We start from the raw sequence: 56,555 nt of genomic DNA, 5'->3' as shown, positions 1-56,555 counted from the left end.
GCAGCGGACGCATCCGCGCCCGCGCCTGGCCTTCGCCCTGATACAGGTCGCGCTGTTCCATGTAGAACAGCTCCCAGCCACGCTTCTGCGCGGCCAACAGCATGGCCAGCGAGCTATCCTTTTTATAGGAAATGCTGGCGATAGGGTCCATGACAATCCCGACGCGAACGCTCATTGGGTTTTCCTCGAAATTTTGGGGGCTTGTGCCGATCTGTAGGAGCGAGCTTGCTCGCGATGGATGTCAGAGCACCGCGTTCATCCAGCCAGCACGCGTCATCGTTAGCGATCATCGCGAGCAGGCTCGCTCCTGCAAAGAGCCGTATAAAAGTGGCGTCAGAGTGGCGCTGAGTGTGTTCCCGGTCAAGGAAAAACCACCTTGCAGGTCGGCCGATAGATTGGTTTTGGAGACTGTGCTAAAAAGACTGCCATGTCGTGCCGGCCCTTGAGCATCAAGGGTTTCGAGCCGCGTTAACCGGCAAACGGACAATTTGTTTCGCAAAGGCGACGGTAGAGCATTTTATGGAACGGTACCCCAGCGCCTTGAAGGTCATGGTGATCGACGATTCGAAGACGATCCGTCGTACCGCCGAAACGCTACTCAAGAACGTGGGTTGTGAGGTCATCACGGCCATCGACGGCTTCGATGCCCTGGCCAAGATTGCCGACAACCACCCCAGCATCATCTTTGTCGACATCATGATGCCGCGCCTGGATGGCTACCAGACCTGCGCCCTGATCAAGAACAACAGCGCGTTCAAGTCCACGCCGGTGATTATGCTGTCGTCCAAGGACGGGCTGTTCGACAAGGCCAAGGGGCGCATCGTCGGCTCCGACCAGTTTTTGACCAAGCCTTTCAGCAAGGAAGAATTGCTTGATGCGATCCAGGCCCATGTACCTGGTTTTGCCGCCGTTTTGCCGCAGTAGGACACGCACAGTGACGCTCGGCCATCGGGCCCGGTGTCGACAAGAATGGGGAAGACCATGGCACGTATTCTGATCGTCGATGATTCGCCGACCGAAATGTACAAACTGACCGGCATGCTGGAAAAGCACGGTCATGAAGTGTTGAAAGCCGAAAACGGCGCCGACGGTGTGGCCCTGGCCCGCCAGGAAAAACCCGACGCGGTGCTGATGGACATTGTCATGCCCGGTCTCAACGGCTTCCAGGCAACCCGCCAGCTGACCAAGGACCCGGAAACCGGACACATCCCGGTGATCATCATCACCACCAAGGACCAGGAAACCGACAAGGTCTGGGGCACGCGCCAGGGCGCCAAGGATTACCTGACCAAACCGGTCGATGAAGAGACCCTGATCAAAACCCTGAACAACGTGCTGGCCGGTTGATCATCAGGTCATGAACGAGTCGCTGACGGCTTTTGAACTGCTGCTGCAAATCGACCGGCGCTGTCGATTGCTGGCGGCGGACTTGCCGTCCCAGCCACCCCGGCGGGACAGCTGGAGCGGCATCGGATTTCGCCTGGGCGAGCACTGGTATGTCGCGCCCATGAGCGAAGTCAGCGAAGTCCTGCACGAGCCGCGTTTCACTCAGCTACCGGGGGTCAAACCCTGGGTCAAGGGCGTTGCCAACCTGCGCGGGCGTTTGCTGCCGGTCATGGATTTGTGCGGCCTCTTCGGGCACGAGCTTTCGGCGATGCGCGGGCAGCGGCGGGTGTTGGTGGTGGAACATGACGAGGTGTTTGCCGGGTTGTTGGTCGACGAAGTCTTCGGCCTCCAGCACTTTGCCCAGGACAGCCTGGAGCCGGTGCCGGCAGAAGAGTTGAAGGGGCCGATGGCGGCGTTTGTCAAAGGCCGGTTTCAGCGCGAACAGTGCTGGCAGGTGTTCAGCCCGTTTGCGTTGACGCAGTCCCAGGGGTTCATGAACGTCGCGGTGTAAACACGGACCCTTGTAGGAGCGAGCTTGCTCGCGATGGTGGATCAGTCGACACCCATGTAGCTGACACTCCATCGCGAGCAAGCTCGCTCCTACAGGGATTTCGGCAAGCTGCCCAAAAGTGGGTTAACAGGCGAGGACCGATGATAAAAGCAAAAGCAGGCAAGCCAATGGAAGGGTCGCGCAGCCGGTCGCAGATTATCGTGCTGTTCATCGCGCTGATCGTCTTCATCATGCTGCTGTTCGCCAACTTCGCGTACCTCAACACCCAGGCTACCTACGACAAACAGTACATCGGCCACGCGGGCGAGCTGCGTGTGCTGTCCCAGCGTATCGCCAAGAACGCCACCGAAGCTGCCGCCGGCAAGGCTGCCGCGTTCAAGTTGCTCAGCGATGCGCGCAACGATTTTGCCCTGCGCTGGGGTTACCTGAAGAAAGGCGACCCGGCCACCGGCCTGCCGCCGGCCCCGGCTACCGTGCGTCCGGAGATGCGCGCGGTGCAACAGGACTGGGAGCGTCTGCTGAAAAACACCGATGCGATTCTTTCCAGCGAGCAAACCGTACTGTCGCTGCATCAGGTCGCCGCGACCCTGGCCGAAACCGTGCCGCAGTTGCAGGTCGAGTACGAAAAAGTCGTCGAGATCCTGCTGCAACGGGGCGCCCCGGCGGCCCAGGTGGCCATGGCACAGCGGCAGTCGCTGCTGGCCGAGCGCATCCTCGGCGCGGTCAACACGGTATTGGCCGGCGACGAAAACTCACAGCAGGCCGCCGACGCGTTCGGACGTGACGCGACGCAGTTCGGCAAGGTGCTCAACGGCATGCTCCAGGGCGACCCGGCGCTCAAGGTCAGCCAGGTCGAAGATCGTGACGCCCGTGCGCGTCTCGCGGAAATCTCCGAACTGTTCGAATTCGTGTCGGGTTCGGTGGACGAGATCCTCGAAACCTCACCAGAGCTGTTCAAGGTCCGCGAATCGGCCTCGAACATTTTCAGCCTGTCGCAAACCCTGCTCGACGAAGCCTCACACCTGGCCAGCGGGTTCGAAAACATGGTCGGCGGGCGTACCACCGACACCATCGGCGGTTATGTGCTGGGCTTGCTGGCGCTGGCTTCGATCATCCTGATCGGCATGGTGATGGTGCGCGAAACCAATCGTCAGTTGCACGAAACCGCCGAGAAAAACGAGCGTAACCAGAACGCGATCATGCGCTTGCTCGACGAGATCGAAGACCTGGCCGACGGTGACCTCACGGTGACCGCCTCGGTGACCGAAGACTTTACCGGCACCATCGCCGATTCGATCAATTACTCCGTCGACCAACTGCGCGATCTGGTCGCGACCATCAACCTCACCGCCGGCCAGATCGCCGCCGCCGTACAGGAAACCCAGGCCACCGCCATGCACCTGGCCCAGGCGTCGGAACATCAGGCCCAGCAGATTTCCGAGGCCTCCATGGCGATCAACGACATGGCCGAGTCCATCGACCAGGTGTCGGCCAACGCGGCTGAATCTTCGGCGGTTGCCGAACGCTCGGTGGAAATCGCCAACAAGGGCAATGAGGTGGTGCACAACACGATCCACGGCATGGACAACATTCGCGAGCAGATTCAGGACACCGCCAAACGCATCAAGCGCCTGGGTGAGTCGTCCCAGGAAATCGGCGACATTGTCAGCCTGATCGATGACATTGCCGACCAGACCAACATCCTAGCCCTCAACGCGGCCATCCAGGCGTCCATGGCCGGTGACGCCGGCCGCGGTTTCGCCGTGGTCGCCGATGAAGTGCAGCGCCTGGCCGAGCGCTCATCCGCTGCCACCCGGCAGATCGAAACCCTGGTGCGGGCGATCCAGACGGACACCAACGAAGCGGTCATCTCCATGGAGCAGACGACCACTGAAGTGGTACGCGGCGCCCGTCTGGCGCAGGATGCAGGTGTGGCCCTGGAAGAAATCGAAGGCGTGTCCAAGACGCTCGCGGCGCTGATCCAGAGCATTTCCAATGCGGCGCAACAGCAGACGTCGTCGGCCGGTCAGATTTCCCTGACGATGAACGTGATCCAGCAGATCACCTCGCAGACGTCGTCGGGCTCCACTGCTACGGCCGAGAGCATCGGTAACCTGGCGAAAATGGCCAGTCAGTTGCGTCGCTCGGTGTCCGGTTTCACCTTGCCGGCAGCCAAGGCGCAGGCTGTGGACAAAGCGTGAATCGCCCGCGGGTAGAACTATGGTGACTGAAGTGGTTATGGGTGATCGGCACGACTATGTGGCCCTCGAATGGGTCAAGGGCGAGATTGCCGAAACGCTGAAACAGGCTCATCACGCGATCGAAAACCTGCTCGATGACCCGCAGGCGACGCAAGCGCTGGATGATTGCCTTTCGTGCATCCATCAGGTCCACGGCAGTTTGCAGATGGTCGAGTTCTACGGCGCGGCGTTGCTCGCCGAAGAAATGGAACAATTGGCCATGGCCTTGCAGGACAACCGTGTCAGCCATCGCGACGAGGCGTTGCACCTGTTGATGCAGGCCCTGGGGCAGCTGCCGATCTACCTCGACCGGGTGCAAGGCGCGCGTCGCGACTTGCCTCTGGTGGTGTTGCCACTGATCAACGACCTGCGCAGCGCCCGTGGCGAAAGCCTGCTGTCGGAAACCAGCCTGTTCAGCCCGCAATTGCCCGAGTTACCAGCGCTGGACGCAGAAACGCTGGCACAACTGGAGCCGGCCGAATTGCCCAGTGTGCTGCGCAAGCTGCGGCAGATGCTGCAAATGGCTCTAGTCGGGTTCCTGCGTGAACAGGACAATGACACCAGCCTCGATTACCTGGCCAAGGTCTTCACCCGACTCGAAGCACTGTGCGCCAATGCACCCCTGAGCCCGTTATGGCAGGTGGCATCGGCGCTGGTCGAAGGCATGCAGGGCGGTGCGATTGCCAACAGCCCGGCCTTGCGCAGCCTGTTCAGGGATGCCGACATGGAACTCAAGCGTCTCCTCGAACAAGGCATTCAAGGCATCAACCAACCGGCGCCGCCGGAGCTGCTCAAGAGTTTGCTGTTCTACATTGCAAAGGCCGAACATCCCACCGGGCAGATGCTGACCATGAAAGAACGCTACTCACTGGACGACGCGCTGCCCGACAGCGCGATGGTCGATGAAGAACGCGCGCGGCTGGCCGGTCCCGACCGTGACGCCATGCGCTCGGTGCTGGCCGCGCTGTGCGAAGAGCTGGTGCGGGTCAAGGAACGTCTGGATCTGTTCGTGCGCAGTGACCGCCAGCACACCTCTGACCTCGAGAGCCTGCTGGCCCCGCTGCGGCAAATCGCCGACACCCTGGCGGTCCTGGGCTTCGGCCAGCCGCGCAAGGTGATCATCGATCAATTGGCGGTGGTGCTCAGCCTCGCCCAGGGCCAGCGCGAACCCAACGATGCCATCCTCATGGACGTTGCCGGGGCCTTGCTGTACGTCGAAGCGACGCTGGCCGGCATGGTCGGTACCGTGGAACCGGAGAGCCAGGATGACAATCGTCTGCCGACCACCGACCTGACGCAGATCCATCAGATCGTGATCAAGGAGGCCCGCATCTGTTTGCAGCAGGCCAAGGACATGATCGTCGACTACATCGACGCCGATTGGGATCGCCAGCATTTGCAGGCGCTGCCGGCCTTGCTGACCCAGGTGCGCGGCGCGCTGGCGATGATTCCGCTGGGCCGGGCGGCGAGCCTGGTCGAAACCTGCAACCACTTTATCCGCGAGCACCTGTTGCTCGAACCGGGTCAGCCGGAATGGCAGGAACTGGACAGCCTGGCCGACGTGATCACCAGCGTCGAGTACTACCTCGAGCGCCTCAGCGATGACCCGCAAGCGCAGGGTGAAAACCTGCTCGATGTCGCGGAAAAAAGCCTGGCCAGCCTCGGGTTTTTCCCCAGTGAGCAGCATGTGCCAGTGCTTGATGATGCGCTCAACCCGACCGAAGCGCAGGTCATGCAAATGATGCAGGAGCTGGATGATCCGCAGGTCGTTCAGACCCTGGCCGATGTGCTTGCCAGCCCGGTTTCGAGCCTGAACCCACCCGCCCTGAACACTCCGGGCAGCCTGCTGCCGCCGCCAGCAGGTGAAGAGCCGGTGGACGAGGAACTGCGTGAGGTGTTCCTCGAAGAAACCGACGAAGTCCTGGAGATCCTGCGCGAGTACTTGCCGCGCTGGTCGGTCAACCCTGACAACCGCTCGGCCCTGAGTGAGCTGCGCCGTGCCTTCCATACCCTCAAGGGCAGTGGCCGCATGGTGCGCGCCCTGGTGCTGGGCGAGCTGGCCTGGGCCGTGGAAAACCTGCTCAATCGCGTACTGGAAGGCAGCGTGGAGCCGGGTGCTGCGGTGCAGCAACTGATCGGCGATGTGCTGCAGCTGCTTCCGGAGCTGGTGGCTGAATATGCCGCCAATGCCCAGCGCCAGCGCAGCGATGTCGATCAATTGGCTGCCCACGCCCATGCCCTGGCCAAGGGCGATGAGCCGGTGTCCGATGAGGATACGCAGGATGTCGCGGCCCTCGACCCGCTGTTGCTGGAGATCTTCCGCAAAGAGGCCGAAACCCACTTGGGCAGCCTCAATCGCTTCCTTGATCAGGCCGCCGAACATGTGCCGTTGCCGGCCAGCGACGAATTGCAGCGCGCCTTGCACACCCTCAAGGGCAGTGCATCCATGGCCGGCGTGTTGCCGATTGCCGAACTGGCCGCACCGCTGGATCAACTGGCCCGGGAATACAAGGCGCACCTGATCGCACTGGATCTGGATGAAGTCGAATTGCTGCTGGAAGCTGAAGGGTTGTTTCGCCTCGGCTTGCGCCAGCTCAAGACTGATCCGCTGGCGGAAATTCCCGGCGCCCGGGGTTTGACCGAGCGCGCCAGGGCGCTGCTGGCCGAGCGTCTGGAAAACCTTCTGAACACGCCGAACACCGGGCTGCGGATCAAGCGCGATCCGCAACTGATCAACAACTTCCTCGCCCAGGGCATGGACATCCTGCTGGACGCCGAAAGCCTGTTGCAGCGTTGGCAGCAACACCCTGGCGAACGTCAGGAACTCAGCGCACTGCTGGACGAATTGACCACCCTCGGCGAAGGCGCCCATCTGGCCGACCTGCACCCGGTGGATGAGCTGTGCGAAGCGTTGCTCGACCTGTACGGGGCCGTGGAAGAAAGCAGCCTGGCCGTCAGCGAGCGGTTTTTCCATGAGGCACAGGGTGCCCACGAAGCGCTGATCAACATGCTCGACGAACTGGCTGCGGGCCAGGAAGTCAGCCCGCAACCGCAACGGATCAGGGCCTTGCGCGAACTGCTCGACGAGAGCCTTGACCCGTCGGCCATGGGCCTGATCCGCAGCGATGGCAGCCGTAGCCTGAGCATCCGTGAATTGGGCAGCGCCACTGCGGAGCTTGAGCGCACGCTACCCCCTGTAGGAGCGAGCTCGCTCGCGATGGACTCAAATGCGCCGCACTTATCCAATGACAACGCGTCATCGTTAACGCCCATCGCGAGCGAGCTCGCTCCTACAGGAGAGGGGCGCGAGCTGGATGCGGAAATCGTTGCGATCTTCCTTGAAGAAGCGGTGGATATCCTTGAAAGCGCCGGTCAGGCCTTGCAGCGTTGGTTGCGCGACCCGGACAACGCCGCGCCGCTGTCGTCCCTGCAACGGGATTTGCACACCCTCAAGGGCGGCGCACGCATGGCCGAGATCGGGCCGGTCGGCGATCTGGCCCATGAACTGGAAAGCCTTTACCAGGGCCTGGTGGACCGTCGTTATGCCTTCAGTGATTCACTGGCGGTGCTGCTCAAACAGAGCCATGAGCGACTGGCGTTGTACCTTGAACAGTTGCAGCCCAACCAGCCACTGGACGATTCCCGTGAGCTGATCGAAGCCATGCGTGCCTACCGCCGAGATCATGCGGGCGGCACCGAGACGGCCCGGCAGGCGACTGATAGCGACTCGGCCGGGCACGATCCGGAATTGCTGGAGATCTTCCTCGAGGAAGGTTTCGACATCATCGAAAGCTCCGGGGCGGCGCTGGAGCGCTGGCAGGCCCAGCCTTCGAATCGGCAGGAAGTGGAAACCCTGCTGCGCGACCTGCACACCCTCAAGGGCGGCGCGCGTATGGTGGAAATCGCCGCGATTGGTGATCTGGCCCATGAACTGGAGTTCCTCTACGAAGGCCTGTCCACCGGCGTGTTGCAAGCGACGGAGCCGTTGTTCGCGCTGTTGCAACGCAGCCATGACCGCCTGGCGCAGATGCTCGACGCGGCCCGTGCCGGTGAGCCGATGCCGCCTGCCGACCGTTTGATCGATGCGATCAGGAACTTCAGCCACCCGGCCGTGCCTGAAGCCCCCGCGCCGATTGCTCCGCCGGCCACGTCCAAGGCCGAGCCGCTGGCGCCACCGTCCGATGCCGGCACCGACATGGTCAAGGTCTCGGCGGAGTTGCTCGACGATCTGGTCAACCTGGCCGGTGAAACATCGATCTTCCGTGGCCGGATCGAACAGCAGGTCAACGACGCGCACATCGCCCTGAATGAGATGGAGACCACCATCGAGCGCATGCGCGACCAGTTGCGCCGCCTCGACACCGAAACCCAGGGGCGGATTCTCAGCCGCCAGCAAGTCGACGCCGAACGCCTGGGCTACGAAGAGTTCGACCCACTGGAAATGGACCGCCACTCTCAGTTGCAGCAGTTGTCCCGGGCGCTGTTCGAATCGGCCTCTGACTTGCTCGACCTCAAGGAAACCCTCGAGCGACGCAATCAGGACACGGAAAACCTGCTGCAACAGCAGGGCCGCATCAACACCGAATTGCAGGAAGGCCTGATGCGCACGCGCATGGTGCCGTTCGAACGCATGCTCCCGCGTTTGCAGCGCATCGTCCGGCAGGTGTCCAGCGAACTGGGCAAGGACGTGGACTTCATTGTCGATAACGCCGAAGGCGAGATGGATCGCAACGTTCTCGAACGCATGGCCGCGCCGCTGGAACACATGCTGCGCAACGCCGTCGATCATGGCCTGGAGTCCGTCGAAGCGCGGCTCGCGGCGGGGAAACCGGCCAAGGGCAAGATCACCCTCGATCTGCTGCGCGAAGGGGGCGACATCATTTTCGACATCCGCGACGACGGCGCCGGTGTGCCGCTGGACGCGGTGCGGCGCAAGGCGATCAAGCGCGGCCTGCTCGCCCCGGACAGTGTCATCAGTGATCACGACGTGTTGCAGTTCATCCTGCAACCGGGGTTTTCCACCGCCGAAAAAATCACCCAGATCTCCGGGCGCGGCGTCGGCATGGACGTGGTGCACGAAGAGGTGCGGCAACTGGGCGGCACCATGAGCATCGACTCGGTGCCGGGGCAGGGCGTGCATTTCCGCATTCGCCTGCCGTTCACCGTATCGGTCAACCGGGCGTTGATGGTGCAGTGCGGAGAGGACCAATACGCAATCCCGCTCAATACCATCGATAGCATCGTTCGTGTCCTGCCCAATGAACTCGAAGGGTATTTCCGTTTCGATTCGCCGACCTACGAATACGCCGGACAACGTTACGAGCTGTGCTACCTGGGTGAGTTGCTGAAAACCAGCCCGCGCCCGAAGCTGTTGGGCCAGAGCCTGCCATTGCCGGTACTGCTGGTGCAGTGCAATGAGCGGCACATCGCGGTGCTGGTGGACGCCATGGCCGGTACTCGCGAAATCGTGGTCAAGAGCCTGGGGCCGCAGTTTGCGGCGGTGCAAGGGGTGTCCGGGGCAACGATTCTCGGAGACGGCCGGGTGGTGCTGATTCTGGATTTGCTGGCGCCGATCCGCGCCATGCAGGCCCGAGTGCCCCAGCGTCCGGCGGGGCAAGAAGTCGAGGCCGAACCGCATCGGCCGTTGCTGGTGATGGTGGTCGACGACTCGGTCACCGTGCGCAAGGTCACCAGCCGCTTGCTCGAACGCCACGGCATGAACGTGCTGACCGCCAAGGATGGAGTCGATGCCATGCTGCTGCTGGAAGAACACGTGCCCGACCTGATGCTGCTGGACATCGAGATGCCGCGCATGGATGGCTTCGAAGTCGCGACCCAGGTGCGCAGTGACGAACGTCTGCGACACCTGCCGATCATCATGATCACCTCCCGCACCGGACAGAAACACCGCGACCGCGCCATGGCCATCGGCGTCAACGACTACCTTGGCAAGCCGTATCAGGAATCGGTGCTGCTCGAAAGCATCGCCTTGTGGAGCAAGACCCATGCTTGAGCACCGCACCAGCAACCTCACCGGCCTGCTGCTGCCATTGGCCGACCGCAGCCTGATCCTGCCCAACGTCGCCGTTGCCGAGCTGATCGACTACCAGCAGCCGGGGACCTTCGACCTGGACACACCGCCGTGGTACCTGGGCCTGGTGATGTGGCGCGACCGGCAGATTCCGCTGCTGAGTTTCGAGTCGGCCTGCGCGCAGAAAGTCGTCATCGGCGAACGTGCGCGGATCGTGATCCTCAACGCTCTCGGCGGGCGCCCCGAGCTGAAATTCATTGCGCTGCTGGTGCAGGGGATTCCGCGCTCTTGCAAGCTCGACAGCCAGTTGAGTTATGTGGATGTGCCGTTGTGTGCGCTGGAGCAGGCGGCGGTGCAGGTGGGCGAGCAGGTGGCCAAGGTGCCGGATCTGTTGGCGCTGGAGGAGTTGTTGGTGGATGCCGGGTTGATCGACTGATCCCGATTTTTGTGTTGATGGTGTTGACGCCTTCGCTGGCAAGCCAGCTCCTACAGGGTTTTGTGTGCACCGCAGAGCCATTGTAGGAGCGGGCTTGCCCGCGAAGGCGTCAGTTCTGACAACCATTAACCTGAGCGTAACGATCCACCACTCTGCTTGATTGATACGCTACGGCCAACACTTCTAAGGTAGCTCCACGACAGCGAACCCGTGGAGTGGTCATGACAACAACAATATCCCCCGACTCGCGATGGACGCGGCGGCGCAGCGAAAAGCAGCGGCGCCTCGAGCTGGTGCGAGGGCTTGCCGATGGCGTGGTGTTGCCCACCGACAACATCGTCGCGGCGCTGGAGGCCTTGATCCTGCCTGGCGACCGCGTGGTGCTCGAAGGCAATAACCAGAAGCAGGCGGATTTCCTCTCGCGCTCTCTGGCCAAGGCCGATCCCGCAAAGCTGCATGACCTGCACATGATCATGCCCAGCGTCGGGCGCTCCGAGCACCTGGACCTGTTCGAGCGCGGCATCGCCCGCAAGCTCGACTTCTCTTTCGCCGGCACCCAAAGCCTGCGCATCAGCCAGTTGCTCGAAGACGGCCTGCTGGAAATCGGCGCGATCCACACCTACATCGAACTTTACGCACGGCTGGTGGTGGACCTGATTCCCAACGTCGTGTTGTCGGCCGGGTTCATGGCCGACCGCGCGGGCAACATCTACACCGGGCCGAGCACCGAAGACACCCCGGCACTGATCGAGCCGGCGGCCTTCAGCGACGGCATCGTCATCGTTCAGGTCAACCAATTGGTGGACGACGTCAGCGACCTGCCGCGTGTAGACATTCCCGCCTCCTGGGTCGACTTCGTGGTGGTGGCGGACAAGCCGTTCTATATCGAACCGCTGTTCACCCGCGATCCACGGCACATCAAGCCTGTGCACGTGCTGATGGCGATGATGGCGATCCGCGGCATCTACGAAAAACACAATGTGCAGTCGCTCAACCACGGTATCGGTTTCAATACTGCGGCCATCGAACTGATCCTGCCGACCTACGGCGAGTCCCTCGGCCTCAAAGGCAAGATCTGCCGCAACTGGACGCTCAACCCGCACCCGACCCTGATCCCGGCAATTGAAAGTGGCTGGGTCGAAAGCGTGCATTGCTTCGGCACCGAACTGGGGATGGAAAACTACATTGCGGCGCGGCCGGATGTGTTCTTTACCGGGCGCGACGGCTCCCTGCGTTCCAATCGGATGTTCAGCCAACTGGCCGGGCAATACGCCGTGGACCTGTTCATCGGCGCGACTTTGCAAGTCGATGGCGACGGTCATTCTTCCACCGTGACGCGCGGACGCCTGGCCGGTTTCGGCGGGGCTCCGAACATGGGCCATGACCCGCGCGGTCGTCGTCACGGTACGCCGGCCTGGCTCGATATGCGCAACACCGATGTGGCCGAGCCCATGCTCGAACGCGGTAAAAAGCTCGTGGTGCAGATGGTCGAAACCTTCCAGGAGGGTGGCAAACCGACTTTTGTTGAAACCCTCGATGCGGTCGATGTGGCGAAGAAAAGCGGTATGCCACTGGCGCCGATCATGGTCTATGGCGACGACGTCACCCACCTGCTGACTGAAGAAGGCATCGCCTACCTGTATAAGGCGCGCTCGCTGGAAGAGCGCCAGGCGATGATCGCCGCGGTCGCCGGGGTAACCGCCATCGGCCTGCGCCACAACCCAAAAGACACTGCACGCATGCGCCGCGAAGGCCTGATTGCCTTGCCCGAAGACCTCGGCATCCGCCGCACCGACGCCACCCGCGAACTGCTCGCGGCGAAAAGCGTGGCCGATCTGGTGGAGTGGTCCGGTGGCCTCTACAACCCGCCCGCCAAGTTCAGGAGCTGGTAATGCACGCACTTAACCTGCAACCAAAAAACCTGAGCCTGGCCGAACGGCTGGCGGACCTGGCGGTGGACGCGCTGATCGACGAAGCGGATCTGTCGCCGAAACCGGCACTGGTCGACCGTCGCGGCAATGGCGCCCACACCGATTTACACCTGGGGCTGATGCACGCTTCGGCGTTGTCGTTGTGGCCGGCTTTTAAAGAAATGGCTGAAGCAGCCATCGAGTTCGGCGAAGTCGGGCTGCCGCTGCGCGAAGCCGTGGGCCGTATCGGTCGTGAAGGCGAGCAAGCGATGCTCGACACCACTGGCGGGGTGAACACCCATCGTGGGGCGATCTGGGCCTTGGGCCTGTTGGTCACTGCCGTGGCGCTGGAACCTCAATCCTGCAGTGCCAATAGCGTAGCGATACGTGCTGCGCGGCTGGCCTTGCTCGACGACTGTTTTGCACCACGTCCGCTCAGTCACGGTGCGCAAGTCGCCCAACGCTATGGCGCTCGCGGTGCTCGTGAAGAAGCGCAACTCGGTTTTCCGGCGGTGACCCAACGTGCCCTGCCACAACTTCTTCGCAGCCGCGCCGCCGGTCATGGCGAACACAACGCCCGGCTCGATGCACTCTTGGCGATCATGACGAATCTGGCCGACACCTGCGTGCTTTACCGCGCAGGCGAAGAGGGCCTGAACACCATGCAACTGGGTGCCCGGGCGGTGCTCGATGCCGGTGGCAGTGCCAGCCTCGGCGGACGTCGCCGCCTGCATGAGCTGGACCAACAACTCATCGCGTTGAATGCCTCGCCCGGCGGCGCTGCCGACCTGCTCGCAGCCTGCCTGTTCATCGACCGTATCGCGTCTGGCGACGGCCTCATCCAGGGAGTGTTTTGATGGAAACCTTATCCTTTGAATTCCCCGCCGGGCAGCCGCCACGCGGTCGCACCCTGGTGGGTTGTGTCGGCTCGGGCGATCTGGAAGTGCTGATCGAGCCGGGTCAGGCCGGCAAGCTGACAATCAATGTGCAGACCTCGGTCAATGGCAGTGAACAACGCTGGCAGCATCTGTTCGCACGGATGTTCGACGGCCAGACGCCACCGGCCATGGATATCGATATCCACGATTTCGGCGCGACACCCGGCGTGGTGCGTCTGCGTCTGGAGCAAGGCTTCGAGGAGATCGGCCATGACTGACAGCGCATCCCTGCTCAATAAGCACAGTTTCGTCGAACTCGGTGCGCGGCAACGGGCCAAGGCGTTGCTCGACGTCGGCACCTTCCGCGAACTGCTCGATCCCTTTCAACGGATCATGTCGCCGTGGCTGTCGCGCCAGGGTGTGGTGCCGCAAGCCGACGACGGCGTGGTGATCGCCAAGGGTAATCTCGATGGTTTGCCGGTGGTGATCGCGGCCATCGAAGGCGCATTCCAGGGCGGCAGCCTCGGTGAAGTCGGCGGAGCAAAAATTGCCGGCGCACTGGAACTGGCCGCCGAAGACAACCGCAACGGCATCCCGACCCGCGCCGTGCTGCTGCTGGAAACCGGCGGCGTGCGCTTGCAGGAAGCCAACCTCGGCCTGGCGGCCATTGCCGACATCCACGCGGCGATTGTCGATTTGCAGCAGTACCAACCCGTGGTCGGGGTGGTGACGGGCAGCGTCGGTTGCTTTGGCGGCATGTCGATTGCCGCCGGGTTGTGCAGCTACCTGTTGGTGACCCAGGAAGCGCGGCTTGGCCTGAACGGTCCGCAGGTGATCGAACAGGAAGCCGGACTCGAAGAGTACGACTCCCGCGACCGGCCCTTCATCTGGAGCCTGACCGGTGGTGAACAGCGTTTCGCCAGTGGTCTGGTGGATCGTTACGTGGATGACGATGTGGCGCAGATTCGCCAACAGGTGGCTGAGTTGCTCCAGCAGGGTTTGCCTGCACGGCCGCGCAGCCGGCAGGCCGAGTTGTTCCTGCAACGCCTGGCGCGTCTGGACGCCGAATCGCAAATCGAGCCGTCCGTGGTTCGCGATCTGTACCAAGGAGAACGCCCATGAGTCCGTATTCCCTGCGTGGTTTGAACTGGTTCAACGCCTTGAGTGCCGGTGCGAAAGCAGTCGAAGGCTTGCCGGCTTCGCTGAAGGTCGCGGACGGTTCGCTGGGCGATCAGCCTGTGCGTTTCATCGCGGTGGTGGCTGACCCGGAAAACCGCTTCGTCCGTGCCCGCAACGGCGAAGTGGGTTTGCTCGAAGGCTGGGGCCTGGCCAAGGCTGTGGATGAAGTCATTGCGGCCGATCAGAACAAGGCACGCAAACGCGCTCTGATCGCCATCGTCGACGTGCCGAGCCAGGCTTACGGTCGACGCGAGGAAGCCCTCGGTATCCATCAGGCGCTGGCCGCTGCGGCGGACAGTTATGCCCGTGCCCGTCTCGCTGGTCATGCGGTGATCGGTCTGCTGGTGGGCAAGGCGATGTCCGGGGCGTTTCTGGCCCACGGCTATCAGGCCAATCGCTTGATCGCCCTGCGCGATCCGGGGGTGATGGTGCACGCCATGGGCAAGGCGTCGGCGGCGCGGGTGACCTTGCGCAGCGTCGAAGAGCTCGAAGCCCTGGCTGCGAGCGTGCCGCCGATGGCCTATGACATCGACAGCTATGCCAGCCTCGGGTTGCTGTGGGAAACCTTGTCAGTGGAACAGATCGAGCAGCCGACCGCTGCGGATATGGCGCGAGTGACCGAGTGCCTGGGTCAGGCGATGGGCGATATCGCTGAGAAGGGTACAGATCTCAGTGGTCGTCTCGGTGCGGCCAATCGTGCGGCGTCGAGCAAGGTTCGCCAATTGCTGAGAGCGCAGTGGTGAGTACGCTACTGGCCCATGACCTGCTGTGGGGCATGACCCCGCAGCAGTTGCCGACGGATGCGCCTGCGTGGGTAACCGAGTCGATCAGTGCTGGTCAACCGGTGGTGGTCCGTCGCGCCTTGAGCGCGGCGGGGCAGGTGGCGGTGGGCGTGCGCGGGTCGTTGCGCGAACAGCGATTTGCGACGGTGATGGAAGTCTCCGCCATTACGCGGCAGGTGCGGCCGGAAGAACTCTGCCATGTTCAAGGCCAGCGCGATTTCCCGGCGCTGCGGGCCTTGGAGCAACTGCGCTCGTACCTCGATGACAGTGGTTGGGTCTGGGGTGTCAGCGGCAGCGCCGGGTTCGAGTTGGCCAGTGGATTTTCCGCTTTGCACGCGGGCAGCGATCTCGATCTGATCCTGCGTACGCCGCGCCCGTTGAGTCGTGTCGACGCTCAGGCGCTGGTGGCCATTCTTGATACCGCCGTGTGCCACGTGGACCTGCAATTGCAGACACCGTCGGGCGCCGTCGCCTTGCGCGAATGGGCCGGTGCTTCGTCGCGGGTCCTGCTGAAAAATGCCATTCAAGCCACTCTGGTTACTGACCCGTGGAATCCACAGGAGCAAGCAGCGTGAGCAGCTTGCTGGTGTTCCCCGGCCAGGGCGCGCAACAACCCGGGATGCTGGCGCGTTTGCCTCGGGAAACATTGAACGAAGCGAGCGACCTGCTCGGCGAAGATGTGACGCAGCTAGATTCTGCCGAGGCGTTGCAGTCGACGAGGGCGGTTCAGCTTTGCCTGCTGATCGCCGGTGTCGCCGCTTCACGTCAGCTGGCCATGGCCCCGGACTACGTGGCCGGCTTGTCGATCGGCGCTTACCCGGCAGCGGTGGTGGCTGGTGCCTTGGGTTTCAGCGATGCGTTGCATCTGGTCAGCCTGCGCGGCGAACTGATGCAGCAGGCTTATCCACAGGGCTACGGCATGACCGCGATCATCGGTCTGGACCTGGCCACGGTGGAAGGATTGCTGGCCCGGGTGCACTGCGTAGAAATGCCGGTTTATCTGGCCAATATCAACGCCGATAACCAAGTGGTGATTGCCGGTAGCGACGCGGCGATGAAAGCGGTGGCAGAGTTGGCGAAAGGTTGCGGAGCAGGCTTGGCCAAGCGTCTGGCAGTGAGCGTGCCGTCCCACTGCCCATTGCTTGAGGCGCCCGCGCTACGGTTGGCCGAAGCCTTCGCCAAGGTGCCGCTGCAGACCCCGAAGATCGGCTACCTGAGCGGCAGTCGTGCGCGTCCGCTGATCAAGCCTGAAGCCCTGCGTGACGACCTGGCCTTCAACATGTGCCGCATCGTCGATTGGCGCGGCACGGTACAAAGCGCTTACGAGCGTGGCGTACGTCTACAGATCGAACTGCCGCCCGGTGCGGTGCTGACCGGGCTGGCGCGCCGGGTGTTCGAGCAGGGCACCGTGATTGCCTTCGACGGTGCACGGCTCGATACCTTGCAGGCGCTGATGCGTGAGGAGGGAAGCCGTCACTCTTAAATCACCCGGCTTAAGGCTTCGAACAACAAAAACAACATTCGAAATGCACTTTGAGGACTACAACAATGATTATTTACGGTGTGGCGCTGTTGGCGATCTGTACGCTGGCAGGGGTGATCATGGGTGACATGCTCGGTGTGTTGCTGGGAGTGAAGTCAAACGTCGGCGGTGTCGGGATCGCGATGATTCTGCTGATTTGCGCTCGGTTGTGGATGCACAAGCGTGGCGGCATGACCAAGGATTGCGAGCTGGGCGTCGGCTTCTGGGGCGCGATGTACATCCCGGTGGTGGTGGCGATGGCGGCGCAACAAAACGTGGTCACGGCGCTGCATGGTGGTCCGGTGGCGGTGTTGGCGGCGATAGGATCGGTGGTGATCTGCGGCTGCACCATTGCCCTGATCAGCCGGACCCATAAAGGCGAACCCTTGCCTGATGAACCGGTGGATGTAACGCCAGTTGGCGCACCGGCAGGAGGTCGCTGATATGTGGGATCTCATCAAGAACGGTCTGGAACACAACGGTCTGGTCACCGCATTCGCCTTTGTCGGCGTGATCATGTGGGTGTCGGTCATTCTTTCCAAACGCCTGACCTTCGGACGTATTCACGGTTCGGCGATTGCCATCGTCATCGGCCTGGTACTGGCCTGGGTCGGCGGCACAATGACCGGCGGGCAAAAAGGCTTGGCGGACTTGACGCTGTTTTCCGGCATCGGGCTGATGGGCGGCGCCATGTTGCGGGACTTCGCCATCGTTGCCACGGCATTCGAGGTGCAGGCCACGGAAGCGAAAAAGGCCGGCTTGATCGGTGTGATCGCGCTGCTATTGGGCACGGTACTGCCGTTTATTGTCGGCGCGTGCATGGCCTGGGCCTTCGGTTATCGCGATGCGGTGAGCATGACCACCATTGGCGCCGGTGCGGTGACTTACATCGTCGGGCCAGTGACCGGTGCGGCAATCGGTGCGACTTCGGATGTGATGGCGCTGTCGATTGCCACCGGCCTGATCAAGGCGATTCTGGTGATGGTGGGTACGCCGATGGCGGCGCGCTGGATGGGCCTGGACAATCCGCGCTCGGCGATGGTGTTCGGTGGGCTGGCCGGCACCGTGAGCGGCGTGACCGCCGGTTTGGCGGCAACGGATCGGCGCCTGGTGCCTTATGGCGCGTTGACCGCGACCTTCCACACCGGGCTGGGCTGCTTGTTGGGGCCTTCGCTGTTGTTCTTCATAGTTCGCGGGATTGTTGGGTAGTCCAGTGACCGCTGTTTGTGGCGAGGGAGCTTGCTCCCGCTGGGCTGCGTAGCAGCCCTGAAACCTACCACCGAGATGAGTCAGGTAAATCCGGTGGCCTGATTTTGCGGGCGCTTCGCACCCGAACGGGAGCAAGCTCCCTCGCCACAAGGGCTCCGTCAGACCTGCCGATTGGCATACATCCGACACTCCGCCAGCAACGCCAGCAGATTCGGATCACGCTCCTTGGCCTTCAGGAACACTACGCCAATGTGCTGCTGCAAGCGGTACTTTTCCTGCAGCGGGATCAGCTTCACCCGGTTCTCGTACACCGCCGCAATCCGCCCCGGCAGCAACGCATAACCCACGCCCGAACTGACCATGCTCAGCAGGGTGAAGATGTCGTTGACCTGCATCGCCACCTTCGGCTCGAACCCTGCCTGCTCGAATACCCGCTTGCCGTCCTGATGGGTGGCGAAGCCCTGGGTCAGGGTGATGAAGGTTTCGTCGCGGACCTCGGCCAGGTCGACTTCGGTGCGCTGGGCAAACTTCGAATCGGCGGGCGTGGCGAGGAAGATGTCGTCGGAAAACAGCGGGATCTGCTCGCAATCCGGATCGTTGACGGTGTCGTCCAGCGACACCAGGGCCGCATCGACTTCCATGTTCTTGAGCTTGTAGAGCAGGTCGATATTGGAGCCCAGTATCAGGTCGATGTTGAGCTCGCTGCGGCGGATCTTCAGGCCCATGATCAGTTGCGGCACGGTCTTCACTGTCAGCGAATAGAGTGAACCCAACTTGAAGCGTTCGGCCGAGAACCCGGCGGCCTCGCGGGTCAGGCGCACGCTTTCAACCACGTCCTGAATCAGCTTCTGCGCCCGCTCTTCCAGCACATAAGCGCTTTCCAGCGGCGTCAGGCTGCGGCCTTCGTGCTTGAACAAGGGGCAGCGCAGGGCGCTTTCCAGGGAATGGATCGCCCGATGCACGCTGACGTTGCTGGTCTGCAACTCGGCAGCGGCCCGCGCCAGGTTGCCGGTGCGCATGAAGGCCAGGAACACCTCGAGTTTTTTCAGGGTCAACTCTTCATCGATCAGCATGGGGCGGACTCTTTCTGGAATGACTCGATTGTGCCCAATTACGCCGGGCCCGTCGTACAGAAACATTGCGCTTTTACGCTTGAAGCCTGAGCCTTGCGCTCTGCGGCAATGAACTTCGAGGTGAGCAACGCATGTATCACGGGGAAAGACTGAACGCCTGGACGCATCTGGTTGGGGCAGTGGCGGCATTTATCGGCGGGGTGTGGCTGATTGTGCTGGCCAGTCTCGACGGCAGCCCGTGGAAGATTGTCAGCATGGCGATCTACGCCTTTACCTTGCTGGTGCTTTACAGCGCATCGACCGTGTACCACAGCGTACGCGGGCGCAAGAAAGCGATCATGCAGAAGGTCGATCACTTTTCGATCTACCTGTTGATCGCCGGCAGCTATACGCCGTTCTGCCTGGTGACCCTGCGCGGGCCGTGGGGCTGGACGTTGTTCGGGATTGTCTGGGGGCTGGCGCTGATCGGCATCCTGCAAGAGATCAAGCCGCGTTCGGAAGCACGCATTCTGTCGATCGTGATTTATGCGGTGATGGGCTGGATCGTGCTGGTGGCGGTCAAGCCGCTGCTCGCGGCGCTGGGCGGCGCCGGATTTGCGTGGCTGGCATCAGGCGGGGTGTTGTACACCGTCGGGATTATCTTTTTTGCCCTGGACGACCGGCTGCGCCATGCCCACGGGATCTGGCATCTGTTCGTCATCGCCGGGAGCCTGCTGCACTTTGTGGCGATTTTCTTTTATGTGCTTTAAGGCTGTACCGGAACCAGGCGATCCAGCTGCTCCCGGGCTCGACGGCTGAATACCTGCAACAGGTCGTTCAAGGTGTGGGGCGGTGGTTCGGCGGCGCGGGTCACTGCGTACAGGGTGATGGGCAGCGGCGGTGTCAGAGGGCGGATCGTTGTGCTGGCGCAAGAGGCGCCAAGGGCGGTGAACGGATCGATCACCGCCAGGCCCGCGCCGGATTCCACCATCGCCCGTGCCAGTGAGTAGGTTTGCACGGCGATGCGTACCCGCGGCGGCGGTTCGACCGCTTCCAGGTAACTGTCGAGTCGCGCGGCCAGCGGATCGGCGCTGGATAAACCGATCAGCGGCGCATCCGCCAGCGCCATCAGCGGCAACGGTTTACCCGCCTCTTCCTGAGGCCAGTAACCACTCGGCGCCAGCGCCACCAGCACGCCGGACGCCAGCGCCTGGGCCTTGAGCCCCGGGTGATCCGGGCGTTGCAGGGTCAGGGCGACATCCACTTCGCGCATCAACAGGTTCTGCACCAGTTCGCGACTGTGGGCGCTGGAGAGTTCGCAAACGATGTCCGGGTAACGCCCGGTCCACTCGTGTATGGCCGGCGGCAGCAATGACAGGGCTAGTGCCGGGGTGGCACCGATGCGCAGGCTGTGGCCAGGTTCGCGGCGCAGGCTCTGCGCCAGGCGTCGCACGCCTTGCAGGCTTTCACTGACCTTGTCCACTTCGCGCTCCAGCTCCAGCGCTTCCGGCGTCGCCTGCAACTTGCCGCGCACCCGCAGGAACAGCGGAAAACCCAATTGCTGCTCGGCGTGCTGCAACACCTTGCTCACCGCTGGCTGTGAGACGTGCAGCAATTGCGCGGCAGCGCTGATCGATCCGGTCTGGCGGATGGCCTGGAAAATTTCGATATGGCGAAGGCGCATGGCAAGTCCATAACCTTTGTTTATGGGCTTGCCATCTTTATGCATTGTTCAACGTCTGTCACCTGGCTCTAACCTTGGCCTTGTCTTCACAACGGTTTTAGGGACGGACATGGCTCAGCATGTGTGCATCATCGGTGGCGGCGTGATTGGCCTGGCAACGGCCTATGCGCTGGTGCGCGACGGCTTCGAGGTGACGGTGGTCGAGGCACGGGACTCGCTGGGCAGCGAAACCAGCTTCGCCAACGGCGGCCAGTTGTCCTATCGCTATGTCGCGCCCCTGGCCGACGCCGGTGTGCCTTGGCAAGCCATCGGCTGGATGCTGCGCGGCGATTCACCGCTAAAGCTGCGCCCGCGCTTCGACCCGGCCCAGTGGCGCTGGATGGCGGCGTTCCTCGGCGCCTGCCGCCGCTCGGTCAACCGCGAGAACGCCGCGCACTTGCTGCGCCTGGCGCTGCTCAGCCAGGACACCTTGAAGTCCTGGCGCGAGGACGATGGATTGGCGGGATTCCAGTGGCGGCGCAATGGCAAACTGGTGACTTTCCGCCAGAACAGCAGCTTCGAACATGCGCGCCAGGGCCTGGCCGACCCGCAGCAACAGCAGGTGTTGTCGCCGGCCGAATGCGCGCAGCTGGAACCGGCGTTGACCGATGCGCCCTTTGTCGGGGCGATCTACACCCCGGACGAAGAGGTCGGCGATTGCCATGGTTTCTGCCAGCAACTGGCCGCACGACTGAAGGCGTCCGGCCGTTGCGAGTTTCTCCTCGGGCAAGCGGTGACCGGCATTCGCCACAGCAACGGCAGCGTCAACGCCATCGAACTGGGCGAGCACATGCTGCCGGTCGATCAACTGGTGATCGCGGCCGGTCACCGCAGCCCGCTGTTGGCACTGCCCGGGCTGCAACTGCCGCTTTATCCGCTCAAGGGCTACAGCCTGACCGTGCCGATCGGCGCCGGTCACCGGGCACCGGACGTGAGCATCACCGACTATGACCGCAAGATCGTCTACGCCCGCATCGGCGAGCAATTGCGCGTGGCGGCGATGGTCGACATCGTCGGCTTCGACCCTGCGCTGGACCCCAAACGCCTGGCACTGATCAAGCGCCAGGCCCATGACACCTTTCCAAATGCCGGCGCCTACGACGAAGCCGTCGAGTGGGCCGGCATGCGCCCGGCCACCCCCAGCGGCGTGCCGTTGCTCGGTGCGACGGCGTATCGCAATCTGTGGCTCAACCTCGGCCACGGTGCGCTGGGCTTCACCCTGGCATGCGGCAGCGGGCGCTTGCTCAGCGAGCTGATCGGCGAGCGCGAGCCTTCCATCGACCTGCTCGGTTTCAACCACCGGGCCGCCTGAACAGCGATTTCTGAAGAGGACATTGCAATGACCATTACTCGACTGCACAGCAACCCGCGCCTGTCCGGCGCCGTGACCTTTGGCGACCTGGTGTTTCTCTCCGGGCAGGTGCCGGGCGATGCCCTGGATGCCGGCGGCCAGACCCGCGAAGTGCTGGAGAAAATCGATACATTGCTGGCCGAGGCGGGCAGCGACAAGGATCATCTGCTCAGCGCGACCATTTACTTGAAGAACATCACCACGGATTTCGCCGCGATGAACGAGGTCTGGTCAGCCTGGCTGTCGCCGGGGCAGGCGCCGAGCCGCACCACCGTGCAGGCCGAACTGGCCCGCCCGCAGGTGCTGGTGGAAATCACCGTCATCGCTGCACGCGTCTGATAAACCAACACCCACAACGGAGAATAACAATGCAAAAAATCACGTTGCTCGCTTGTACGCTAGGCCTGTTGCTCGGCAGTCAGGTTCAGGCCAATGAAGCGCCGCTGACCGGCACCCTGAGCAAGATCGCCAGCGCCAACAGCATCACCCTGGGCTATCGCGATGCTTCGGTGCCGTTCTCCTACGTGGGTGATCACAGCGGCAAGCCAATGGGTTACTCGGTGGATCTGGCGGGCAAGATCGTCGAGCGCATCCAGCAGCAACTGGCGCTACCGGACTTGCAGGTGAAGTACAACCTGGTGACCTCGCAGACCCGCATTCCACTGGTGCAGAACGGTACCGTGGACCTGGAGTGCGGCTCCACCGGCGTAACCGCCGAACGGCAGAAGCAGGTGGCGTTCTCCTACGGTTTCATCTACGTCAAAGGCCAGTTGCTGACTGCGAAGGACAGCGGGATCAAGAGCTTCGCCGACCTGCGCGGCAAGAACGTGGTGACCACCGCCGGCACCACCAACGAGCGCTTCCTGAAAAGCTACAGCGTCGATCACAAGATCGACATGTTCGTGATCAGCGCCAAGGACCACGGCGAAGCCTTCCAGATGTTGCAGTCGGGCCGGGCGGTGGCGTTCTACATGGACGACGCGCTGCTCTACGGCGAGCGCGCCAAGGCCAATGACCCGCACAAGTGGGTGGTGGTCGGGGAGGAGCAATCGCGGGAGATCTACAGCTGCATGGTACGCAAGGACGATCCGCAGTTCCTGGCGCTGGTCAACGGCGCGTTGGCGGATCTGTACAGCTCGGGCGAGATCAACGGCATCTACAAACGCTGGTTCGAGCAACCGATCCCGCCGAAGGGTTTGAACCTCGAGTTCCCGATGACCAGCGAACTCAAGGCGATCATTGCCAAACCGGTGAGTGATCCGGTGCAGTAAATGCAAAAGATCGCAGCCTGCGGCAGCTCCTACAATTGGATGGCGTACATCCTGTAGGAGCTGCCGCAGGCTGCGATCTTTTTAGAAATCACCCCAAAGCTGCTGGGCCACCGCCAGCGCTACTACAGGCGCGGTTTCGGTGCGCAGCACCCGTGGACCGAGGCGGGCAGCGTGGAAGCCGCCGGCCTTGGCCTGATCGACTTCTGCGTCGGACAAACCACCCTCCGGACCGATCAGGAATGCCAGGCTTGCAGGCTTGGCGTGGCTCACCAGCGGTTCGGCCACCGGGTGCAGCACCAGCTTCAACTCGGCTTGCGTTTGCTTCAGCCAGTCAGCCAGCAACAGTGGCGGATGAATCACCGGCACTCGCGAGCGCCCGCACTGTTCGCATGCGCTGATCGCCACCTGGCGCCAGTGCAGCAGGCGTTTGTCGGCGCGCTCGTCCTTGAGCCGGACTTCGCAGCGTTCGGTGAAGATCGGGGTGATTTCAGTGACGCCCAGTTCCGTGGCTTTCTGAATTGCCCAGTCCATGCGCTCGCCCCGGGACAGGCCCTGGCCGAGATGGATGTGCAGCGACGATTCGACCTGCCCGGCGAAGTTTTCATCGATCTGCACCACCACGCGCTTTTTGCCGACGTCGACCAGCCTGGCGCAAAACTCCTGGCCCGAACCGTCGAACAACTGCAACGCATCGCCCTCGGCCATGCGCAGCACGCGGCTGATGTAATGGGCCTGGGCTTCGGGCAACTCGTGCTCTCCGATGCTCAAGGGGGCGTCGATGAAGAAGCGGGACAGTCTCATGATGAATCTCTAAAAATTGGATCGGAATCGCATTTGTGGCTGACGGGCTTCAGTGGCGAGGGGGCTTGCCCCCGTTGGGTCGCGAAGCGGCCCCAAATTCGGCAATTGCGTAACATCAGTTAAAACGCAATGGCCGATTTACGACTGCTTCGCAGCCGAACGGGGCGGTGCGGCGGTCCGACAAGCCCCCTCGCCACAAGGGTTCTCCGTTGTCTTAGCCCGGATCACGGAACCCCGGGTGGAAGTCCTTTGGCACCGTCACGCTGACGCTGTCACGGGTCGCAATGTCGATCCCTTCGCTGGCCACTTCGGCAAGGAAGTCGATCTGCTCCGGGGTGATCACATACGGCGGCAGGAAATACACCACGCTGCCCAGTGGACGCAGTAAGGCACCGCGCTCCAGGGCGTGCTGGAACACCTTCAGGCCGCGACGTTCCTGCCATGGGTAAGCCTCTTTGCTGGCCTTGTCCTTGACCATTTCGATGGCCAGCACCATGCCGGTCTGGCGCACTTCGGACACGTTCGGGTGGTTCACCAGATGTGCCGTCGACGAAGCCATGCGCTGCGCCAGCGCCTTGTTGTTCTCGATGACGTTGTCTTCTTCGAAAATATCCAGGGTCGCCAGGGCCGCGGCGCACGCCAGCGGGTTGCCGGTGTAGCTGTGGGAGTGCAGGAAGGCACGCAGGGTCGGGTAGTCGTCGTAGAACGCGCTGTAGACTTCGTCTGTGGTCACGCACGCCGCCAGTGGCAGATAGCCGCCGGTCAAGGCCTTGGACAGGCACAGGAAGTCCGGGCGGATGCCGGCCTGTTCGCAGGCGAACATCGTCCCGGTGCGGCCGAAGCCGACGGCGATTTCGTCGTGGATCAGGTGCACGCCGTAGCGATCGCAGGCTTCTCGCAGCAGCTTGAGGTACACAGGGTGGTACATGCGCATGCCACCAGCGCCCTGGATCAGCGGCTCGACGATTACCGCCGCGACCGTGTCGTGGTTTTCGGCAAGGGTCTGCTCCATGGCGGCGAACATGTTGCGCGAGTGCTCTTCCCAGCTCATGCCCTCGGGGCGCAGGTAGCAGTCCGGGCTCGGCACCTTGATGGTGTCCATCAACAGCGCTTTGTAGGTCTCGGTGAACAGCGGCACGTCGCCCACCGACATCGCCGCCATGGTCTCGCCGTGGTAGCTGTTGGTCAGGGTGACGAAGCGCTTCTTGGCAGGCGTACCGCGATTGAGCCAATAGTGAAAGCTCATTTTCAGCGCGACTTCGATGCAGGACGAACCGTTATCGGCGTAGAAGCACCGGGTCAGGCCTTCCGGCGTCATCTTCACCAGACGCTCGGACAGTTCGATGACCGGTTGATGGCTGAAACCGGCAAGGATCACATGTTCGAGCTGATCGACCTGGTCCTTGATGCGCTGGTTGATCCGCGGGTTGGCGTGGCCGAACACATTGACCCACCAGGAGCTGACCGCATCGAGGTAGCGTTTGCCTTCGAAGTCTTCCAGCCACACGCCTTCCCCGCGCTTGATCGGGATCAGCGGCAGTTGTTCGTGATCTTTCATCTGGGTGCAGGGATGCCACAACACGGCGAGATCGCGTTGCATCCACTGATTATTCAGGCCCATTTTCACTCTCCTGGAGGCGGTCCGTGACCAGCGCGGACAAACAATCGCGCAAGCCTATGCAATGCGTGCCACGGGGACAACCCATTGTGTCAAATCAGCTACTTTATCCAGGCCGGTAGACGTTGCTGGCGGGTGTTTGAAGGCTGACGTATCCTTCGCGGTTCTTGAGCCGTCTGGCTCGCAAAAACTGCTGTTTTCCTCGTGTGATTCCGGAGTTCGCTGAATGTCTGTCGGTTGGCTGCGCGCCTGTGCGCTGGTGATGTTGGGGCTGTTCAGCGTGTCTGCGCTGGCCAAGGATAAAACCGCGATCGTGATCGGCGGCGGCCTGTCGGGCCTGACTGCTGCGTACGAGCTGCAGAACAAGGGTTGGCAGGTCACCCTGCTGGAAGCCAAGTCGAGCCTGGGTGGCCGTTCCGGCATGGCCACCAGCGAGTGGATCGGCAACGACAAGGCCCAACCGGTGCTGAACAAATACGTATCGAACTTCAAGCTGAGCACCACGCCGGCCCCTGAGTTCGTGCGGACCCCAGGCTATCTGATCGATGGTGAGTATTTCTCCGCCGCCGACCTGGCGACCAAACAGCCGGCCACCGCCGAGGCGCTCAAGCGCTTCGACAAGACCGTGGACGATCTGGCGCGCTCGATCGACGACCCGCAGAACCCGGCCGCCAACAACACGCTGTACGCGCTGGATCAGATCAACGTGTCGAGCTGGCTCGACAAGCAGAACCTGCCGGCCACCGCCCGCCAGCTGATCAACCAGCAGATCCGTACCCGCTACGACGAACCTTCGCGCTTGTCGCTGCTGTACTTCGCGCAGCAGAGCCGCGTTTACCGCGGCGTCTCCGATCGTGACCTGCGGGCTTCGCGCCTGGTCGGTGGCAGTCCGGTGCTGGCCCAGGCCCTGGTCAAGCAGCTGAAAACCATCAAGACCAATTCCCGGGTCTCGTCAATCACTCAGGACAAGGACGGCGTAACCGTCAAAGTCGACAGCGTCAGCTATCAGGCTGACTACGTCGTGCTGGCGGTGCCACTGCGCGCCCTGAACAAGATCCAGATGATCCCGGCGCTGGACGCCCAGCACCTGGCGGCGATCAAGGGCACCAACTACGGATGGCGCGACCAGATCATGCTGAAGTTCAAGACGCCGGTGTGGGAATCCAGGGCGCGCATGTCTGGCGAGATCTACAGCAACACCGGCCTGGGCATGTTGTGGATCGAGCCTGCCCTGAAGGGCGGTGCCAATGTGGTGATCAACCTGTCCGGCGACAATGCACGAGTGATGCAGGCGTTCGGCGACAAGCAGATGGTCGATCAGGTGTTGATTCGCCTGCATACGTTCTATCCACAGGCTCGCGGTTCGTTCACCGGTTATGAAATCCGTCGCTACAGCACCGACCCGTCGACTGGCGGCGCCTACCTGGCCTTCGGCCCGGGCCAGATCAGCAAGTTCTGGCGCCTGTGGGAACGCCCGATTCAGCGCGTAACCTTCGCTGGCGAACACACCGACACCCTGTATCCGGGCACCCTGGAAGGCGCGCTACGCACTGGTCAGCGTGCAGCAGGCCAGGTTGAAGACCTGGCGGCGGGCAAGTCGTTCGAACCGGCGAAAGTGGTCCCGGCCGCTGCGGCGGGCGCTGGTGCGGTGGCGGCGAAGAAAGGCAATTTCTTCAGCAACCTGTTCGGCGGCTCCGATGACGAGAAGAAGCCAGAGCTGGTCAAGGCACCTGAGCCGGTTGCACCGCCAGCGCCTGCTCCGGTGCCAGCCCCGGCGGAAGCACCGGCCCCGGTGGAAGCACCGAAGCCTGCGACCCCGGTAAAAACCGAGCCGGCCAAAAAGGCTCCGGCAAAACCGGCTGCCAAGATCGAGGCGAAAAAAGCCCCGGTCAAGGCACCGGCCAAGAAAACCGAGCCGGTGAAGAAGCCAGCAGCTAAACCTGCGGCGACTCCGGCAATGGATGCCAAGGCGTAGTAAGCCCTGGGACAAAAAGAACGCGGCGTAAATGCCGCGTTTTTTTTGCCTGAAGAAAGCCGGGGTCTAAAATCGAATAAAACATTTGGTACAGGTGTTCTTCGGTTCGTATTCATTTTTTCTAACACTTTCGACTTTAATCTTTCCTTAACTCGCCTGTTTCAGACTCTTGATCGTATTTCTCGATATTTCAAAGCGAAATTTTCGGCTTTAATTCGATAGATAACCCGATAGTCTTGGGCCAGCACTTACAGGGATCTAGGCAATGCAGCTACGTAACTCGACCTCCCGCTACGGCTGGGTCAGCATCTTCATGCACTGGGGCGTGGCGCTGGCCGTGTTCGGTTTGTTCGCCCTCGGGCTGTGGATGGTCGGTCTCGGCTATTACGACCCGTGGCGCAAAGACGGACCGGATCTGCACAAGAGCATTGGTTTGATCTTGCTGGGAGTCATGGTGCTGCGGGTGCTGTGGCGTTTCATCAGCCCGCCACCACCGGCCTTGGCCAGTTACAGCCGCATGACGCGCCTGGGCGCCATGTTCGGTCATGCCTTTCTGTATTTCTGTCTGTTCGCCGTGATGATTGCCGGTTACCTGATTTCCACCGCAGAAGGTGCCGGGATTCCGGTGTTTGACTGGTTTGAAGTGCCTGCCCTGGTTTCCGGACTGCCGGACCAGGCAGATAACGCCGGTGCGATTCACCTCTACCTGGCGTGGGTGCTGGTAATTTTTTCCGGACTTCATGCGTTGGCAGCATTGAAGCACCACTTTATCGACCGTGATGCGACCCTCAAGAGAATGCTGGGTCGCAAAGCCTGAAGTTCAACCTCGACTCCCAAGGAAAACAAAGCATGTTGAAAAAGACTCTCGCCGCTCTGGCAATCGGTTCCGCTCTGCTGTCCGCCAACGTGATGGCGGCTGACTACGTTGTAGACACAACAGGCCAGCACGCCTTCGTCAACTTCAAGATCAGCCACCTGGGCTACAGCTTCATCACCGGTACCTTCAAGACCATGGACGGCAAGTTCAGCTTCGACGCCGCCAAGCCTGAAGACAGCAAGATCGAGTTCAACGTGAACACCTCCAGCGTTTTCACCAACAACGCCGAACGTGACAAGCACGTCTCCAGCAAAGACTTCCTGAAAGTGGCTGATTTCCCTAAGGCCACGTTCGTGTCCACCAGCGTCAAAGCCACCGGTAAAAACGCCGCTGGCAAAGACACGGCCGACGTGGCCGGCGACCTGACTATTGCTGGCGTAACCAAGCCAGTCGTGATCAAGGCCACTTTCCTGGGTGAAGGCAAGGATCCATGGGGCGGCTACCGTGCCGGCTTCGAGGGCACTACCAGCATCAAGCGTTCCGATTTCGGCAAGATGATGGACCTGGGCCCACAGTCCGACGCGGTTGATCTGTACGTCTCGTTTGAAGGTGTCAAAGCGAAGTAATGCTGAGACTGTAGGAGCGAGCTTGCTCGCGAAAAACCTGAGGGAAGCGCGTTTGTCCAGGAAGTACGCGTTATCGTTAACGTCCATCGCGAGCTAGCTCGCTCCTACAGTGTTTAAATCAGTCATAAAAAAACACCCCTGATCTCGCGATCAGGGGTGTTTTTTATTGTTCGCGATAACTCAGCGATTGCGGGTCAGCAGCGCTGGTTTCTCACCACGAGGACGGCTCGGCAGTTGATCCAGTTGCTCAGGTGTCGGGAAGCGGTCGGCCTTCGACTCCTTGTGCATGATCTTCGGCGCCGGGCCACGCGGGTTCTGCACGGCCGGCTCGGATAGCGGCTGGTCGTCACGGGCCGGGCGGCGGTTGCGCGAGTCTTCGCGGCGGGCCTGGCCGTCACGCGGTGCGCCACTGCGAGGGCCGCTACGCTTGGCCGGTGGGGTGCCGGTGCTGGCGCCATCGCTGTTGCGCGGACCGCTCTGGCGACCTTGTGGTTTGCCGGAGCGTGGAGCGCCCGAACTGGCGGCGGTGCCTTGTGCCGGAGCGCCCGGACGGCGCCCACGGCCTTGGGCCGGTTTCTGCTGCGGCACGTAGTCGACGCGGTTACCGAAGTTATCGATATCGTCGTCCAGGAACTCGTCCGGGGCACGGTCAGCGGCGGCGCGTGGTGCTTGGCTCGGCTGACGCTGTTCACGGGCCGGAGTACCTTCGCGGGGCTTTTGCTGACGGGCAGGGCGCTCGCCGCGTTCGCCGGCCGGTTTTTCCTTGCCCTTGTCCTTGCCTTTGTCCTTGCGACCGCCGCCGCCACCGCTGCCGTTCGGACCGTCGCCGCGTGGGCCACGTGGATTGCGTGGGTTACGCATGTCCGGACGCTCGCGCACTTCTGGTTTCTCGGCTTCCACGGCGCTGGCATCGAAGCCCATCAGGTCGCCGTCGGCGATTTTCTGTCGGGTCATGCGTTCGATGCTTTTCAGCAGTTTTTCTTCGTCCGGGGCTACCAGCGAAATCGCCTCGCCCGAACGACCGGCGCGGCCAGTACGGCCGATACGGTGCACGTAGTCTTCATCGACATTTGGCAATTCGAAGTTGACCACGTGGGGCAACTGGTCGATATCCAGGCCGCGAGCGGCGATGTCGGTGGCGACCAGGATGCGCACTTCGCCGGCCTTGAAGTCGGCCAGGGCTTTGGTGCGGGCATTCTGGCTCTTGTTGCCGTGGATCGCGACGGCGCTCAGGCCGTGTTTGTCCAGGTACTCGGCCAGACGGTTGGCGCCGTGCTTGGTGCGGGTGAACACCAGCACCTGTTCCCAGGCGCCGGCGGTGATCAGGTGCGCCAGCAACGAACGCTTGTGGCTGGCGGCCAGACGGAACACACGCTGTTCGATACGCTCGACCGTGGTGTTCGGCGGCGTGACTTCGATGCGCTCCGGGTTGTGCAGCAGCTTGCCGGCGAGGTCGGTGATGTCCTTGGAGAAGGTCGCCGAGAACAGCAGGTTCTGGCGCTTGGCTGGCAGACGCGCCAGCACTTTCTTCACGTCATGGACGAAACCCATGTCGAGCATGCGGTCGGCTTCGTCCAGCACGAGGATTTCCACGTGGGACAGGTCGACGCTGCCTTGGCCGGCCAGGTCGAGCAGACGGCCAGGGCAGGCCACCAGCACATCCACGCCACGGGCCATGGCCTGAACCTGCGGGTTCATGCCGACACCGCCGAAGATGCAGGCGCTGACGAACTTCAGGTCACGGGCATAGACCTTGAAGCTTTCATGCACTTGTGCGGCGAGTTCGCGAGTCGGGGTCAGGACCAGTACGCGCGGCTGGCGCGGGCCGTGACGCTGGGATTTGTCCGGGTGACCGTTGGGGAACAACCGCTCCAGGATCGGAAGGGCGAAACCGCCGGTTTTACCAGTACCTGTCTGTGCCGCGACCATCAGGTCGCGACCTTGCAACACGGCGGGAATGGCCCGCTGTTGCACCGGAGTAGGCTCGGTATAGCCCGCTGCCTCGATGGCGCGGACTAAAGCCTCGGAGAGACCGAGGGAAGCAAAGGACATGAGTAATCCTGTTTTAAGTTAGGGCTTGGCCCAATGGGAGTCTTGCCTGGCGCGAATGGCGTTTAAGAGGACGCAATCCCGTCCGGTCCTGCTGGGTCTCGAAGGCTCGTCTGCAAACGCTCGCGCGGGCTGAAAGCTGCGCAGTAGCGGGGTTGAGATGCCTTTAACGATTCCGAGCGTCCGGGCGTGAGCCTGGCGGGAAGGCCGGAGTATAACAGAGCTATCACTGCGCGCTGCTTTCCTGCTGCTCAACGGTTTTTTCCGTGGTAGCCGTGGCCTTTTCAGCCTTCACGCTGGCGGCCGGTTGCGCGCCATAGCGGGCACTCAGTTCAGCGTAGGCGGGCTCGCGCTTGAAGCGTTTGAGTTCGGCGCCGAAACGCTGCACCAGCAGATCCATGCCCGCATTGCGCCGCACCGCGAGAAACTGGCTTTGCTGGCTGATGACCGTGGGGTTTTCGGTGATCTTGCCGCGGATGCCCAGTTCATCGAGCAAATGCTGGCCGACCCGGCGGTCGGTAATCAGCAGGTCAATGCGCCCGCGCACCAGTTTGCCGAAGTTGGCTTCATGGGTGGGAGCCGGCTCGCGGGTGAACAGCGTCGAATCGCTGAAGTCCTTGCTGTACAGGTAACCCGGCGAGGTGCCGATGGTCAGGCCACGCAAGTCATCGAGGGTGCGAAATGGATGGGGCCGGTCATTGGCGTAGAACATCACGAACTGGACTTCAGACAGTGGTTCGCTGGGGTAGAGCAGGGTCGCATCACGTTCGTCGCTATGGAAGATGTCCAGCGCGCCGTCGGCCTGCCCGGTTTCAAGCATCGACAGGCAGCGTTTCCATGGCAGGAACTGCCATTCCACTTCGATGCCCAGGCGCTTGAAGACAATGGCGGTGGTTTCGTAGTCCAGACCTAGCGATTTGCCGTTGACTTCATACACATAAGGCGCCCACGGCTCCGTGACAATGCGCAGCTTCTCGCCCCGAGCGGCGAAGCTCAGGCAAGTGAATACAAGCATGGCGATTAACTGCGTGATCAAAGGCATGGGTTTGAGATTACGACGAGAAACCGGAAAGAGCCAGAAACTGACCGCAGATGCTCTAACTCCGTGGATTGCTGCACATTAATAGTGCGCTGAAAGCAAAAGATCGCAGCCTGCGGCAGCTACTACAGGGAATACACATTCCGGGGTAGGAGCTGCCGCAGGCTGCGATCTTTTGATCTTGCTTGTAGCTTTCAACTTGCAGCTTGTAGCTGCCTCAACGCGGCAATTTCAGGTTTCTCCACACCGCCAGGCTCGCTTCAGCCTGGTTCAATGTGTAGAAGTGCAGCCCTGGAGCGCCGCCCTGCAGCAATTGTTCGCACATTTCGGTGATGACCTGTTCACCAAAGCGCTGAATGCTCTGGGTGTCGTCGCCGTAGGCTTCCAGTTGCTTGCGGATCCAGCGCGGGATTTCCGCACCGCAGGCATCGGAGAAGCGCGCCAGCTTGCTGTAGTTGGTGATCGGCATGATGCCCGGCACGATCGGGATGCTCACACCCAGCGCCCGCACACGTTCCACGAAGTAGAAGTAGCAGTCGGCGTTGAAGAAGTACTGGGTGATCGCACTGTCGGCGCCAGCGTTGGCCTTGCGCACGAAGTTGGCAACATCGTCTTCGAAATTGCGCGCTTGCGGATGCATTTCCGGGTAAGCGGCGACTTCGATGTGGAAGTGATCACCGGTTTCTTCACGAATGAATTCAACCAGGTCGTTGGCGTGGCGCAATTCACCGCTGGCCATGCCCATGCCTGAAGGCAGGTCACCGCGCAGAGCGACGATACGCTTGATGCCGGCGGCCTTGTACTCGGCCAGCAGGCCGCGCAGGTCAGCTTTGCTATCGCCCACACAGGACAGGTGCGGAGCGGCAGGGATTTTGACTTCGCTTTCGAGCTGCAACACGGTGTTCAGCGTGCGATCACGGGTCGAACCGCCGGCGCCATAGGTGCAGGAGAAGAAATCGGGGTTGTAGGTGGCCAACTGGCGAGCAGTGGCAAGCAGCTTTTCTTGCCCAGCATCGGTCTTCGTAGGGAAGAACTCGAAGCTGTAGCGACGATCTTGGGACATGGTCAAATCCTTGGAAACTCATAAGGCGGACGCTGGCCCCCTGTAGGAGCGAGCTTGCTCCGGGCGGCGCTCCGACGAAAGACGTCAAGGCAACGCGTTTATCCAGACAGCACGCGTTATCGTTAACGTCCATCGCGAGCAAGCTCGCTCCTACACAGGAAGAGCCGGCCTATCAGTAGCGGTAAGCGTGCGGCTTGAACGGACCTTCGACGGTCACGCCGATGTAGTCGGCCTGGGTCTTGGTCAGTTGAGTCACGACGCCGCCGAAGCCACGGACCATTTCCAGGGCCACTTCTTCGTCGAGTTTCTTCGGCAGTACTTCAACGGTCAGGCGCTCGGCTTGCTGGGCTGGCGACAGGTCGGCGTACTTCTGGCCGAACAGGAAGATCTGCGCCAGAACCTGGTTGGCGAACGAACCGTCCATGATGCGGCTCGGGTGGCCAGTGGCGTTGCCCAGGTTAACCAGACGGCCTTCGGCCAGCAGGATCAGGTAGTCGTCGTTCTGTGGGTCGAAATCGCCAGCGCCGGTACGGTGGATCTTGTGAACCTGCGGCTTCACTTCTTCCCATGCCCAGTTCTTGCGCATGAAAGCGGTGTCGATTTCGTTGTCGAAGTGGCCGATGTTGCAGACAACGGCACGCTTCTTCAGGGCTTTGAGCATGTTCGAATCGCAAACATTGACGTTGCCGGTGGTGGTCACGATCAGGTCGATCTTGCCCAGCAGTGCCTTGTCGATGCTTGCTTCAGTACCGTTGTTGATACCGTCGATGAATGGCGAAACCACTTCGAAACCGTCCATGCAGGCTTGCATGGCGCAGATCGGGTCGACTTCGGAAACCTTGACGATCATGCCTTCCTGACGCAGGGACTGAGCGGAACCCTTGCCCACGTCGCCGTAGCCGATGACCAGCGCTTGCTTGCCGGACAGCAGGTGGTCGGTGCCGCGCTTGATGGCATCGTTCAGGCTGTGACGGCAGCCGTACTTGTTGTCGTTCTTGCTCTTGGTCACCGAGTCGTTGACGTTGATGGCCGGGATTTTCAGCTCGCCCTTGGCCAGCATGTCCAGCAGGCGGTGAACACCGGTGGTGGTTTCTTCGGTCACACCGTGGACGCGGTCCAGAACCTGTGGGTACTTCTTGTGCAGCAGCTCGGTCAGGTCGCCGCCGTCGTCGAGGATCATGTTGGCATCCCATGGCTGGCCATCTTTGAGGATGGTCTGCTCAAGGCACCACTCGTACTCTTGTTCGGTTTCACCTTTCCAGGCGAAAACCGGGATGCCGGCAGCGGCGATGGAAGCGGCGGCCTGGTCCTGAGTCGAGAAAATGTTGCAGGACGACCAGCGTACTTCGGCACCCAGGGCAACCAGGGTTTCGATCAGCACGGCAGTCTGAATGGTCATGTGGATGCAGCCGAGAATCTTCGCGCCCTTGAGCGGTTGCTCTTCGGAGTACTTGCGACGCAGACCCATCAGGGCTGGCATTTCGGATTCAGCGATGATGGTTTCGCGACGGCCCCAGGCAGCCAGGGACATATCGGCGACTTTGTAATCGGTAAAATCTGCAGGCGTGATAACAGCGCTCATGAAGAGCCTCCATTCGTAATGTATGCGAATGGGCGCCGTTGTGCGTTTAGTGTCTGGCTTAAGGCCAGGCAACGCCCCATCCGAGCCTGACAGGTCGAACCTGCTGCAGCGCCCCTCGGACAGGTGGCGGGAAAACGGTATCAAGCGATGATGACCGTTTTGAAACGGTGGCGATTATAGCGGGCTATGCTGATCTTCCAAAGCGTTTCTGTTGGTCAATGTCCGAACGGTAATCGAGACCATAGTCAAAGCTTGATAGAGCTCTAGCCCGGGCTCTGCCATGATGCCGGGCATCAATCGGCAAGATGGTCAGGAGTGAATATGAATTTCCACACCCGCAAATGGGTAAAACCTGAAGACCTCAACCCTAACGGCACTTTGTTCGGCGGTAGCCTGCTGCGCTGGATCGACGAAGAGGCGGCGATCTACGCCATCGTCCAGTTGGGGAACCAGCGTGTAGTGACCAAGTACATTTCCGAAATCAACTTCGTCAGCGCCTCGCGCCAGGGCGACATCATCGAGCTGGGCATCACGGCAACCGAATTCGGCCGCACCTCGATCACCCTGACATGCGAAGTGCGCAACAAGATCACCCGCAAAAGCATCCTGACGGTGGAGAGGATGGTCTTCGTCAACCTGGGTGAAGACGGCTTGCCCGCGCCCCATGGCCGAACCGAGATCAAGTACGTCAAAGACCAGTTCAAGGATGATGATGCCGCTCAGTGAGATCGGTGGCGCGCCCTTCGCGAGCATACGATCAAGTTGATGCTCAACCCGCCAGATCAAGCGCAGCCGCAACGCGACGCTGGCGATAGATGAAGAACAATGCAGTCAACACGGTCAGCCCGCTGCCCAGCGCACCGGTCCACGGCAAGTCCGCCAGATCCGCACCGCTGGCCACCACCAGGCCGCCGATCCAGGCTCCGGCGGCGTTGCCGAGGTTGAAGGCGCTCTGGTTCAAGGTCGAACCCAGGTTCGGCGCCTCAATGGCCTGATCGATGATCAGCAGTTGCAGGATCGGGCACAGCGCAAAGGCGAACGTACCCCACAGCACCAGCGTGATCGCTGCCGGAATGGCCGAATGGCTGGTTTGCGTGAACGCCGCCAGCACCACCAGTACCGCCAGCGCCATGCCCACCAGTGAAGGCAGCAAGCGGCTGTCCGCCAGACGACCACCGAGCATGCTGCCGGCGGTCAAGCCAACGCCGAACAACAGCAGCATGATGGTGACGCCGTGCGGGCTGACGCCAGTGATGTCCTGCAGGATCGGGGCAATGTAAGTGAACACACTGAACAGGCTGGTCGAGGCCAGCACACTCATGCCCAGCGCCAGCAGTACGTTGGCCTTGCCCAGCACCTTGAACTCGCTGGCCAGGTTGGCTTTATCCATCGCGATGCTCTTCGGCAACCAGACCCATTGCGCAATCGCCGCCAGTACACCGATCACCGACACCGCCCAGAAGGTCGAGCGCCAACCTGCGTATTGCCCGAGTGCGGTGCCCAGCGGCACGCCGAGCACGTTGGCCAGGGTCAGGCCGGTGAACATCATGGCAATCGCCTGGGCCCGTTTGTTGGGTGCCACCAGCCCGGCGGCGACCACCGAACCGATGCCGAAAAATGCGCCATGGCACAGTGCCGTGATCACTCGCGCGGCCATCAGCGTGGCGTAATTCGGCGCCAGCGCGCAGAGCATGTTGCCGAGGATGAACATCAGCGTCATGCCCAGCAGGGTAGCTTTGCGCGGCATGTTGGCGGTGCCGACGGCGAGGATTGGTGCGCCGAACACCACGCCCAGGGCATAGCCGGTGATCAGCAGTCCGGCATCGGGAATGCTCACACCGAGATCGCGGGCGACGTCGGGCAACAGGCCCATGATGACGAATTCGGTGGTGCCGATGCCGAAGGCGGCAACAGCGAGGGCAAGCAAAGCGAGTGGCATGCGCAAGGTCTCTGTCGGTAGTCTTGACGCTGTGATCAGGCATACGCAGGCCGACGACCGTTCTCGACGAGAGCGGGCCGGGCAGAATTTTTATTGGAATTAGTCTTTGCGCAACTGAGTGCGGCGTGGTCGCTTGCAGTATAAACAGCCACTGATATATGGCGAATCAAATCTCTGCCGAACACTGTAGGAGCGAGCTTGCTCGCGAAGGACGTCAACGATGACGCGTGTTTGCTGGCAAACCGCGTTGCCCTTGCTTTTTTCGCGAGCAAGCTCGCTCCTACAAGCGATCGTGGAGACAACAAAAAGGAGTAGGCCGTGCTTGCAACGGCGTTGGTGTTGATGGCGGCGCTGTTGCACGCGGCGTGGAATACCCTGATCAAGTTCAGTGCGGAGCGGCTGTTGGTGGTGGCCTGCATGGACAGCGTGGCGCTGCTCTTTGTCGCGCTGATGTTGCCATTCCTGAGCGTGCCGCCGCTGGAGATCTGGCCGTGGATCCTGGCATCGGCGGCGTTCGAGTTGCTCTATCGCTATTTGTTGATCCAGGCCTATCGGGTCGGCGACCTCGGGCTGGTTTACCCGTTGATGCGCGGCCTGTCGCCGTTGGTGGTGCTGGCGCTGACGCTGATCTTTGCCGGGGAAGAGCTGACCCACCAACAGATTTTCGGAATCCTGCTGATCCCGTTCGGCATGCTGTGCCTGCTGTGGCAGGGCGGCGGCGGAGCGCGTCTTCCATGGTCGATGCTACCGGTGGTGGCGCTGATCGGCCTGTGCATCGGTTGCTACACCTACATCGACGGGCAGGCATTGCGGCGCTGGTCCCATCCACTGGATTACCTGGTCTGGGTCACTCTGCTCAGCGCCTGGCCGTTTCCTCTATTGGCGTTGGTGCGTAAACGACCCGCGTTCATGCTGTTCTGGCGCGAGCAGTGGCGGCTGGGCCTGGCGGTCGGGTTCTGCGTGTTGTTCAGCTACGCTTTGGTGCTGTGGGCGATGCAGTTGGGTTCGATTGCCGAGGCCGCAGCGTTGCGCGAGATCAGCGTGATTCTGGTGGTGCTGTTTGGCATGCGTTACCTGAAAGAACCGTTTGGCGGGCCACGGTTGCTCGCCTGTAGCCTTGTGATGATCGGCATACTGGTGATGAAGTTTTGATCGCCCGGATGGAATTCAACTCTCCACAACTAGAAGAAAGGACGACGTTATGACGGTGGCTCTGTGGTGCATTTTGATTGCGATTTTACTGCCGTATGTGTGTACGTGGGTCGCCAAGATCAGTGGCGGGTTCAGGCTGAAAGACAATCATGACCCTCGTGACTTTCTCGACTCTCTGGAAGGCTTGGGCAGGCGGGCACACTCGGCGCAGTTGAACAGTTACGAAGTGACGCCGGCGTTCGCGGCGGCGGTGATCGTGGCGCACCTGGTCGGCAATGCCGAACTGGTGACGATCAATGTGCTGTCGGTGTTGTTCATTACCAGCCGCCTGCTCTACATCATCTGCTACCTGGCGGACTGGGCGACGCTGCGGTCGCTGGTGTGGTTCGTGGGGATGGCGTTGATCGTGAGTTTCTTTGTGGTGTCGGTCTGACAGATCTTCGCCGACACCATTGACCTGTAGGAGCCGGCTTGCCGGCGAAAGCGGAGTGTCAGGCGACATCATTGTTGATCAACCCGCCGCCTTCGCCGGCAAGCCGGCTCCTACAGTAATCAGTTGCTCACGGATTGGCTTTAACCGCATCCGACACCTGCGGTACTTGCGGTAGCGCCGCACCTTTGGGCCAGAGCATCCAGATTTGCCCCTGCTGCTTCATGTCCCCGGCCAATTGCCCGGCTGCATCGCCGGTGCCCCAGAACAGATCCGCCCGAACCTCACCGGCAATGGCGCCGCCAGTGTCCTGTGCTGCCACCGGGCGAACCAGCGCGGTGCCGTCCGGTTTGGTGGTGGACAGCCACAACAGGCTGCCCAGCGGAATGACCTTGCGATCCACTGCCGCGCTGTAACCGGCGGTCAGCGGTACGTTCAGCGAGCCGCGCGGGCCTTCGTTGCTGTCCGGGTTACGGGTGAAGAACACGTAGCTGGGGTTGCTGCCGAGCAGTTCGGGAATCCGTGACGGATTGGCCTTGGCCCAGGTACTGATGGCACTCATGGTCACGTCTTCTTTTTTCAACTCGCCCTGTTCCACCAGCCAGCGGCCGATCGGTCGATACGGATGGCCGTTCTGATCGGCGTAAGCAATGCGCAACTGGTGGCCATTGTCGAGCTGGATACGGCCCGATCCCTGGATTTGCAGGAACTGCAGGTTCATCGGATCGGTCAGCCAGGCCACGACCGGCGCCTTGACACCTTTGTTTTCGATGGTTGCCGCATCGTCGTATGGCTTGAGCACGCGACCTTCGAGCCGACCGCGCAGGCGTTTGCCCTTGAGTTCCGGGTAAATGCTGTCGAGGGCGACGACGATCATGTCTTCGGGGACGCCATAGACCGGGACATTGGCTGCGCCGGTCTGGGTCAGGCTCCCGGGATAGACCGGTTCGTAGTAGCCGGTGATCAGGCCGCTGGGGTTGTCGTTGGCGGCACGCAGGCCATAGACATCGAGGTTCTGTTTGAGAAAACCGCGAATGTCGCTGGCGGTTTGCGGCACGTTGGCAGCCGCTGCGCAGGTGCCACCCCAGACCGGGTCGGCCTTGAGTCGGGTGCAGGCGCTGCGCCACGAACCGAAGCCGGCGACCAGGTCGTTGTCGGACACCGCCGGCAGCGCTTCCCATGTGGCACTGGAATAGGTCGCCAGAGCGTGGGTTTTCGGTTGTTGGTTGTCGCCACCGGTGCAGCCTGCGAGCAGGGCCACCATCGGCAGGGTCCAGGCCAGACTGTGGCGCCATGCCTTGATACGGCTGTTCATGGAGTGATTCCTTTGCCGGTTACCTGAGTGCTCCATGCGCTCAAGCAACCCTTATTGATAATAGGGCTATTGGTCTTTGCCGATGACGCGAGGATACTGGCCGCCGTTTCCCGTGACCTGAAGCCACCATGACTCTTAAAAGACTTTCTGTTGTATTGCTGGCCTGCCTGACGTTGTCCGCTTGTGGCGGAGTCGACCCCAACTCGCCGCTCGGCCAGCGCAAGGCCATTTTCAAGCAGATGCTCAAGACTGGCGAAGACCTGGGCGGCATGCTGCGTGGGCGCATTGCGTTCGATGGCCCGAAGTTCGCCGAGGGCTCGGTGAAACTCGATGCGCTGTCCCGTGAGCCGTGGCAACACTTTCCGCAGGTTCGCGAAGAAGATCACACCAGCGCCAAGAGCGATGTCTGGGAGCAGCAGGCGCGCTTCCAGGCCATGGCCCGTGACCTTGAATCCGCCACCGGTGAATTGGTGATCGCCAGCCAGATTCAACCCTACAAGGCCAGTAACCTGGGGCCGTCGGTGCAGAAAGTCGAAGATGCTTGCAGTGCGTGTCATAAGGCGTTTCGGGATCATTGATTCTCGGCTGCGACGGTCTGCTGTTGTGGCGAGGGAGCTTGCTCCCGCTCGGCTGCGCAGCAGACGTTAATTGGCTGTCGGGTTCGATCTGATGTCCAGGATGGCTGGTTTGGGGCTACTTCGTAGCCCAGCGGGAGCAAGCTCCCTCGCCACGGTTAGCCTTGGGTGTTGCTTGTTTATTTATCCAGCTCATCGAGTGCGTCCTGCAATTCCTTGCGGGCATCGGCGAGTTTGTCTTTGCGCTTGTTGATCTTGTCAGAGTCGCCTTTGCTCATGGCCTTGTCGAGGTCGGCCTGACGCTTGCTGACCTCGTGCCTGGCGTCAAGCACCTTGTTTTCCCGTTCCTTCTTCAGCGAGGCATCGGTGCAGTTCGCCTTGACTTCGCTCAGGGCTTTTTCCAGACCTGCCTGCTGGTCGGCGTTACCGTGGACCTTGGCCAATTCGATCTGGTTGACGATACCTTGCTTCCTGGCCGCGCAACCGGTCAGCCCCGGCGCTTCCTCGTCCGCCACTAACGGGGTGGCCAGCACACTGCAAAGGGCCAACAGGACGAGCGGTGAAAGAAATTTCATAAAAGCTCCATGTATGAAGACAAGCGGGCCGGTGTGGCAACGGCTTGTTGGAGCCCGGCGGTCCCCTGGGGTTCCCGCTGGGCGCAAGGCTGACCGCTAAAAGCCGTCAATCCCCGCATCACGTAACGTTTCACTCAAGGCCTGGACCTGCGGATCGCTGAAAAAGGCGTTCAGTTGCGCCGCGCGTCCTGGCCCGATATCGGTCTCGGCCCGCCATTGTTCAATGTCTCGCTGCGCCAGTGCCTGCCATGAGTTGCCGAGGTGCACCTGACCTGTCGGCGGCAATCCCAGGGCTTTCAGCCAGTGCGCGAACGGGCGTTGCCGGGCTCGGTTGAAGCTGTCTGCGAGGCGAGCTGCGCTGCGCTCGCCGAAACCGTCAATGGTAGCAAGCTCTTGAGCATCGAGGGTCAACCAATCCAGCAGACCGTTCAAGCGACCTGTTGCAAGAAGTTTTTCCCAAGTGCCCGGACCCACATTGGGCAGCGCCAGACCTTGTTTGCTGCTGAGCCAGGTCAGGCGCGCGAGGAACTGGCTCTCACAGCCCGGAGTCGGTCGCCAGCAACTCAATGAATGAAAGTCCGCTGCCAGCGGCGCGTTCAATTCGGCGCGTTCGCTGCCGCGCGATACAACGCTATCGAGCCTGGGAATGGTCAGCCCGGCCAGGCTGATGGCGACCCGGTCACCCGGACGTATGTCCAGCGCCTGCCAGCGTTGCAACGAACCGACGCTGACGTGTTTGATCTGCCGGTCATCGAGCTTCACCGGGGTCAGTTCAAGTACCGGAGTGATCCGCCCGGTCCGGCCGATTTTGAAGTGAACCTGGCGGACTTCGGCCAGTGCCTGGGCGAAGGGGTATTTCCAGGCGATGGCCCAGTAAGGTGACCTGGCCTGCCAGCGTTCGGCGGCCGGGCGCTGGTTCTGGCGCAGGACAATGCCGTCGCTGGCAAAGGGCAGGGGGGAGCGATACCAGTGTTCGCGCCAGCGTTCGGCATCGACGACGGAGGCGATCGGCTGGCTGTATGCCGTGGTACTCGGGAAGCCCAGCGCAGTCAGCGCCGCGGCACGTTCGGGCACGCTCGCCGGTCCCTGGGGCCAATCCCAGACAAACAGGTCGATGCCGGCGGCCTGTTCGGAGCTCAAGAACTTGCGCGCCATCAGGCCGGCCACCGAGGCGCGAGCATTGAGGCTGCCGGCCTGGGCCTGCACGTGATCGGTCAGACGCCAATACAGTTCGCCTTGCACGATCACGTCCCGGGCCTGCGACAGCCGTTGCGGGATGGCCGGAATCTGCCGTGCCGGAGCCGTCCAGTCCTGACCGCTTTCGCCGTCACCACGGCTGATTGCCTGGGCCAACAGGCCGTTACGGTAAACCAGAGTCACCGCCACACCATCGATTTTAGGCTGGACCCAGACGTCCACCCGGTCACGCAGCCATTTTTCCACGGCGGGACGATCATGCAGTTTGTCCAGGCCGGTGTGGGCGATGGGGTGGGGCAGCGTGCCGCGCGCAGTGCGCAAGGGATCTGCGGACGGGCCCAGGTTGAAGCAGTGGCGCCATTGGGTGAGTTGCGAGCGGGACTGGTCGTAGAGTTCATCGGCGACCAGTGAGCGTCCCTGGCGGTGATAGCTGTCGTCCCAGAGGTCAATTTGCTGTTGCAGTTTGTTGACTTCGCTCAGGGCGCGTTCGGATGGCCAGTCCGGGCACTCGGTGGCATTGGCGGTCAAATAGGTAAAGGTTAGTAGGGCGGCAAAAAACAGGCGCAGGTCGGGAAGCATCTTGAGCGTCCTTGCTCGGTGAGGTGCGTGAAGGCTAGGTCAGTATCAGTTGGCATGGCAGGTGGGGTTTTTACCGAGTGTTTCTGGTGGCTGGGCTTGCCCGCGAAGGATGCGACGCGGTGTAAAGCGAATCCCAACAAAAAGCCCCGCAAGGCGCGAACCATGCGGGGCTTCGGGTGTTGCGGGGAAATCTTACAGGCCGGCAGCAGAACGCAGAGCGTCGGCGCGGTCGGTTTTTTCCCAGGTGAACGTGGTGAAGGTGTCGTCGCCAACGGTCTTGGTTGCCGGTGTGCGACCGAAGTGGCCGTACGCAGCGGTTTCCTGATACATCGGGTGCAGCAGGTCGAGCATGGTGGTGATCGCGTATGGACGCAGGTCGAACACTTCGCGGACCAGTTTGACGATCTTGTCATCGCTGATCTTGCCGGTGCCGAAGGTGTTCAGCGAGATCGAAGTCGGCTGGGCAACACCGATCGCGTAGGAAACCTGAATCTCGCAACGCTCGGCCAGGCCGGCGGCAACGATGTTCTTGGCCACGTAACGACCGGCGTAGGCTGCCGAACGGTCAACCTTCGATGGATCTTTACCGGAGAACGCGCCGCCACCGTGACGGGCCATGCCGCCGTAGCTGTCGACGATGATCTTGCGACCGGTCAGGCCGCAGTCACCCACCGGGCCGCCGATGATGAACTGGCCGGTCGGGTTGATGTGGAACTGGGTGTCCTTGCTCAGCAGTTCGGCAGGCAGCACGTGCTTGACGATCAACTCCATCACGCCTTCGCGCAGGTCGTTGTACGACACTTCCGGGTTGTGCTGGGTCGACAGGACAACGGCGTCGATGCCGACAACCTTGCCGTTTTCGTAGCGGCAGGTCACTTGCGACTTGGCGTCCGGACGCAGCCAAGGCAGCAGGCCGGATTTGCGGGCTTCGGCCTGGCGCTGCACCAGCTGGTGCGAGAAGGTGATCGGCGCTGGCATCAGCACGTCGGTTTCGTTGCTGGCGTAGCCGAACATCAGGCCCTGGTCGCCGGCACCCTGATCTTCAGGCCTGGCACGGTCGACACCCTGGTTAATGTCAGGGGACTGTTTGCCGATGATGTTCATCACACCGCAGGTCGCACCGTCGAAGCCGACGTTGGAGCTGTTGTAGCCAATGCCCAGGATCACGTCGCGAACGATCTGTTCCAGGTCGACCCAGGCCGAGGTGGTGACTTCGCCAGCGATGATCGCCACGCCCGTTTTCACCAGAGTCTCGCACGCCACACGGGCGAACTTGTCTTCAGCAATGATGGCGTCCAGCACCGCATCAGAAATCTGGTCGGCGATTTTGTCCGGATGCCCTTCAGACACGGACTCGGAGGTGAAAAGGGAGTATTCGCTCATCTCGATGTTTTCCTGAAATTACCGATGGTGAGTGTCGCCAGCCGGTCGCTGAAAATGGCGGACCTGGATCTGGAAACCATTACGTAAGCCTACATAGAGGCTTTCCCCGGGAACGAGTCCCGCAGCGGTGGCCCAACGGGCCAGATCGTCCTGTTCAAACCCCAACCAGAGATCACCGCAGGCCTCCCTGGCCCAACTCTGGTTGTGGCTACATAACTCTGTCACTAGCAGGCTACCGCCTGATTGCAGCAAATTGGCCATATGCTTGAGCGCATCGGCCGGCGCGGCAAAATGGTGCAGCACCATGTTCAGTACCACGCAATCGGCCTTGAGGCTAACGCCGTTCAATGCATCGGCCAGTTGCAGGCTAACGTTAGTCAGCTTGTCGCGTTCACAGACCTGGCGCGCCAGTTCGAGCATCGCGCTGCTGTTATCCAGCGCCGTGACTTGCGAGAAGCGGCGCGCAAGTTCCGGCAGGAATGCGCCATCGCCGGGGCCGACTTCAATCGCCGTGGCGTCTTTGTCAAAGCTCAACTTGTCGAGCAGGGCCACCACGCTTTCACGGTATTGCGGCAGGCCGGCGATCAAGTCTTGCTGGGCGCGAAACTTCTCCGCCACCCGTGAGAAAAAGTCCTGGCTGGCGGCCGCCCGTTGCCCATGGACCTGGGCGATGCGCGACTGTACGTCGGTCGGCAGCGTCAGGTTGTCCACTTCTTCGAGCAGGGCCGCGTGCAATTTGCCGCCCAACAGTTCGGTGTGGGGCAGGGCGCGACGGTAGAAAATCGCGTTGCCTTCGCGGCGCGTCGCCACCAGGTCGGCCTGGGCCAGTACCTTGAGGTGGTGGCTCATGCCTGACTGGCCAATGCCGAAGATCTGCGCCAGTTCCAGCACACCGAACGAGTCGTTGGCCAGTGCGCGCAAGACATTCAACCGCAGGGGATCGCCGCCAGCCTTGCACAAGGCCGCCAGCTCATCGCAATCGTCATGCTGAATGGAGGGCACACGTAAATTCATAAGGCCGGCAGTCTAGTCATGGGTCGAAGGCATCGCAAGAGCAATATCAAAAAGTTTTGATATTGCTCGATAGATGGCACTTCTTGACGTTAGGTTCAGTCAACAAAGCCAGAGCAGAAAGGTTTCATCACGTTAATACGTCGTTATCCATTGGAAAAACGCCTCCAGATGACTATCTGTCATTGCCCCGAGGCGGCCCGGTGAGGGAAAATGCTCGCCTTTTTTCCGTTTCGATTTACTCACTCTTGTTTCAGAATCCCAGGAGAACAGCGATGCCTAGCCGTCGTGAGCGTGCCAACGCCATTCGTGCCCTCAGCATGGATGCCGTGCAAAAAGCCAACAGCGGCCATCCCGGTGCCCCTATGGGTATGGCAGATATCGCCGAGGTACTTTGGCGCGACTACCTCAAACACAACCCGAGCAATCCATCGTTCGCCGACCGTGACCGTTTTGTACTGTCCAACGGTCATGGCTCGATGCTGATCTACTCGCTGCTGCACCTGACCGGCTATGACCTGTCGATCGATGACCTGAAGCAGTTCCGCCAGCTGCACAGCCGCACCCCCGGCCACCCGGAGCTCGGCTACACCCCGGGCGTAGAAACCACCACCGGTCCACTGGGCCAGGGCCTGGCCAACGCCGTGGGTTTTGCCCTGGCTGAAAAAGTCATGGCAGCGCAGTTCAACCGTCCTGGCCACAACATTATCGACCACCACACCTACGTATTCCTGGGTGATGGCTGCATGATGGAAGGCATTTCCCACGAAGTCGCTTCCCTGGCCGGCACCCTGGGCCTGGGCAAACTGATCGCCTTCTACGATGACAACGGCATCTCCATCGATGGCGAAGTCGAAGGCTGGTTCACCGACGACACGCCGAAGCGCTTTGAGTCCTACAACTGGCAAGTGATCCGTAATGTCGACGGTCACGACCCGGAAGAGATCAAGACTGCGATCGACACTGCACGCAAAAGCGAACAGCCAACCCTGATCTGCTGCAAGACCACCATCGGTTTCGGTTCGCCGAACAAGCAAGGCAAGGAAGATTGCCACGGCGCCCCGCTGGGTGACGCGGAAATCGCCCTGACCCGTGCGGCGCTGAAATGGAATCACGGCCCGTTCGAAATCCCGGCCGACATCTACGCCGAGTGGGACGCCAAGGAAACCGGTCGCGCCGTGGAAGCCGAGTGGGATCAGCGTTTCGCTGCCTACTCTGCCGCTTTCCCGACCGAAGCCAACGAATTGGTACGTCGTCTGAGCGGTGACCTGCCAGCCGATTTCGCCGAGAAGGCCGATGCCTACATCGCCGAAGTGGCGGCCAAGGGCGAAACCATCGCCAGCCGTAAAGCCAGCCAGAACGCCCTGAACGCGTTCGGCCCGCTGCTGCCCGAGTTCCTTGGCGGCTCGGCTGACCTGGCTGGTTCCAACCTGACCCTGTGGAAAGGTTGTAAAGGCGTCACCGCCGAAGACGCGAGCGGCAACTACATGTACTACGGCGTGCGCGAATTCGGCATGACCGCGATCATGAACGGCGTAGCCCTGCACGGCGGCCTGGTGCCTTACGGCGCGACCTTCCTGATGTTCATGGAATACGCCCGTAACGCGGTACGCATGTCGGCCCTGATGAAGCAGCGCGTGATCCACGTCTACACCCACGACTCCATCGGTCTGGGCGAAGACGGCCCGACTCACCAGCCAATCGAGCAACTGGCCAGCCTGCGCTGCACGCCGAACCTCGATACCTGGCGTCCAGCCGATGCCGTTGAATCGGCGGTGAGCTGGAAGTACGCACTGGAGCGCAAGGACGGTCCTTCGGCTCTGATCTTCTCCCGTCAGAACCTGCAGCACCAGACCCGCAGCGCCCTGCAGATCGCCGACATCAGCCGTGGCGGCTACGTGTTGAAGGACTGCTCAGGCGAGCCTGAGCTGATCCTGATCGCTACCGGTTCGGAAGTTGGTCTGGCCGTTCAGGCCTTCGACAAACTGACCGGGCAGGGTCGTAAAGTGCGCGTGGTTTCCATGCCTTGCACCAGCGTGTTCGATGCCCAGGATGCCGGCTACAAGCAAGCGGTCCTGCCGTTGCAGGTCAGCGCGCGTATCGCCATCGAGGCTTCCCATGCCGACTACTGGTACAAGTACGTGGGCCTGGAAGGTCGCGTGATCGGCATGACCACCTACGGCGAGTCGGCGCCTGCGCCAGCCTTGTTCGAAGAGTTCGGCTTCACCCTGGAAAACATCCTGGGTCAGGCTGAAGAGCTACTGGAAGACTAAGCACGACGCGGTGGCTTTGGCTGCCGCGATTCTTCGCGGGCACTGTAGGAGCTGCCGAAGGCTGCGATCTTTTGATCTTGTTTTTAAGATCAAGGTCAAAAGATCGCAGCCTCCGGCAGCTCCTACAGGGTTTGTGTAGTTAACGAGATTTCGATCCGCCTGCGTCTATCGAGAACCCCATGCCTCAACCGCGTACCTACAAAGTTGCACTCAACGGCTACGGCCGGATTGGTCGTTGCGTCTTGCGTGCGTTGTTCGAGCGAGGCGACAAGGCCGGGTTCGAGATTGTCGCGATCAACGATCTGGCCGACATGGCCAGCATCGAATACCTGACACGCTTCGACTCCACCCACGGGCGTTTTCCCGGCGAAGTGAAGGTCGACGGCGATTGTCTGCATATCAATGGCGACTGCGTGAAGGTCCTGCGCAGTGCCACCCCCGAAGGCATCGATTGGGCGTCCCTGGGCGTCGATCTGGTGCTGGAGTGCTCCGGCGCTTATCACACTCGCGAAGACGGCCAGCGTTTCCTCGACGCCGGCGCACCGCGCGTGCTGTTTTCCCAGCCGATGGCCAGCGAGACCGATGTCGACGCCACCATCGTCTACGGCGTGAACCAGGATTGCCTGACCGGCGACGAACTGCTGGTGTCCAACGCGTCCTGCACCACCAACTGCGGCGTGCCGCTGTTGCGCCTGCTGAATCAGGCCATTGGCCTGGATTACGTGTCGATCACCACCATTCACTCGGCCATGAACGATCAGCCGGTCATCGATGCCTATCATCACGAAGACCTGCGCCGCACCCGTTCGGCGTTCCAGTCGGTGATTCCGGTGTCCACCGGTCTGGCGCGTGGCATCGAACGCCTGTTGCCGGAACTTGCCGGACGAATTCAGGCCAAAGCTGTGCGGGTGCCAACGGTCAACGTGTCCTGCCTCGATATCACGATGCAGACCGCTACCGCGACCGATGCCACCGAGGTTAACCGGATCCTGCGCGAAGCCGCCACCAGCGGCCCGCTCAAAGGCCTGCTGGCCTACACCGAGCTACCCCACGCAAGCTGTGATTTCAACCATGACCCACATTCGGCGATCGTCGATGCCAGTCAGACCCGCGTTTCCGGCCCACGGCTGGTGAACATCCTGGCCTGGTTCGACAACGAATGGGGTTTTGCCAACCGAATGCTGGACGTTGCAGAGCACTATCTGCAAACAGCGACTTCAAAAAAACCTGCTCTCTAAGATCAGCTACTCAGGAAATGCGACCCATGACCGTGTTGAAGATGTCCGACCTCGATCTGCAAGGTAAGCGCGTATTGATCCGCGAAGACCTCAACGTCCCAGTCAAGGACGGTGTTGTCACCAGCGATGCGCGTATCCTGGCCTCGCTGCCGACCATCAAGCTGGCCCTGGAAAAAGGCGCGGCCGTGATGGTCTGCTCGCACCTTGGCCGTCCGACCGAAGGCGAATTTTCGGCCGAGAACAGCCTCAAGCCAGTCGCCGACTACCTGAGCAAGGCTCTGGGCCGTGAAGTGCCGCTGGTGGCCGACTACCTGGGCGGCGTTGACGTCAAGGCCGGCGACATCGTGCTGTTTGAAAACGTGCGTTTCAACAAGGGCGAGAAAAAGAACGCTGACGAACTGGCCCAGCAATACGCTGCCCTGTGCGACGTGTTCGTGATGGACGCCTTCGGCACCGCTCACCGTGCCGAGGGCTCGACCCACGGCGTGGCCAAGTTCGCCAAGGTTGCCGCGGCAGGTCCATTGCTGGCCGCTGAACTGGATGCACTGGGCAAGGCCTTGGGCGCTCCGGCCCAGCCGATGGCGGCCATCGTCGCCGGCTCCAAGGTGTCGACCAAGCTCGACGTGCTGAACAGCCTGAGCCAGATCTGCAACCAGTTGATCGTCGGCGGCGGCATTGCCAACACCTTCCTGGCCGCTGCCGGTCACCCGGTTGGCAAGTCGCTGTACGAGCCGGACCTGCTTGACACCGCTCGCGCCATCGCCGCCAAGGTCAGCGTACCGCTGCCAGTGGACGTGGTGGTTGCCAAGGAGTTCGCTGAGAGCGCCGCTGCGACCGTCAAGCTGATCGCTGACGTCGCTGCCGACGACATGATCCTGGACATCGGCCCGCAGACCGCGGCGAATTTCGCCGAGCTGCTGAAGTCGTCGCAAACCATCCTGTGGAACGGCCCGGTCGGCGTGTTCGAGTTCGATCAGTTCGGTAATGGCACCAAAGTGCTGGCCCAGGCCATCGCAGACAGCGCGGCGTTCTCCATTGCCGGCGGTGGCGACACCCTGGCTGCCATCGACAAGTATGGCGTGGCCGAGCAGATCTCCTACATTTCTACCGGTGGTGGCGCGTTCCTCGAATTCGTCGAAGGCAAGGTTCTGCCAGCCGTTGAAGTCCTGGAAAGCCGGGCCAAGGCCTGAGGGTCGCCCGTTTGACCAGGCAAGGGAGTGTTTACATGGTCAAGACGTTAGCGCTGTTGATCGTCGCGGGTTCACTGGTGGCGTGCGGGAGTAACCCGAAGGCCACACCGGAACCTGCGCCGTCCGAGTCGGAAAAAGGCTGCTACCAGGCTGACTGGCAGGCCGAAACCAACCCAGTGCTCAACAAGCGCGCAGGTCCCGAGGGTCTGGACAAATACGAGACCCGGGCACCCGCCAAGGAACATGGCTGCCCTTGACGGGTCTGACTCTTTACTCAGGGCTGGCAGCGTGCGCCGTCAGCCGAGGGACACGGATGAAAGGTTTTATCGCAGTTGCAGCATTGGCGTTGTTGGCCGGTTGTGCTCAGTTGAACCTGTTCCATTCGTCCGCGCCTGTGGATAACTGGACCACCTGGACCTGCGACAGCCAGGCCAAAGTGCTGTGGCGCTACACCGACGACAGCCTTAGGGAAGTCGACGTGCGCCTGGGCGGTGCCGATCAGGTCTACCGCTTGAAGCAGGAACCGGGTGCGTCGGGTTCGCTGTACAGCAATGACATGCTGGCGTTTCACATAAAAGGTGAGGAAGGCCTGGTTTACTGGGTCGCCACCAATGATTTGATCGGCCGTGGTTGTCACCTGTAGGAGCGAGCATGCTCGCGATGGTCGTTAACGATAACGCTGGGGACCTGAATGCCCGCGTTGTCTGGGCCATCATCGCGAGCAAGCTCGCTCCTACAGGGGGCCAGCGTTCGGCACTGATGCAGCACCAAATCCGCAGCCCGGGCTCAACCCCCGATCTGCAATAACTTGAATAGCCGCCGCCGCTACGGCAGGCTGGCACGATTAACGACCCTCAACCGGGAGAGATATACACAATGGCACTTATCAGCATGCGCCAGATGCTGGACCACGCAGCCGAGTTCGGCTACGGCGTTCCAGCCTTCAACGTCAACAACCTTGAGCAGATGCGCGCCATCATGGAAGCCGCTGACAAGACTGACTCCCCGGTGATCGTCCAGGCTTCGGCCGGCGCTCGCAAATACGCCGGCGCACCGTTCCTGCGTCACCTGATCCTGGCAGCCATCGAAGAGTTCCCGCACATCCCGGTGTGCATGCACCAGGACCACGGCACCAGCCCTGACGTGTGCCAGCGCTCCATTCAACTGGGCTTCAGCTCGGTGATGATGGACGGTTCCCTGGGCGAAGACGGCAAGACCCCGACCGACTACGACTACAACGTACGTGTGACCCAACAAACCGTGGCCATGGCTCACGCCTGCGGCGTTTCGGTAGAAGGCGAGCTGGGCTGCCTGGGTTCGCTGGAAACCGGCATGGCCGGTGAAGAAGACGGTATCGGCGCCGAAGGCGTTCTGGATCACAGCCAGATGCTGACCGACCCGGAAGAAGCCGCTGACTTCGTAAAACGCACTCAGGTCGATGCCCTGGCCATCGCCATCGGCACCAGCCACGGCGCCTACAAGTTCACCAAGCCGCCTACCGGCGACGTGCTGGCCATCGACCGCATCAAGGAAATCCACAAGCGCATTCCGAACACTCACCTGGTGATGCACGGTTCGTCTTCGGTTCCGCAAGAGTGGCTGGCGATCATCAACCAGTACGGCGGCGACATCAAGGAAACCTACGGCGTACCGGTTGAAGAAATCGTCGAAGGTATCAAGCACGGCGTGCGCAAGGTCAACATCGACACCGACCTGCGCCTGGCATCCACTGGCGCAATGCGTCGCCTGATGGCCACCAACCCGAGCGAGTTCGACCCGCGTAAATTCTTCGGCGCCACCGTGACCGCCATGCGTGATGTGTGCATCGCTCGCTACGAAGCCTTCGGTACTGCCGGCAACGCTTCGAAGATCAAGCCGATCTCCCTGGAAGCGATGTACCAGCGTTACCTGAAAGGTGAGTTGAACGCCAAGGTCAACTAAACCTGAGCGTTAAACTGCCTTGATGAAAAACCCGCCGAGAGGCGGGTTTTTTGTGGGCGACACGATCATTGTAGGAGCGAGCAAGCTCGCTCCTACAGTTTGTGTGTTTATTGATTGTGATCAATATCCAGCCTGCTGAACGTCACTTCCCCGCCTTCGCTTGTGTACCCCGTATTGTCCTGCACATAGACGCCGGCCTTGAAGTACAGGGGCTTATCACGCCACATCACGCTGATATCGGTATTCCACTGATAGCCCGCCGCACTGATGCCCAATGCACCGCCGGGGCTGAGGTGGATGAGGTAGGAGAATTCCTGATTGAGTTTCACGTCGGTGGCGATGGTGATGATTCGGGGGGTGTCGTCGGGGTGCATGCGGACTTTGGCGACGATGTTGCCGGTCGAGCTGTAGGTTTTGTATTGATACTCGACCTTCACCATGGGCTTCTGGCTGTTATAGGCGTGGATCTGGCCAATGACGATCTTGCCCGAGCTGGGTACCTGGCTGACCGAAAGGGTCGCATGCAGGGAATTGTCAGCGTCGGGGTAGTACCAATTGTGCAACGTGCCATTGCTGTAGGTTTCACGCAATTCAGTGCGCGGATAAATCGCGTTTTCGGTACGGGAACCGGTCACGGGCGTCCAGAAAAACAATGTGCCGGTGTCGGAATGGAAGTATTGATCCTTGAAACCATCCACCAGTTTGGCGGTTTCGACGGTGTACGGCGGGCTGCCGACGGGGACGCTGAGGTTCCAGGTTGCGAGATCGATCATGTCGGTTCTTCCGCTCGATTCATGCTACACAGGTGTGCCAGAAGCTCTAGACCGCACCTTTAGGGGGGGCCTTTATAAGCGTAGCGGGATATTTTGTTAACGCTCGTCGGACGGGCGGTTGACGTCAACATCCTGTCGGAATGCCATCTGTCCCGGTTTCATGAGTCTGAACCATCGACCGTTAGTCGGTAAAAAGACACAATAATGAATGATGGCTCACTGACACCTTCTGCTTTTGCAGAACCGGGTCTAGAGTGATGGCACAGTATTTGTCCGGTTTTCACGAGAAGCCGGCCTGACACCCCGCAATTAGAGAAGCAGCATGGAATGCGCGCAACCCACGCCAGTAGAAGGCGGCTCAACCCTTTTAGTCGTCGACGATTACCCTGAAAACCTGATCAGCATGCGTGCGTTGTTACAGCGCCAGGGCTGGCAGGTCATGACTGCCGCCTCGGGTTTCGAGGCTCTCGGTTTGTTGCTTGAACACGATATCGACCTGGTGCTGCTGGACGTGCAGATGCCGGGCATGGACGGTTATGAAGTGGCGCGCCTGATGCGCGGTAGCCAGCGGACCCGTCTCACGCCGATCATTTTCCTGACCGCCAACGAACAGTCCCAGGACGCGGTGATCAAGGGCTATGCCAGTGGTGCGGTGGATTACCTGTTCAAGCCGTTCGACCCCCGGATCTTCACGCCCAAGGTCCAGGCGTTGCTCGAGCACCAGCATAACCGCCGGGCCTTGCAGCGCCTGAGTCAAGATCTGGAATCCGCTCGTGCCTTTAATGCGTCGGTGCTGGATAACGCTGCCGAAGGCATTCTGGTATTGGGTGAGGACGGTCTGATTCGTTTTGCCAATCCGGCGATGTCACGGCTGCTCAATGCCACGGTGCAGGAACTGCAAGGCAAGGAGTTTCTGGACTACCTGCAAAAACCGCATATCCCGATCTGGGCCGATTCCGAGTTGCTGGCCGGATATAAACGCGGCGAAACCCTGCGCCTGCACGATGCCCTGCTACGTACGGCGCCCGGCCAGCAGGTGCCGGTGGCCTTGTCCTGCGCACCGTTGCCTGCCGAGCAGCATGCGATGGTGGTCACCGTGCTGGACATGTCGGCGGTGCGCCATCTGCATCAGCAACTGGAATTTCAGGCGGTCACCGATCCGCTGACCGGATTGCTCAACCGCCGGGGTTTCTACCAGACCGTGGAGAACCTGCTGTTGCGCGGTGAGCGCTCCGACAGTTGCTGGGTCTTGATGTACCTGGACCTCGACGGCTTCAAGCGCGTCAATGATTCGCTCGGGCACGATGCCGGCGATCGGGTGCTGCGCTGGGTCTGCGAACAGTTGAAGGCCTGCCTGCGGCCCTTCGACATTCTGGCGCGGATGGGAGGCGACGAATTCACCGCGCTGCTGGATCTGGAGTTCCCCGAGCAGGCGGCGAAGATTGCCGAGAAGCTCATCGAGCGAGTGTCGATCTGTCAGCAGATCGATGGCCTCGATATCGTGCTGGGTGCCAGTATCGGCATCGCCACGTTCCCGGATTGTGGTGCCAATCTCGATGGGATGCTGCGGGCGGCCGACATTGCCATGTACGAAGCCAAGCGTGCCGGTCGCCAGCAATATCGCTTCTACGATCACGAAATGAACGGCCGGGCGCGCTCGCGGTTGATGCTGGAAGAAAGTGTGCGAACCGCCATTGAGAATCGGGATTTCAATCTGGTGTATCAGCCTCAGGTGGCGATTGCCGACGGGCGGATTCGTGGCTTCGAGGCCTTGTTGCGCTGGCAGCATCCGAGCGTTGGCGATGTACCCCCGGGGCTGTTTTTGCCATTGCTGGAGGAGGCGCGGCTGATCAGTCGTCTGGGCAGCTGGATCTACCATCGCTGCGCCGGACAACGCAAAGCCTGGGAGTCCCTGTTTACCGAGGGCCTGGTGCTCGGCGTCAGTTTGAGCAGTACGCAGTTCGGCATGCCTAACCTGGTCACCGAGTTGCGCCAGGTGCTTGAGCGCCATGGCTTGCAACCGCGTCATCTGGAAGTCGAGGTCACGGAAGAGGCCTTGATGCACAACCCCGAAGAAACCCGCAAGCAATTGCGCCTGCTGCACAATCTGGGCGTACGAGTGGCACTGGATGACTTCGGGGCCGGCCTCTGTTCCCTGACGCACTTGCGCAACCTGGAGTTGGACACCCTCAAGCTCGACCGGCATTTGATCGCCCGGTTGCCGGAGTCGGCACGGGATGCGGCGCTGGTGCGCAGTGTGATCGACCTGTGCAAGCAGTTCGGGATGCTGGTGATTGCCGAAGGGGTGGAAACCGTCGCGCAGTATGAATGGCTGCAGGCCAACGGTTGTGAATATGCACAAGGTTTTCTGGTGGCCCGGCCGATGATGGCCGAAGACGCCGGGGTCTTTGTCCAGCCGTTTGACTGGAGCGCGCTGCCCCGCTGAATTCGCTACACTGGCGACCTTTTAGTGACGTGTATTGCCGCCCCGATGACCGTGTTGAAATATCTCCAGGCTTATCCCGCTACCTTGCAGGATCAGGTGCGCCAGCTGATCGCCGACGGTCGGCTGGGCGATTACCTGAGCCAGCGCTACCCGCAAAAACACGGGGTGCAGAGCGACAAGGCGCTGTACACCTATGCTCTGGACCTCAAGCAGGAGTACCTGCGTAATGCGCCGGCCATCGACAAGGTGCTGTTCGACAACCGCCTGGACCTGACTCACCGTGCACTCGGCCTGCACACCACAATCTCCAGGGTGCAAGGCGGAAAACTCAAGTCCAAGAAGGAAATCCGCATCGCTTCGCTGTTCAAGGAAGCGCCTTGCGAGTTCCTGAAAATGATCGTGGTGCATGAACTGGCCCACTTCAAGGAGTCGGACCACAACAAGGCCTTCTACAAACTGTGCGAGCACATGCTGCCGGGTTATCACCAGGTGGAATTTGATGTGCGGGTGTACCTGACGTGGCGGGATCTGTAGGAGCTGCCGCAGGCTGCGATCTTTTAAGGAGCAATGGATGGACGTGAGCAAGACCAAGAGCAGCTTCTACCGCCGGTTGTACGTGGCGTACCTGATCGACAGCGGGCTGGCCAGCAGTGTCCCGGCGCTGACCGAGGTCACCGGCATGCCCCGGCGCACGGCACAGGACACCATCGCGGCGTTGGCGGATCTGGATATTGTCTGTGAATTCGAGCAGGAAGAGGGTGCGCGCAACCATGCGGGGCGCTATCGGATTCGCGAGTGGGGTGCGATCGATCGCGGGTGGATCGAGCGTAATCTGCGGCAGATCAAGGCAGTGCTGGAGTATCCCTGAGTATTGGCGGTATCTGTGCTGACGCCTTCGCTGGCAAGCCAAACCCTGTAGGAGCTGGCTTGCCAGCGAAGGGGCCTTCAGGAGCGACGCATGCCAATGTGTGGAATGCCATCCTCGACAAACTCCTCGCCCGTCACGACAAACCCGTACCGCCCGTAATACCCCTGCAAATGCGTCTGGGCCGAGAGGTAAATCGGCGTTTGCGGCCAGCGCTCTTCAATCTGCTCCAACGCCTGGTCCATCAACTCATGTCCAAGCCCGGCGCCTCGTGCGTGTGGAGCAATGACCACCCGACCGATCACTACGTCCCCGCCTTGCAGTTCCGGGTCGAGCAGCCGCAGATAGGCCACCAGTTGATTGCCGTCCCAGGCCATCAAGTGACAAGTGTCACCTTCCAGGTCCTGGCCATCCACGTCTTGATAAGCGCATTGCTGCTCGACGACGAACACCTCGGCGCGCAACTGCAAAATGGCGTACAGCTGTTCCTTGCCCAGGTCGCTGTGGTGTTTGCAGATCCAATCGACTGTCATGTTTTGATTCCCTGAAAACGTCGTTCCGATACTAAGCGCAGTCACGCCAGAAGTCTTTATGGCGGAAGAATCTGTGACATAGGCCAAAA

Annotated in this window: 52 protein-coding genes and 1 riboswitch (1 of these 53 running past the window's edge); of the genes, 35 read left to right on the top strand and 17 right to left on the bottom strand. The window is 61.3% G+C overall.

Annotation, left to right across the window (positions count from 1 at the left end; genetic code table 11):
• Window positions 1-175: the 5' portion of a glutathione synthase gene (gene gshB, locus KW849_RS21730; protein WP_218431207.1), read on the bottom strand. It extends 779 nt beyond the left edge of the window; 175 of the gene's 954 nt are visible here — the first part of the coding sequence; it begins with the start codon at window positions 173-175; its stop codon lies beyond the left edge, outside the window.
• A gap of 344 nt (window positions 176-519) precedes the next feature.
• Between gshB and pilG the strand changes: the two genes are divergently transcribed.
• The 15 genes from pilG to madM all read left to right on the top strand — a co-directional run bounded on the left by pilG (window position 520) and on the right by madM (window position 18,084).
• Window positions 520-924, top strand: coding sequence for a twitching motility response regulator PilG (pilG, locus tag KW849_RS21725; RefSeq protein WP_108217043.1), 405 nt, complete (start codon window positions 520-522; stop codon window positions 922-924).
• 57 nt (window positions 925-981) lie between these two features.
• Window positions 982-1,347, top strand: coding sequence for a twitching motility response regulator PilH (pilH, locus tag KW849_RS21720; protein ID WP_008068134.1), 366 nt, complete (start codon window positions 982-984; stop codon window positions 1,345-1,347).
• Between the two features lie 10 nt (window positions 1,348-1,357).
• Window positions 1,358-1,897, top strand: a complete 540-nt coding sequence (locus KW849_RS21715; protein ID WP_218431206.1) for a chemotaxis protein CheW — start codon at window positions 1,358-1,360, stop codon at window positions 1,895-1,897.
• A 140-nt stretch (window positions 1,898-2,037) separates the two neighbouring features.
• Complete coding sequence (locus KW849_RS21710; protein ID WP_108217041.1) at window positions 2,038-4,098, top strand: methyl-accepting chemotaxis protein; 2,061 nt, start codon at window positions 2,038-2,040, stop codon at window positions 4,096-4,098.
• A 37-nt stretch (window positions 4,099-4,135) separates the two neighbouring features.
• Window positions 4,136-10,150, top strand: a complete 6,015-nt coding sequence (locus KW849_RS21705) for an Hpt domain-containing protein (protein ID WP_218431246.1) — start codon at window positions 4,136-4,138, stop codon at window positions 10,148-10,150.
• Window positions 10,143-10,604, top strand: coding sequence for a chemotaxis protein CheW (locus KW849_RS21700; RefSeq protein WP_218431205.1), 462 nt, complete (start codon window positions 10,143-10,145; stop codon window positions 10,602-10,604). The genes KW849_RS21705 and KW849_RS21700 overlap by 8 nt, the downstream gene beginning before the upstream one ends.
• A gap of 221 nt (window positions 10,605-10,825) precedes the next feature.
• Complete coding sequence (gene mdcA, locus KW849_RS21695) at window positions 10,826-12,496, top strand: malonate decarboxylase subunit alpha (protein WP_116579621.1); 1,671 nt, start codon at window positions 10,826-10,828, stop codon at window positions 12,494-12,496.
• Window positions 12,496-13,371, top strand: coding sequence for a triphosphoribosyl-dephospho-CoA synthase (locus tag KW849_RS21690; protein WP_218431204.1), 876 nt, complete (start codon window positions 12,496-12,498; stop codon window positions 13,369-13,371). Before mdcA ends, KW849_RS21690 begins: the two co-directional genes overlap by 1 nt.
• On the top strand, window positions 13,371-13,670 hold the full coding sequence (locus KW849_RS21685) for a malonate decarboxylase subunit delta (protein ID WP_007975424.1): 300 nt from the start codon (window positions 13,371-13,373) through the stop codon (window positions 13,668-13,670). Before KW849_RS21690 ends, KW849_RS21685 begins: the two co-directional genes overlap by 1 nt.
• Entirely contained in the window at window positions 13,663-14,514 is an 852-nt protein-coding gene (locus tag KW849_RS21680) for a biotin-independent malonate decarboxylase subunit beta (protein WP_218431203.1), read from the top strand. The genes KW849_RS21685 and KW849_RS21680 overlap by 8 nt, the downstream gene beginning before the upstream one ends.
• Complete coding sequence (gene mdcE, locus KW849_RS21675; RefSeq protein WP_218431202.1) at window positions 14,511-15,314, top strand: biotin-independent malonate decarboxylase subunit gamma; 804 nt, start codon at window positions 14,511-14,513, stop codon at window positions 15,312-15,314. Before KW849_RS21680 ends, mdcE begins: the two co-directional genes overlap by 4 nt.
• Window positions 15,308-15,928, top strand: a complete 621-nt coding sequence (locus tag KW849_RS21670) for a malonate decarboxylase holo-ACP synthase (RefSeq protein ID WP_218431201.1) — start codon at window positions 15,308-15,310, stop codon at window positions 15,926-15,928. Before mdcE ends, KW849_RS21670 begins: the two co-directional genes overlap by 7 nt.
• Window positions 15,925-16,836 (top strand): malonate decarboxylase subunit epsilon, encoded by a 912-nt coding sequence (mdcH, locus tag KW849_RS21665; protein WP_218431200.1) that lies wholly within the window; start codon window positions 15,925-15,927, stop codon window positions 16,834-16,836. The genes KW849_RS21670 and mdcH overlap by 4 nt, the downstream gene beginning before the upstream one ends.
• 65 nt (window positions 16,837-16,901) lie before the next feature.
• Window positions 16,902-17,318 (top strand): malonate transporter subunit MadL, encoded by a 417-nt coding sequence (gene madL / locus KW849_RS21660; protein WP_160386103.1) that lies wholly within the window; start codon window positions 16,902-16,904, stop codon window positions 17,316-17,318.
• A 1-nt stretch (window position 17,319) separates the two neighbouring features.
• Window positions 17,320-18,084 (top strand): malonate transporter subunit MadM, encoded by a 765-nt coding sequence (gene madM, locus KW849_RS21655; protein WP_218431199.1) that lies wholly within the window; start codon window positions 17,320-17,322, stop codon window positions 18,082-18,084.
• A gap of 158 nt (window positions 18,085-18,242) precedes the next feature.
• On the opposite strand, the gene KW849_RS21650 is transcribed toward madM, so the two are convergent.
• Entirely contained in the window at window positions 18,243-19,157 is a 915-nt protein-coding gene (locus KW849_RS21650; RefSeq protein ID WP_218431198.1) for a LysR substrate-binding domain-containing protein, read from the bottom strand.
• A 131-nt stretch (window positions 19,158-19,288) separates the two neighbouring features.
• On the opposite strand from KW849_RS21650, the gene KW849_RS21645 reads away from it, so the two are divergent.
• A complete protein-coding gene (locus KW849_RS21645; protein WP_218431197.1) occupies window positions 19,289-19,906 on the top strand; it encodes a hemolysin III family protein in 618 nt (205 codons plus the stop codon).
• Here the strand turns inward: KW849_RS21645 and KW849_RS21640 are convergent.
• A complete protein-coding gene (locus KW849_RS21640; protein ID WP_218431196.1) occupies window positions 19,903-20,820 on the bottom strand; it encodes a LysR family transcriptional regulator in 918 nt (305 codons plus the stop codon). The genes KW849_RS21645 and KW849_RS21640 overlap by 4 nt on opposite strands.
• Before the next feature lie 109 nt (window positions 20,821-20,929).
• Here KW849_RS21640 and KW849_RS21635 point away from each other — a divergent pair, with 109 nt between their 5' ends.
• From KW849_RS21635 to KW849_RS21625, 3 genes are read left to right on the top strand one after another with little or no spacing between them, the layout of a single operon-like run.
• The gene (locus KW849_RS21635; protein ID WP_218431195.1) at window positions 20,930-22,171 is read left to right on the top strand and encodes a D-amino acid dehydrogenase; all 1,242 of its coding nucleotides are present in this window, start codon (window positions 20,930-20,932) and stop codon (window positions 22,169-22,171) included.
• Between the two features lie 27 nt (window positions 22,172-22,198).
• Complete coding sequence (locus KW849_RS21630) at window positions 22,199-22,549, top strand: RidA family protein (RefSeq protein ID WP_218431194.1); 351 nt, start codon at window positions 22,199-22,201, stop codon at window positions 22,547-22,549.
• Between the two features lie 29 nt (window positions 22,550-22,578).
• On the top strand, window positions 22,579-23,481 hold the full coding sequence (locus tag KW849_RS21625) for a transporter substrate-binding domain-containing protein (protein ID WP_218431193.1): 903 nt from the start codon (window positions 22,579-22,581) through the stop codon (window positions 23,479-23,481).
• 81 nt (window positions 23,482-23,562) lie between these two features.
• Here the strand turns inward: KW849_RS21625 and KW849_RS21620 are convergent, their stop codons facing one another.
• The gene (locus tag KW849_RS21620; protein WP_218431192.1) at window positions 23,563-24,282 is read right to left on the bottom strand and encodes a 16S rRNA (uracil(1498)-N(3))-methyltransferase; all 720 of its coding nucleotides are present in this window, start codon (window positions 24,280-24,282) and stop codon (window positions 23,563-23,565) included.
• A gap of 214 nt (window positions 24,283-24,496) precedes the next feature.
• The gene (locus KW849_RS21615) at window positions 24,497-25,903 is read right to left on the bottom strand and encodes an adenosylmethionine--8-amino-7-oxononanoate transaminase (protein ID WP_218431191.1); all 1,407 of its coding nucleotides are present in this window, start codon (window positions 25,901-25,903) and stop codon (window positions 24,497-24,499) included.
• A 223-nt stretch (window positions 25,904-26,126) separates the two neighbouring features.
• On the opposite strand from KW849_RS21615, the gene KW849_RS21610 reads away from it, so the two are divergent.
• The 3 genes from KW849_RS21610 (at window position 26,127) to KW849_RS21600 (ending at window position 29,318) form a co-directional block, all read left to right on the top strand.
• Window positions 26,127-27,875, top strand: a complete 1,749-nt coding sequence (locus tag KW849_RS21610; RefSeq protein ID WP_218431190.1) for a flavin monoamine oxidase family protein — start codon at window positions 26,127-26,129, stop codon at window positions 27,873-27,875.
• A 265-nt stretch (window positions 27,876-28,140) separates the two neighbouring features.
• The gene (locus KW849_RS21605) at window positions 28,141-28,692 is read left to right on the top strand and encodes a cytochrome b (protein WP_218431189.1); all 552 of its coding nucleotides are present in this window, start codon (window positions 28,141-28,143) and stop codon (window positions 28,690-28,692) included.
• A 32-nt stretch (window positions 28,693-28,724) separates the two neighbouring features.
• On the top strand, window positions 28,725-29,318 hold the full coding sequence (locus KW849_RS21600) for a YceI family protein (RefSeq protein WP_218431188.1): 594 nt from the start codon (window positions 28,725-28,727) through the stop codon (window positions 29,316-29,318).
• Between the two features lie 180 nt (window positions 29,319-29,498).
• On the opposite strand, the gene KW849_RS21595 is transcribed toward KW849_RS21600, so the two are convergent.
• From KW849_RS21595 to ahcY, 4 genes are all read right to left on the bottom strand, one after another.
• Entirely contained in the window at window positions 29,499-31,370 is a 1,872-nt protein-coding gene (locus KW849_RS21595) for a DEAD/DEAH box helicase (RefSeq protein ID WP_218431187.1), read from the bottom strand.
• Window positions 31,371-31,593: 223 nt separating this feature from the next.
• Window positions 31,594-32,409 carry an ABC transporter substrate-binding protein gene (locus KW849_RS21590; protein WP_218431186.1) on the bottom strand — a complete coding sequence of 272 codons (816 nt, stop codon included), beginning with the start codon at window positions 32,407-32,409 and terminating at the stop codon, window positions 31,594-31,596.
• A 214-nt stretch (window positions 32,410-32,623) separates the two neighbouring features.
• Window positions 32,624-33,469 (bottom strand): methylenetetrahydrofolate reductase [NAD(P)H], encoded by an 846-nt coding sequence (gene metF, locus KW849_RS21585; protein ID WP_218431185.1) that lies wholly within the window; start codon window positions 33,467-33,469, stop codon window positions 32,624-32,626.
• A 172-nt stretch (window positions 33,470-33,641) separates the two neighbouring features.
• Window positions 33,642-35,051 carry an adenosylhomocysteinase gene (ahcY, locus tag KW849_RS21580; protein ID WP_218431184.1) on the bottom strand — a complete coding sequence of 470 codons (1,410 nt, stop codon included), beginning with the start codon at window positions 35,049-35,051 and terminating at the stop codon, window positions 33,642-33,644.
• Window positions 35,052-35,074: 23 nt separating this feature from the next.
• Window positions 35,075-35,174, bottom strand: a riboswitch (S-adenosyl-L-homocysteine riboswitch).
• Window positions 35,175-35,372: 198 nt separating this feature from the next.
• Here ahcY and KW849_RS21575 point away from each other — a divergent pair.
• On the top strand, window positions 35,373-35,777 hold the full coding sequence (locus KW849_RS21575; protein ID WP_218431183.1) for an acyl-CoA thioesterase: 405 nt from the start codon (window positions 35,373-35,375) through the stop codon (window positions 35,775-35,777).
• Window positions 35,778-35,820: 43 nt separating this feature from the next.
• Here KW849_RS21575 and KW849_RS21570 read toward each other — a convergent pair whose 3' ends face one another.
• Entirely contained in the window at window positions 35,821-36,990 is a 1,170-nt protein-coding gene (locus KW849_RS21570) for an MFS transporter (RefSeq protein WP_218431182.1), read from the bottom strand.
• 318 nt (window positions 36,991-37,308) lie between these two features.
• On the opposite strand from KW849_RS21570, the gene KW849_RS21565 reads away from it, so the two are divergent.
• Together KW849_RS21565 and KW849_RS21560 are read left to right on the top strand one after the other, a co-directional pair.
• On the top strand, window positions 37,309-38,142 hold the full coding sequence (locus KW849_RS21565) for an EamA family transporter (protein ID WP_108217015.1): 834 nt from the start codon (window positions 37,309-37,311) through the stop codon (window positions 38,140-38,142).
• Window positions 38,143-38,191: 49 nt separating this feature from the next.
• Window positions 38,192-38,575 carry an MAPEG family protein gene (locus tag KW849_RS21560; RefSeq protein ID WP_108217014.1) on the top strand — a complete coding sequence of 128 codons (384 nt, stop codon included), beginning with the start codon at window positions 38,192-38,194 and terminating at the stop codon, window positions 38,573-38,575.
• 127 nt (window positions 38,576-38,702) lie between these two features.
• On the opposite strand, the gene KW849_RS21555 is transcribed toward KW849_RS21560, so the two are convergent.
• Window positions 38,703-39,887 (bottom strand): murein transglycosylase A, encoded by a 1,185-nt coding sequence (locus tag KW849_RS21555; protein WP_218431181.1) that lies wholly within the window; start codon window positions 39,885-39,887, stop codon window positions 38,703-38,705.
• Window positions 39,888-40,015: 128 nt separating this feature from the next.
• On the opposite strand from KW849_RS21555, the gene KW849_RS21550 reads away from it, so the two are divergent.
• Window positions 40,016-40,465, top strand: a complete 450-nt coding sequence (locus KW849_RS21550) for a cytochrome c (protein WP_218431180.1) — start codon at window positions 40,016-40,018, stop codon at window positions 40,463-40,465.
• Window positions 40,466-40,641: 176 nt separating this feature from the next.
• Here the strand turns inward: KW849_RS21550 and KW849_RS21545 are convergent, their stop codons facing one another.
• The 4 genes from KW849_RS21545 to KW849_RS21530 all read right to left on the bottom strand — a co-directional run bounded on the left by KW849_RS21545 (window position 40,642) and on the right by KW849_RS21530 (window position 45,210).
• Window positions 40,642-41,037: a DUF1090 domain-containing protein gene (locus KW849_RS21545; protein WP_218431179.1), complete on the bottom strand. Its 396-nt coding sequence runs from the start codon at window positions 41,035-41,037 to the stop codon at window positions 40,642-40,644.
• Between the two features lie 96 nt (window positions 41,038-41,133).
• The gene (gene ligB, locus KW849_RS21540) at window positions 41,134-42,813 is read right to left on the bottom strand and encodes an NAD-dependent DNA ligase LigB (protein ID WP_218431178.1); all 1,680 of its coding nucleotides are present in this window, start codon (window positions 42,811-42,813) and stop codon (window positions 41,134-41,136) included.
• A gap of 192 nt (window positions 42,814-43,005) precedes the next feature.
• Window positions 43,006-44,196: a methionine adenosyltransferase gene (gene metK, locus KW849_RS21535; RefSeq protein ID WP_218431177.1), complete on the bottom strand. Its 1,191-nt coding sequence runs from the start codon at window positions 44,194-44,196 to the stop codon at window positions 43,006-43,008.
• A gap of 18 nt (window positions 44,197-44,214) precedes the next feature.
• On the bottom strand, window positions 44,215-45,210 hold the full coding sequence (locus tag KW849_RS21530) for a metalloregulator ArsR/SmtB family transcription factor (protein ID WP_218431176.1): 996 nt from the start codon (window positions 45,208-45,210) through the stop codon (window positions 44,215-44,217).
• 272 nt (window positions 45,211-45,482) lie between these two features.
• Between KW849_RS21530 and tkt the strand changes: the two genes are divergently transcribed.
• The 6 genes from tkt to fba all read left to right on the top strand — a co-directional run bounded on the left by tkt (window position 45,483) and on the right by fba (window position 51,849).
• Window positions 45,483-47,480, top strand: a complete 1,998-nt coding sequence (tkt, locus tag KW849_RS21525; protein ID WP_218431175.1) for a transketolase — start codon at window positions 45,483-45,485, stop codon at window positions 47,478-47,480.
• A gap of 179 nt (window positions 47,481-47,659) precedes the next feature.
• Window positions 47,660-48,718, top strand: coding sequence for an erythrose-4-phosphate dehydrogenase (epd, locus tag KW849_RS21520; RefSeq protein ID WP_218431174.1), 1,059 nt, complete (start codon window positions 47,660-47,662; stop codon window positions 48,716-48,718).
• Window positions 48,719-48,744: 26 nt separating this feature from the next.
• Window positions 48,745-49,908, top strand: coding sequence for a phosphoglycerate kinase (locus KW849_RS21515; protein WP_218431173.1), 1,164 nt, complete (start codon window positions 48,745-48,747; stop codon window positions 49,906-49,908).
• A 35-nt stretch (window positions 49,909-49,943) separates the two neighbouring features.
• Window positions 49,944-50,165, top strand: a complete 222-nt coding sequence (locus KW849_RS21510; protein ID WP_218431172.1) for a hypothetical protein — start codon at window positions 49,944-49,946, stop codon at window positions 50,163-50,165.
• Between the two features lie 56 nt (window positions 50,166-50,221).
• Entirely contained in the window at window positions 50,222-50,551 is a 330-nt protein-coding gene (locus KW849_RS21505) for an MliC family protein (protein WP_218431171.1), read from the top strand.
• Window positions 50,552-50,784: 233 nt separating this feature from the next.
• Complete coding sequence (gene fba / locus KW849_RS21500; protein WP_008081027.1) at window positions 50,785-51,849, top strand: class II fructose-bisphosphate aldolase; 1,065 nt, start codon at window positions 50,785-50,787, stop codon at window positions 51,847-51,849.
• A gap of 107 nt (window positions 51,850-51,956) precedes the next feature.
• Here fba and KW849_RS21495 read toward each other — a convergent pair whose 3' ends face one another.
• The gene (locus tag KW849_RS21495; protein ID WP_218431170.1) at window positions 51,957-52,622 is read right to left on the bottom strand and encodes a polysaccharide lyase family 7 protein; all 666 of its coding nucleotides are present in this window, start codon (window positions 52,620-52,622) and stop codon (window positions 51,957-51,959) included.
• 322 nt (window positions 52,623-52,944) lie between these two features.
• Here KW849_RS21495 and KW849_RS21490 point away from each other — a divergent pair, with 322 nt between their 5' ends.
• Genes KW849_RS21490 through KW849_RS21480 form a run of 3 tightly spaced genes read left to right on the top strand, consistent with a single transcriptional unit; the run spans window position 52,945 to window position 55,936 of the window.
• On the top strand, window positions 52,945-55,068 hold the full coding sequence (locus KW849_RS21490) for a bifunctional diguanylate cyclase/phosphodiesterase (protein ID WP_218431169.1): 2,124 nt from the start codon (window positions 52,945-52,947) through the stop codon (window positions 55,066-55,068).
• A gap of 45 nt (window positions 55,069-55,113) precedes the next feature.
• Window positions 55,114-55,602 (top strand): YgjP-like metallopeptidase domain-containing protein, encoded by a 489-nt coding sequence (locus KW849_RS21485; protein ID WP_102699232.1) that lies wholly within the window; start codon window positions 55,114-55,116, stop codon window positions 55,600-55,602.
• Between the two features lie 37 nt (window positions 55,603-55,639).
• Complete coding sequence (locus KW849_RS21480; protein ID WP_007894945.1) at window positions 55,640-55,936, top strand: helix-turn-helix domain-containing protein; 297 nt, start codon at window positions 55,640-55,642, stop codon at window positions 55,934-55,936.
• Window positions 55,937-56,013: 77 nt separating this feature from the next.
• On the opposite strand, the gene KW849_RS21475 is transcribed toward KW849_RS21480, so the two are convergent.
• The gene (locus tag KW849_RS21475) at window positions 56,014-56,466 is read right to left on the bottom strand and encodes a GNAT family N-acetyltransferase (RefSeq protein ID WP_218431168.1); all 453 of its coding nucleotides are present in this window, start codon (window positions 56,464-56,466) and stop codon (window positions 56,014-56,016) included.
• Window positions 56,467-56,555 lie beyond the last annotated feature (89 nt).

Source organism: Pseudomonas sp. PDM26 (genome assembly GCF_019219185.1).
In the GTDB taxonomy this organism is placed as follows: Bacteria; Pseudomonadota; Gammaproteobacteria; order Pseudomonadales; family Pseudomonadaceae; genus Aquipseudomonas.
The sequence above is the reverse complement of the archived record's forward strand: the minus strand, read 5'-3'. Positions and strand labels throughout refer to the sequence as shown.

What these genes read in the sequence shown, in the direction of transcription:
- pilG (WP_108217043.1), top strand. Translation starts at nt 520, where the DNA reads ATGGAACGGTACCCCAGCGCCTTGAAGGTCATGGTGATCGACGATTCG.
- pilH (WP_008068134.1), top strand. Translation starts at nt 982, where the DNA reads ATGGCACGTATTCTGATCGTCGATGATTCGCCGACCGAAATGTACAAA.
- KW849_RS21715 (WP_218431206.1), top strand. Translation starts at nt 1,358, where the DNA reads ATGAACGAGTCGCTGACGGCTTTTGAACTGCTGCTGCAAATCGACCGG.
- KW849_RS21710 (WP_108217041.1), top strand. Translation starts at nt 2,038, where the DNA reads ATGATAAAAGCAAAAGCAGGCAAGCCAATGGAAGGGTCGCGCAGCCGG.
- KW849_RS21705 (WP_218431246.1), top strand. Translation starts at nt 4,136, where the DNA reads ATGGGTGATCGGCACGACTATGTGGCCCTCGAATGGGTCAAGGGCGAG.
- KW849_RS21700 (WP_218431205.1), top strand. Translation starts at nt 10,143, where the DNA reads ATGCTTGAGCACCGCACCAGCAACCTCACCGGCCTGCTGCTGCCATTG.
- mdcA (WP_116579621.1), top strand. Translation starts at nt 10,826, where the DNA reads ATGACAACAACAATATCCCCCGACTCGCGATGGACGCGGCGGCGCAGC.
- KW849_RS21690 (WP_218431204.1), top strand. Translation starts at nt 12,496, where the DNA reads ATGCACGCACTTAACCTGCAACCAAAAAACCTGAGCCTGGCCGAACGG.
- KW849_RS21685 (WP_007975424.1), top strand. Translation starts at nt 13,371, where the DNA reads ATGGAAACCTTATCCTTTGAATTCCCCGCCGGGCAGCCGCCACGCGGT.
- KW849_RS21680 (WP_218431203.1), top strand. Translation starts at nt 13,663, where the DNA reads ATGACTGACAGCGCATCCCTGCTCAATAAGCACAGTTTCGTCGAACTC.
- mdcE (WP_218431202.1), top strand. Translation starts at nt 14,511, where the DNA reads ATGAGTCCGTATTCCCTGCGTGGTTTGAACTGGTTCAACGCCTTGAGT.
- madL (WP_160386103.1), top strand. Translation starts at nt 16,902, where the DNA reads ATGATTATTTACGGTGTGGCGCTGTTGGCGATCTGTACGCTGGCAGGG.
- madM (WP_218431199.1), top strand. Translation starts at nt 17,320, where the DNA reads ATGTGGGATCTCATCAAGAACGGTCTGGAACACAACGGTCTGGTCACC.
- KW849_RS21650 (WP_218431198.1), bottom strand. Translation starts at nt 19,157, where the DNA reads ATGCTGATCGATGAAGAGTTGACCCTGAAAAAACTCGAGGTGTTCCTG.
- KW849_RS21645 (WP_218431197.1), top strand. Translation starts at nt 19,289, where the DNA reads ATGTATCACGGGGAAAGACTGAACGCCTGGACGCATCTGGTTGGGGCA.
- KW849_RS21640 (WP_218431196.1), bottom strand. Translation starts at nt 20,820, where the DNA reads ATGCGCCTTCGCCATATCGAAATTTTCCAGGCCATCCGCCAGACCGGA.
- KW849_RS21635 (WP_218431195.1), top strand. Translation starts at nt 20,930, where the DNA reads ATGGCTCAGCATGTGTGCATCATCGGTGGCGGCGTGATTGGCCTGGCA.
- KW849_RS21630 (WP_218431194.1), top strand. Translation starts at nt 22,199, where the DNA reads ATGACCATTACTCGACTGCACAGCAACCCGCGCCTGTCCGGCGCCGTG.
- KW849_RS21625 (WP_218431193.1), top strand. Translation starts at nt 22,579, where the DNA reads ATGCAAAAAATCACGTTGCTCGCTTGTACGCTAGGCCTGTTGCTCGGC.
- KW849_RS21620 (WP_218431192.1), bottom strand. Translation starts at nt 24,282, where the DNA reads ATGAGACTGTCCCGCTTCTTCATCGACGCCCCCTTGAGCATCGGAGAG.
- KW849_RS21615 (WP_218431191.1), bottom strand. Translation starts at nt 25,903, where the DNA reads ATGGGCCTGAATAATCAGTGGATGCAACGCGATCTCGCCGTGTTGTGG.
- KW849_RS21610 (WP_218431190.1), top strand. Translation starts at nt 26,127, where the DNA reads ATGTCTGTCGGTTGGCTGCGCGCCTGTGCGCTGGTGATGTTGGGGCTG.
- KW849_RS21605 (WP_218431189.1), top strand. Translation starts at nt 28,141, where the DNA reads ATGCAGCTACGTAACTCGACCTCCCGCTACGGCTGGGTCAGCATCTTC.
- KW849_RS21600 (WP_218431188.1), top strand. Translation starts at nt 28,725, where the DNA reads ATGTTGAAAAAGACTCTCGCCGCTCTGGCAATCGGTTCCGCTCTGCTG.
- KW849_RS21595 (WP_218431187.1), bottom strand. Translation starts at nt 31,370, where the DNA reads ATGTCCTTTGCTTCCCTCGGTCTCTCCGAGGCTTTAGTCCGCGCCATC.
- KW849_RS21590 (WP_218431186.1), bottom strand. Translation starts at nt 32,409, where the DNA reads ATGCCTTTGATCACGCAGTTAATCGCCATGCTTGTATTCACTTGCCTG.
- metF (WP_218431185.1), bottom strand. Translation starts at nt 33,469, where the DNA reads ATGTCCCAAGATCGTCGCTACAGCTTCGAGTTCTTCCCTACGAAGACC.
- ahcY (WP_218431184.1), bottom strand. Translation starts at nt 35,051, where the DNA reads ATGAGCGCTGTTATCACGCCTGCAGATTTTACCGATTACAAAGTCGCC.
- KW849_RS21575 (WP_218431183.1), top strand. Translation starts at nt 35,373, where the DNA reads ATGAATTTCCACACCCGCAAATGGGTAAAACCTGAAGACCTCAACCCT.
- KW849_RS21570 (WP_218431182.1), bottom strand. Translation starts at nt 36,990, where the DNA reads ATGCCACTCGCTTTGCTTGCCCTCGCTGTTGCCGCCTTCGGCATCGGC.
- KW849_RS21560 (WP_108217014.1), top strand. Translation starts at nt 38,192, where the DNA reads ATGACGGTGGCTCTGTGGTGCATTTTGATTGCGATTTTACTGCCGTAT.
- KW849_RS21555 (WP_218431181.1), bottom strand. Translation starts at nt 39,887, where the DNA reads ATGAACAGCCGTATCAAGGCATGGCGCCACAGTCTGGCCTGGACCCTG.
- KW849_RS21550 (WP_218431180.1), top strand. Translation starts at nt 40,016, where the DNA reads ATGACTCTTAAAAGACTTTCTGTTGTATTGCTGGCCTGCCTGACGTTG.
- KW849_RS21545 (WP_218431179.1), bottom strand. Translation starts at nt 41,037, where the DNA reads ATGAAATTTCTTTCACCGCTCGTCCTGTTGGCCCTTTGCAGTGTGCTG.
- ligB (WP_218431178.1), bottom strand. Translation starts at nt 42,813, where the DNA reads ATGCTTCCCGACCTGCGCCTGTTTTTTGCCGCCCTACTAACCTTTACC.
- metK (WP_218431177.1), bottom strand. Translation starts at nt 44,196, where the DNA reads ATGAGCGAATACTCCCTTTTCACCTCCGAGTCCGTGTCTGAAGGGCAT.
- KW849_RS21530 (WP_218431176.1), bottom strand. Translation starts at nt 45,210, where the DNA reads ATGAATTTACGTGTGCCCTCCATTCAGCATGACGATTGCGATGAGCTG.
- tkt (WP_218431175.1), top strand. Translation starts at nt 45,483, where the DNA reads ATGCCTAGCCGTCGTGAGCGTGCCAACGCCATTCGTGCCCTCAGCATG.
- epd (WP_218431174.1), top strand. Translation starts at nt 47,660, where the DNA reads ATGCCTCAACCGCGTACCTACAAAGTTGCACTCAACGGCTACGGCCGG.
- KW849_RS21515 (WP_218431173.1), top strand. Translation starts at nt 48,745, where the DNA reads ATGACCGTGTTGAAGATGTCCGACCTCGATCTGCAAGGTAAGCGCGTA.
- KW849_RS21510 (WP_218431172.1), top strand. Translation starts at nt 49,944, where the DNA reads ATGGTCAAGACGTTAGCGCTGTTGATCGTCGCGGGTTCACTGGTGGCG.
- KW849_RS21505 (WP_218431171.1), top strand. Translation starts at nt 50,222, where the DNA reads ATGAAAGGTTTTATCGCAGTTGCAGCATTGGCGTTGTTGGCCGGTTGT.
- fba (WP_008081027.1), top strand. Translation starts at nt 50,785, where the DNA reads ATGGCACTTATCAGCATGCGCCAGATGCTGGACCACGCAGCCGAGTTC.
- KW849_RS21495 (WP_218431170.1), bottom strand. Translation starts at nt 52,622, where the DNA reads ATGATCGATCTCGCAACCTGGAACCTCAGCGTCCCCGTCGGCAGCCCG.
- KW849_RS21490 (WP_218431169.1), top strand. Translation starts at nt 52,945, where the DNA reads ATGGAATGCGCGCAACCCACGCCAGTAGAAGGCGGCTCAACCCTTTTA.
- KW849_RS21485 (WP_102699232.1), top strand. Translation starts at nt 55,114, where the DNA reads ATGACCGTGTTGAAATATCTCCAGGCTTATCCCGCTACCTTGCAGGAT.
- KW849_RS21480 (WP_007894945.1), top strand. Translation starts at nt 55,640, where the DNA reads ATGGACGTGAGCAAGACCAAGAGCAGCTTCTACCGCCGGTTGTACGTG.
- KW849_RS21475 (WP_218431168.1), bottom strand. Translation starts at nt 56,466, where the DNA reads ATGACAGTCGATTGGATCTGCAAACACCACAGCGACCTGGGCAAGGAA.